Here is a 57,671-nt window from a genome sequence, read left to right on the forward strand (position 1 = left end):
GTTTTTTACATCGCTTCTTTTGAATTCAATAAACGTATCAATGTAATCCACTAATTTATCTGGATACTTCTCTTCAACTTGTGGTGGGTTTACAAAATCTTTAAGCCACAAAGTATTAATAACCTTAACACCTTTGCTGTTGTTGTACTCTTTTAGTAAATCATTTTTCAAAGTGGCTAAATCGGTATCTAGATTTGCAAAGTCAACCATTTTCAAAAGTTTCTTTAAAGGTCTTTGCTCAACCTCATCCCAGTTGGCAGGATCGATATGATAATTTGTTTTAGCTTTAACATCGAGAGTTCTTCCATCGCGTAATCTGATGTAAATTACTGCTGGATTTTTTTTGCTTTGCAAGAGTAAATTGATTGATGCCATATTTTTCTATAAAGCACAAAATTATAAAATCTAGTCCACATTTAGTCCACATTTGTCAAATATTATCCAAAAACATCCAAACGCATTCAAACATAAATCTATTTGTAACTGTTGTAAATCATTGTATTTGTTGAATTAAATTGAATAAACTGTGGTATTTTTGGATTTATCATTTTGGATAAATGCAGTCCCTCTTTCTCCGCAACAAAAAACCCGAAACAATAGTTTCGGGTTTTTTTATGGGTTTTACTCAATAATTAATTCCTTTAGTTTTTCGCGATAAGCCTCTAGCAGCGTGGTTTTTGAAATCAATCCAAAAAATTTACCGTTATTCGTCAATGGAAGTAAGTCTTGGTTGGAGCGCTCAAATTTTTCCATGATGGCTTCCATACCGTCGTCGTGATGAAGCACTTGTATAGGCTGGGTAAGTACTTCTTGAACCGTGGTAAACTTTACACGATACGGATGAAAAACTATTGATCGAATGGCTTCAAAATCTACAATGCCTACCAACTTATTTTTATCATCCAACACCGGAATAATAGGTTGCTTTGTGGTGATCAAATCTAAAATATTTTCTAATGTTTTGTCTGTAGTGGTAGTTGCCACACCTACATCCACTAATTTTAAAAAATCGATGCTCTGTAATATGTTTTTATCCTTGTCACTGGTAAATACCTCGCCCCTATCTGCCAAGGCTTTCACATCCATAGAGTGTTTGTCAAATTGTTTTGAAATGGCATAACTAATAGACGAAACGATCATCAGCGGCACCATCAAATCATAGCCTCCCGTGATTTCTCCAATTAAAAATATAGCCGTTAAAGGAGCATGAAACAATCCGCTTAATATCCCTGCCATTCCTACAATGGTGAAATTGGCAATCGGCAAGGTATTGGATAACCCCAATAAATGAATGGATTTAGCAACAAAAAATCCCAAGTAAGAACCTACAAATAAGGAAGGTGCAAAATTACCTCCGTTTCCTCCAGAGCCCAAAGTCAATCCGGTAGCAAACGATTTTAGTAAAACTACCATCCCTACAAAAGCCAACAATACCCATGGATTATTCTGAAAATTTTGCAACAGCGAATTATCCAAAAGCACTTCGGGATGGGAATCGGAAAGAATTTTTATACTTTCATATCCTTCTCCAAAAAGTGTAGGAAAGAAAAAAATAAATACCGCCAAAATACTTGCTCCAAACAACGCTTTTTTATATGAGTTATTTTTAAATCGGCTGAAAAAATGTTCTACTTTTCTAAAATTTCTAGCGTGGTAAACAGATACGAATCCGGCAAGAATTCCCAGTAATATATAATAAGGCGTATTGTGAAAATTGAAAGTTAAGTCTTGCTTAAAAGTCAGCAACACATCCCTACTCAATAAGATTTCAGAAACTAACGCACCGGTAGCTGCCGAAATAATTATGGGGATAAAAGCCGAAATACCAGCGTCGGTAAGCACCACTTCAATCGCAAATAAAACTCCGGCTATGGGAGCGTTAAAAGCAGCACCAATTCCGGCAGCGACACCACAAGCCAAAAGTAAAATTCGGTCTTTTTGGGTTAGCTTGTATTTTTGAGCAAAATTAGATCCGAATGCAGCTCCTGTGATGGTTATTGGACTTTCTAATCCGGCCGACCCTCCCAATCCAACCGTTAAGGAACTCGTAATGATTTGGGCATACATTTGTTTTTTAGGCAGGATTCCACCTTTTTTTGCTACGGCAAATAGTATTCTGGAACTCCCTTTTTCAATAGATCCATCCAAGAATTTTTTAACCACAAAAACCGTAAGTAAGATTCCAAAAATCGGAAACAAACTATTGGCATAGGGCAATTTTAAATAGCTATTGGCGTAGTTGGCGTAAATAAATACATTGTGCGCAAAACTTTTTAAAACAATCACCGCCAATGCACAGGAAATAGCAACGGCAACACTCGCCAAGTAAATGAAATTCCGTTCGGAAAGTAGGGCTTTCGCCAAAAAAAACAGCGATTCCAACCGTCGGAAGATCCTACGGATAAATAATTTTAAAGAAGCAGATTTTCTATTGGACATGAGATTATTTTAAGCAAACAAATATAGTTATTTAATATTTCGAATGGCTTCGCGTTGACTCAAGGGTTTTAAATTGGTTGATTTTACAAATTCCATAACTCCTTGCGGATTGAACCTACTGTAATCGCGTAAGGCCCAACCAATAGCCTTTTGAATAAAAAATTCTTTAGAATTTTTGTGTTTATTACATTCTGATTTCAATAAATCAAAGTCGGTTTTTTCTTTATAACTCAATTGAAATAATAGTGCCGAACGATTGAGCCACATATTTTCTGAATTCGAAAATCGTTCAATCACCTTATGAATTTCTCCTGGAAACTGCACCAAATATCCACCCAACAAATATTTAGCAATCGTATCCACCGAATCCCACCAAGAATTAGTGACCAATAATTTTTCAATTAAGGAGATGTCTTCCAAAACATACTTTCGCTTGATTTCTTTTTGCAATAAATCGATGGCACAAATGTGAAACTCGCGCTCCTTTTTATTGAATAATTTCCAACAAATTTCTCGGTAATTGGCATTGACTTCCTTTTTATTAATAGTGTATGCCAGCATCATTAATGCCCGTCTTTTGTCAGTTTTGATTCCCAAAAAGGAGAAATTATTTTTCATGTAATTTTCCATTGGAAGCGCCAATTCGCGATTGCCATTTGCTCGAAAGCTATTTTCTAAATCAATACTAAAACTCATATAATTCGTATAATTTAATGGCACATTGTGCTTTTAGTTCCACCATAAACAGGGTGAATTCATGTTCCAATTCTGAATAATATAATTGTACTTCAACAATGGCTTCATGCATGTGCACCCTATTTTTTGTTCGGTGGTCCATTTGAAATAAAATAGTCTCTAACCCTTGTAAACTAGCATATTGAACCAACCAATTTTGATTGATCATGTACGGAAGTAAATTTTGTGTTTTGGGTGTTAACAGTTCAAAATTGTCTTTTAACGATTGATAAAATTGAGCTGCATAATTCTCTAAGTCAACTTCTGAATAGGAATTCCAGTTTTTTGCCAAAAAATGATCGTATACAATGTCCATAATCACTCCGGCATAGTGTCCGTATTTTTCGTACAACCGTCTTCTGCTTTGTCTGTAGGTAGGATGTGCATCGGTAAATGTATCGATAAAGCGATGCAACAAAATGCCCTTCTGCAAATCACCAGAATAGTCTAAATAGCGCTTTCCGTGAACGGAATCGGCCATAAAATTTCCAATTTTTAGCAAATCATTATCTCCAGAAAGATAGATGTGGGCTAGGAAATTCATGTAAATGAATTAAAGTAATAAACGGGCTTTTTCTAAATCTTCGGGAGTATCAATCCCAATACCAACATGCATTGTTTCGACCATTTTTATTCGTTTGCCAAATTCCAAATAGCGCAATTGCTCCAACTTTTCGGAAGCTTCCAGCGATTGCATTGGTAACGCATAAAAATCAAGAAGGGCTTGTTTGCGGAAGGCATAAATTCCGATGTGCTGATAATAGCGGACGCCTGCATTTTTTTCTCTTGGATAAGGAATTACAGAACGAGAAAAATACAGCGCAAAATTAGTTTGATCCACCACCACTTTCACATTATTTGGATTTTGGATTTCACTTTCGTCTTTGATTTCTCGCATTAGTGAAGCCAAATCAATATTTTTAGTTACATCAGCATGATAAACCGAAATCAATTGTTGTAATGAATCTTTATCAATAAACGGTTCATCGCCTTGCACATTTACCACAATATCTACATCTAAATTGGCCACAGCTTCTGCAATACGATCACTCCCCGATTCATGTTCTTTAACTGACATTATGGCCTTGCCACCATTGGATGATATTTCGTTATAGATAATATCGGAGTCGGTTACCACAAAAACATCGTCAAATAAATGGGTATTTATTGCTGCTTGGTAGGTTCTTAAAATAATGGTTTTACCCCCCAAATCCTGCATTAATTTTGCAGGAAAACGAGTGGAAGCATATCGAGCCGGAATAACAGCAATAATTTTCATAAGTAATTAGTATTTAATACAAATATAATAAATGAATTAAGTCACATTATTTTCTTGGATATTCAACTTACTGTTCTTGTAGCTGAAGCCAAAATAAATAACCAATCCAATCAACAGCCAACAAGTAAAATAAATCCAATTCCAAATACTAAGTTGCGACATCATGTACAAGCAGCAAATTAGTCCCAATAATGGAATTAAAGAAAGGTTTTGTTTCCAAGACCAAACCAATAATCCGACAAGGGTAAACAAGAAAATCCACATTGGAATTTTATGTTTAAACAAACTCATCCCGCTTTCGTATTTTTGATTTTCTGAAATTGGTAACGAATCAATTACATTTTTATATTGTGCTTCGTCTGCATAATAGGTGCTCAATAACGCTTCTAAATCGGTTGGTTTTTCTTGACCAATTGTTTTTACGGTTAAGAAATCAAATACTTTTTTAGTACCGTCCTCACCCAGCGCTGTAATAATTTCGGTTGGGTTTTTAATTTGTTTTTCATTCGAAATGAAATTCAGGGTATCTTGTTTGAATTTTGTGAAAGCAAATACCAATCCAACTACCATTAATAACGGAAAAATATACTTCGAATTCAAATACGGAGTTTTAAATTTTCCTCGAGAAATGTTGGGTTTGTTTTGCAATACCAATACCCCAGCACAAACCAAAACAAAAGCGAATAAAGTTCCGATACTGCATAAATCGGTTACCATTGTTAGGTTTAAAAACAATGCCGGAATTGCCACTACAAAACCAGTTACAATGGTTGCATAAGAAGGCGTTTGAAATTTTGGATGTACTTTAGAAAAACGCTTTGGAAGTAACCCATCGCGGCTCATGCTCATCCATATTCTTGGTTGTCCCATTTGAAATACCAACAACACCGAAGCCATTGCTATCACTGCACTCACACCAATAATTCCCGACATCCATTGGAGATTTAATTTATCAAAAACAAAAGCCAAAGGATCACCTACATTTAGGTCGGTATAATTCACCATTCCGGTTAATACCAATGCGATAATAATATATAAAATGGTGCAAATAATGATTGCCCACATCATTCCACGTGGCAAATCGCGTTGCGGATCTTTACATTCTTCAGCAGTAGTAGAAATGGCATCAAAACCAATATAAGCAAAGAAAACTGCCGAAACTCCTTTTAAAATTCCTCCTGCTCCATTTGGTGCAAACGGATGCCAATTATTGGTATCGATATGAAATATACCTACAGCAATAACCAATAAAATAATACAAAGTTTCACCACCACCATTAAGTTACTGGCATTACGGGATTCTTTCATTCCTCTGTAAACCAATGCCGTAATAATCACAATAATTAACAAAGCAGGTAAATCGGCAATAAAATGAAGTGAACCAATTGTAGGAGAAGTAGTATAGGCTGTGTAGGCCATTTGCAATCCATCCGATAAATTTTCAAATGACTTTCCACCACTCATTAGTGCAGTTGCTTCTTTAAATCCGTTGGAAGCCGTAAGATAATCCATCTGAATCCATTGCGGCATGTGTACCCCAATACTATCGAGCAATCCGGTAAAATAATCACTCCACGAAATAGCAACCGTAATGTTACCAATGGCATATTCCATGATTAATGCCCATCCAATAATCCAAGCAATTAGTTCCCCAAAGGCTACATAAGAATAGGTATAAGCACTACCCGAAACTGGAACCATAGAAGCAAATTCAGCATAAGCAAAGGCAGCAAAACTACAAGCGATGGCCGTAAATAAAAATAAGAAAATTACTGCAGGACCACCGTCGTAACTAGCTTTCCCTATAGTGCTGAAAATTCCGGCGCCAATAATCGCAGCAATTCCAAAGGCAGTTAAGTCTCTAGCTTTTAGGTGCTTTCCTAAAGATTGATGACCGTCCGATTCATTTTTGGCAACCTGATTTAATATATCTTGAATGGATTTTTTTCGAAATAAATTGGAAAAATTCATATATAGCGTAAAGTTTTTATTAATTTTAGAAAACAAATATAGCATATTATCAACTGCTTTTAAAAAAATATAAAATACTGATTATAATAAAAAACTATTGCTTAATAAGAATATATAATTAAAATTGATAAAAGATTCATTTGTTTCGCTGTATTTTTGCAATAGAAAATTAATTTAATAACTAAAATTTATATCATGGCATTAGTAGGAAAAAAATTCCCAAACATTACAGTAGATGCAATCTCTTTTATGGGAGATAATTTAAGAATTAACGTATTGGAAGAAGCAACTAAAAACAAGAAAAAAGTATTATTGTTCTGGTACCCAAAAGACTTCACATTTGTATGTCCAACTGAATTGCACGCTTTTCAAGCAGCATTACAAGATTTTGAAAAAAGAAATACGATGGTTATTGGTGCTTCTTGCGATACTAACGAAGTACACTTTGCTTGGTTAAACACTGCAAAAAACAACGGTGGAATTGAAGGAGTTACTTACCCTATCCTTGCGGACACAACTCGTAACTTATCTGCTGCTTTAGATATTTTAGATGCAGAATGGGTTTATGACGAAGAAATGAATGACGAAATCCTTGAAGGATCAAATGTAACTTACAGAGCTACTTATTTAATTGACGAAGAAGGTAAAATTTTCCACGAAAGTGTAAATGATATGCCGTTAGGTAGAAATGTAAACGAATACATCCGTTTGATTGATGCGTATACACACGTTCAAACTAAAGGAGAAGTTTGTCCTGCAAACTGGGAAGAAGGAAAAGATGCAATGAATGCTGATAGAAATAGTACAGCTTCTTACTTAGCTTCACACTAAAAAAAAGTTTCTAGTTTCAGGTTTCAAGTTAGCGCTTGAAACTTGAAACTTTAAATCCTAAACTCAAAAAACATGTTTTCAGAAATAGAACAAGATAATTTAGCCGAAGTAATTGCTAACAACCCTGTGGTTGTGGTACAATATTCTGCTTCATGGTGCGGTAACTGCCGAATAATGAAACCAAAATTTAAAATGTTGGCTTCTCAAAATGAAGGTATTCCATTTTTAATTGTAGATGCGGAACAATTTCCAGAATCTAGAAAATTAGCTAAAGTAGACAACTTACCTACTTTTGCCACTTTCAAAAATGGCGTATTAGTTAACCAAACCCAAACTAACAAAGCCGAAGTATTAACTGAATTAGTGAACGAAGTAGTTTAGTTCTTTTAGTTGCTAAGCCAATAAGCAAAAGAAAAACTCAGAACCTAATTTACTCAGAACCTTAGATCCTTAAAAATGAAATTACCTGTAATAAAACACCTTACCCAATTTATTGAAGACAACGATTCGGATTACTTAATCGAAACGATTGAAGTACTTGAAAATCTTTGTGAAGTTCCTACTTTAAAAGATGAAGAACTAGAAGTAATTGGAGAATTAATTTCCAATATGTATGGTGCAATCGAAGTGAATAAAATGATCAAAGAAGGGAAAGATAAAAAAGAGGCACTAAACGATTTCATGAAACGGGTTTTAGGCTCTATTGATAAATAAAAAAAGGCTCCAATCGGAGCCTTTTTTATTGCGTTTTTAAACAAATAACCATATAATATTTATCAAACTAAACTTTGGATCAAAACCCCATATTAGTTGTAAAATAGTTATAGAAATGGTTATTATAATTATTTTCTTGTGCTTTACAATAAATTCTTTCATAGAAACTAAGGTTATTTTATTTGACTAAATACATAATACATTTCTGAAGCAATTTCTAAACTGCGTTCAGCATATTTTTCATCCATTAATTCGGTTCCGTCAAATGCTTTTGGATCGTTATATTTTACTGGAAATCGCGCTTCTGCCCCAAAAACAATTGGACAAACTTCATCGGCGTTATTACACGTCATAATTGCACCAAAATTGCTTTTTGGATTAAAATCATCTGAATATACTTTTGAAAAACATGTTATTGGAGCTTGACTTTCATCAAATCTTATTTCATAAATTGGATTTTTTGTTTCAGTAATTTTATCAATTTGAAAACCTTGATTCCTCAATGTTTCAGCAACTTTAGGAAACATAGCCGTTGCCTCAGTTCCTCCTGAATAACAAAAAACTTTATCAATAGTAAATTGAAAAGCCATTGTTTGAGCCCAAATTTGAGACAAATGACTTCTTCGAGAATTGTGTGTACAGATAAAGTTTAATCGAATGTCTTGATTTGAATTTACCTTATTTTGAATGAAATCAACTAAAGGATTCAATACCTCTTTTCGCTCTTTTGAAACTTCAATTAATGAAATAGATTTAATAGTTTTTTCTAAATTTGGGTACATAACAAAAAAATTAAATTAACAACAACCAGAATTTGGAGTACAAGAAGAGGAATCTTTTGCCTTCCACTCGCCTACTTTTACTTTCAATTTTTCTGGAGGAATACCACATTTGTCTTTTGCTAAACAATCGGTTAGTTTAGATATTAATTGAAAGTGAGTTCCGTCAAATTGCAGGTCGAATTTACCAATAGTATCTTTCATTTGGTATTCGACTTCGATTTCTAAATCAGGAATTTGTAAATTTTCTTCAGATAATTCGATGATATTTAACAATTTTTCTGGATGCAAACGGTGATCAAAGTCGTTGGCTTCCCAAAGTTGAAAATTTGCAACTTCTTCGCTTCTAACTACGCCACCACAATCAATAAAATGTTTTGATATTTTACCGACTTCGGTAACATGAAAATGACTCGGAACCAATTCACCATTGGGTAATTGAAATGAAATTTGAGTCAAACTTTTTAATTGAGATTTAATTTCGGATAGTTTCATAATTATTTTTTTTAGTAAGCTATTAGCAACATTTATTTTTTAATTGATAGGTAATCGTATTAAAATACTTTTCAATTACTTGAATGGTATCTGGATTTATGCAATAACAAATTGCTGTCCCTTCGATAGTTCCCTTAATGATGTTTGCATTTTTTAATTCCTTTAAATGCTGCGAAATTGTTGGCTGTGCAAGAGGCAATTCATTAACAATATCCCCACAAATACAAGTATCCACCGATAATAAATATTCAATAATTGCAACTCTAGCAGGATGCGCCATTGCTTTAAATAGGCTTGCTAATTCGTTTTGTTTTTCCGTAAAGAAACAAGATTTTGATGCTCCCATAATCACATATATTTATATATTGCAATATTACAATAAATTTGTCATATTTAAATTATTTATTCAATAAAATACATTTCAAAAATTCCTATTTCCTAATTCTTAAATCCTAATTATTTTTACTACTTTTGAATTCTTAAAAACACAAATAAAAATGGCTTCAATTACATTAGGCGGAAACCCTATAAATACAAGTGGAACATTACCAACTATTGGTACTTCTGCTCCCGATTTTAAATTAGTAAAAACGGATTTATCTCTTGCTACACTTGCCGATTTTAAAGGCAGCAGATTGGTGTTAAATATTTTTCCTAGTATAGACACAGGAACATGTGCAACTTCGGTTAGAACTTTTAATGCAAAAGCTAGTAGTCTAGAAAACACGAAAGTGCTTTGCATCTCAAGAGATTTACCTTTTGCTCAAAAACGTTTTTGTGGTGCAGAAGGATTGGAAAATGTAATTAATTTATCCGATTTCAACACAGGAAGTTTTGGAAAAGACTATGGTTTAGAAATTACAGATAGTGTTTTGGCTGGTCTGCACTCTAGAGTTGTAATTGTATTAGACGAAAACGGAACTATTCTTCACACTGAACAAGTAAGTGAAATAGCTGATGAGCCAAATTATGAGGCAGCAATAACTGCTTTAGCAAAATAATACTATGGAATTCGAAAGAGATAAAACCTTTTTAACCGGCAGATTTAAAAGCGTTGGCTTTGCATTTAAAGGCGCAATAAAACTAATTAGTACTGAACACAGTATCATGGTTCAAACTTCTGCTGCTGTACTTCTAGTTATTGCTGGTTTTTATTTTGATATTTCTCATGAAGAATGGCTTATCCAAACTCTGGCTATTGGTTTAGTATTGGGAATTGAAGGTATAAATACGGCTGTAGAAAAGGTGGCCGATTTTATTCACCCGGAATTTCATGAGCGAATAGGTTTTATTAAAGATATTTCTGCGGGTGCAGTATTTTTTGCAGCAATGGCTGCCATTGCAATTTTTAGTATTATTTACATTCCGAAAATTTAAGCATATTCATATAAATTTCTTTTAATGGCAAAATCAATTAAGAAAGGTACTTCCAATTCTGAACTTCCAGGTGAAAAACTACCATGGAAACTACAAAGACAGTACAAGGTTATTCTTGGCTTCCTTTTGGTGTTATGTTCTGTTGGTTTAACAGTTGCATTTATATCTTGGTTTAAATATGGAGCTGAAGATCAAAGTAACTACAATCAATTTCCCAACTTAAAAGCGGAATCAGGAAATTGGGCTGGTCAATTGGGAAGTATTGCTTCTGAGTTTTTTATTCGCAACGGATTTGGCGTAGCCTCTTTTTTATTTATAAAGATATTTTTTCTAATCGGTTTGTATTTAATACTTGATCTACCTGTAAAAAGATTACGTAAATCTTGGTTTTGGGATTTGTATTTCATTGTATTAACTTCAATTGCTTTAGGCTTTTTTGCAGATGCCATTCCAGACCTAGGTGGCGCAATTGGTTATGAAATAAATGACTTTTTTAGAGTAATAATTGGAAAAATAGGAACCGTTTTACTTATTGTTTTTGGAATCTTAATTTACTTGTACTTCAAAATAAAAATATCTCCAGACGGAATTAAAACCTTTTTTGAAAACAGACAAAAACAAATGAGTGAGGATATGGCGGAAATGGATTCATTTCAAGATAACGCCGCATCATACAACCTAGAAGAATATGCTGTTGATGATCAACCTGAAATAGAGAAAATTGAAGAGGAAACTGAAGAAATCGAAGCACCTTACATTAAGCCAAACTCACAATTTGAGGTTAACCGAGAAGAACTAAAACCAACCATATCAAGCTATTCAGACATTGAACTTGAACCTAGTTTAAAAACAGAACCTACCGAACTTGAAATTGAAACCCCTGAGGTTTTCCCAACACACGACGAAGTTTTCGTTATTGAAAAAGCGTTGGAAGAAGATGTAATGGAAGAGAATTTGGCTTCTAAACTAGTCGCAGATTTTGGTTTATTTGATCCAACCTTAGAACTGTCAAATTTTAAATTTCCAACGATTGATTTACTAAAAGAATATGCATCGGTTGGAATCACCATTAATCAAGCGGAATTAGAAGAAAATAAAAACAACATTCTTGAGACCCTTCGCAACTATAAAATCGAAATTGCGCAAATTAAAGCTACCGTTGGTCCATCTGTAACTTTATATGAAATTGTACCCGAAGCCGGAATTCGAATTTCGAAAATAAAAAGCTTAGAAGATGACATTGCACTTTCATTAGCAGCATTAGGCATTCGTATTATCGCTCCTATTCCTGGAAAAGGAACGATTGGTATTGAGGTGCCGAACAAGAACCCAACTATGGTTCCGATGAAAACGGTGATTGCGTCTGCAAAATTCCAAGAGGCAGAAATGGAATTACCTATTGCTTTAGGTAAAACTATTTCCAACGAAACCTTTGTGGTTGATTTAGCCAAAATGCCTCACCTATTGATGGCTGGAGCTACAGGACAAGGAAAATCTGTTGGATTGAATGCCGTTTTAACTTCTTTGTTATACAAAAAACACCCTGCCGAAGTTAAGTTTGTTTTGGTGGATCCAAAAAAAGTGGAGCTTACTTTATTCAATAAAATCGAACGTCATTATTTAGCAAAACTACCTGATTCAGAAGATGCAATCATCACTGATAACAGCAAAGTAATCAATACGTTAAATTCACTTTGTATTGAAATGGACAACCGTTATTCTTTATTAAAAGATGCAATGGTTAGAAACATTAAAGAGTACAATGAAAAATTCAAATCGCGAAAATTAAATCCTGAAAACGGTCACCGTTTTTTACCTTATATTGTATTGGTAGTTGATGAGTTTGCCGATTTAATTATGACGGCAGGAAAAGAAGTAGAAACCCCTATTGCGCGTTTAGCTCAACTTGCTCGTGCCATTGGTATACACCTAATTATTGCAACGCAAAGACCTTCGGTGAATGTTATTACCGGTATGATTAAAGCCAATTTCCCGGCTCGAATTGCCTTTAGAGTAACTTCCAAAATTGATTCCAGAACAATTTTAGATACGGGTGGTGCTGATCAATTAATAGGTCGTGGGGATTTATTATTTTCAAACGGAAATGATTTAGTTCGTGTTCAATGTGCCTTTGTAGACACTCCGGAAGTTGAAAAAATTGTCGACTTTATTGGAGGTCAAAAGGCTTATGCTACCGCTTACCTACTTCCTGAATATATAGGTGAAGAAAGTAACATTAAGTTAGACTTTGATATTTCGGAAAGAGATTCTATGTTTAGAGAAGCTGCTGAGATAATAGTAACAGCACAGCAAGGTTCGGCATCATTATTGCAAAGAAAATTAAAACTTGGTTACAATAGAGCCGGTAGATTAATTGATCAATTGGAAGCTGCTGGTATAGTTGGCCCATTTGAAGGAAGTAAAGCACGAAGCGTAAACATCCCAGATTTAGTTGCCTTAGATCAATTTTTAAACGATGAACAAAACGATTAACATGAATAAATATATTGCCCTTACCCTATTTGTTTTTTGCTTATGCTTTAACTCGAATGCTCAAGATAAAAAAGCAAAGTCATTACTGTCTGAGGTTACTTCCAAAATAAAAAGCTTCAATAATATTTCTATTGATTTTAAATATTCTTTAAATAACTCCAAAGAAAATATCAACCAAGAAAGCAAAGGTAATGTAGTACTTCAAGGAAATAAATATGTATTGAACTTCATGGGGGTTACAAAAATATTTGACGGAAAAAAAACCTACACCATTGTTCCTGAAGATGAAGAAATCACCATATCCAACATGAATGATAGTGATGAAAAAGCCATTACCCCAAATAAAATGCTTACTTTTTTTAATAATGGATATAAATTCACTTGGGATATATTACAAAATAGTAAAGGCAGAAAAATTCAATATATTAAATTAACGCCAAGTAATAACAAAGACCAGCGTAAAGAAATACTATTAGGTATTGATATTCAAACCAAAACTATCAATAACCTAATTGAAATTGGAAAAAATGGAACTAAAACAATTTTGACTGTTAATTCTTTCAAAACCAACCAACCATTATCCAAAAATCAATTTACCTTTGTAGCCAGTAAATATCCTAACTACTACATAAATAAATTAGATTAATCTTTGTGAAAATATTAGACAAGTATTTATTAAAATCCTTCTTGATTACATTTGCTACGGTATTTGTAATCTTGTTTTTTATATTCATACTTCAAGTTGTTTGGCTATTTATTTCAGAACTTGCAGGAAAAGGATTGGATTTTATTATGATAATGAAATTCCTACTTTTTGCAATGCCAAGATTAATTCCTTTAGTATTACCCCTTTCGGTATTGTTAGCTTCAATTATGACTTATGGTAGTCTTTCAGAAAATTATGAATTTGCAGCTATTAAATCATCAGGAATTTCGTTTCAGCGAATGTTGAGAAGTAATACCATTTTTATTATTTTTCTAAGCCTTATTTCATTTTTTTTTGCCAACAATGTAATTCCGTATGCAGAATATAAATTTATCAATTTCAGAAGAAATATCGCGCAAATTAAACCTGCAATGGCTATTGCAGAGGGTCAATTTAGCGAAATAGGAAATTATACCATAAAGGTTAAAAAAAAATCGGGAGACAAGGGAAACTATTTAACAGGCGTTACTATTCATAAAAAATTAGATTTTGGTCAAGGAAACACCACAGTTATTAATGCTGAAAAAGGTGAATTAGTTAGTAGTGAAACCTCAAATACACTTAAGTTAATTCTAACCAATGGTAACTATTATGAAGATATTATTCCAAATAATTATACAGACCGAATTAAAATACCCTTTGCAAAAGGAACATTTAAGAAAGATGTAATCAATATTGATTTATCTAAATTAAACCAAACTAATGCTGAAAATTTTGACATTACCGATAACACCTGGATGCTAAATATCAACGAGTTAAGATATTCATTAGATTCCTTAAATAAAAATTATAAAAAAGATTTAGAATCGTATACGGACAACATTTATTTAAGAACTGGTATTAATAACAATTATTTTACTCCGCAAACTTCTATAAAACTTAGTAAAGTAAATAGCTCAGATTTGATCAAAAACACATCCACAATTGATAAACAAGAAATTTACAAAATTGCAATTAACAACATGGAAAATATTGGATTTTCTATTAGTAGTTCTCAAGTAGAAATGGATGCCAAAGTGAAAAACATCAACAACCATTGGATTGCCTATTTTGATAAATTTATGATTGCTTTTTCTTGTATCTTAATGTTTTTTATTGGTGCTCCATTAGGTTCAATAATTAGAAAAGGCGGGTTGGGTTTGCCAATAATTTTTGCAATTTCTATTTTTATTACATTCCATTTCATAAATACTTTTGGAAAAAGAGTTGCTCAAGAAAATGAATTGTCACCCTTTCTTGGGGTTTGGCTATCTTCCTTAATATTAACTCCTCTAGCTCTACTACTTTCCTATCGCGCAATAAATGATATTGGAGGAATGGTTAACTTTGACGGACTATTAGACCCAATAAAAAACACTTTATTATTTAAAAAATTAAATGGCCTTTTTTCACGCCAATTAACTTCAGAAGTTCAAGAAAACTATACAAAACCAAATGAATTTGTTTTCCCATTTGAATTAATTGAGGAATATAATAAAACTACCAAAATCACTTTAGCACTTTATGCTGTTTCAATTTTAGTATTCTTGGGCGTATTTATTTTGAAAAGTAATTTGACGCTTATTTTTGGTGTAGTAACAATTATTCTTTTTTTATTCTTTGTACTAAAATCTCAAAAATTAGTTGCAGAAATTGAACTAAAAACAAATCAAAATATTGAGCCTGGAATGTTTATTTCTTTACTGATTGCATTTCCATTTTACATTCTAATTTATTTAAATAATAAAAAAGAAATTTCAAATTTACATTCAAAAAATATTCCATAAATACCCATAAAATGTCAAAGCCGTTCCAACTTAATACCATTGAAGAAGCAATTGAAGACATCCGTCAAGGAAAAGTTATTATTGTTGTTGATGATGAAGATCGTGAAAATGAAGGAGATTTTTTGGCTGCAGCCGAAAAAGTAACTCCCGAAATGATCAATTTTATGGCTACCCACGGTAGAGGTTTAATCTGTGCTCCACTTACCGAAAGCAGATGCAAAGAATTGGAATTAAGACCCATGGTGAGCAACAATACCGACCATATGGAAACAGCATTTACGGTTTCTGTAGATTTAAAAGGAAACGGGGTTACAACAGGAATTTCTGCAGCAGATAGAGCCAAAACCATTTTATCTTTAATTGACAATACGACTAAACCGTACGATTTAGCGCGTCCTGGACATATATTTCCGCTAGTTGCAAAACAAGGTGGCGTGTTAAGAAGAACTGGCCATACTGAAGCTGCTATAGATTTTGCAAGACTTGCAGGATATAAGCCTGCAGGTGTGATAGTAGAAATCATGAATGAAGATGGTACCATGGCAAGATTACCTCAATTAGTTAAAGTTGCTAAAAAATTCAATTTAAAATTAGTTTCTATTGAAGACTTAGTTGCCTACCGCATGCAACACGATAGTCTTATTGTAAAAAAAGAAGATTTTGAAGTACAAACTCGTTTTGGAAACTACAGATTAAGAGCCTACGAACAAAAAACCAACAAACAAATACACATTGCGCTTACTAAAGGAACCTGGAATATTGGAGAACCAATTTTAACCAAAATAAATTCAACTCAGGTAAATAATGATTTATTAGGAACTCTAACCAATAACGCCGACAAACAATTAGATAATATTTTTCAAATAATAAATCAAACAGAGAAAGGTGCTATAATTTTTATAAACCAAGATATGCAATCGGTAAATATGCTCAACAGAATAACCGAATTAAAAATATTACAAGAAAAAGGAATCCTTAGAGCACCAAAAATTGTAATTGATAGCAAAGATTATGGAATTGGCGCACAAATTCTTCACGATCTTGATATTTCAAAAATTAGATTAATTTCAAATACAGAACAAACAAAACGAGTTGGAATGATTGGTTATGGATTAGAAATTACTGAATATGTAAAATACTAATTTTATTAACCAAAGTGTTTTTTATGAAGGAGTATTATTATTACTTCTTTTTCATTATTTTTGTTTGATTTAAAAAATCTTTTTTCAATTATGACCGAAACAGAAAATAAAGTCGAAATTACTTTTGAAGATTTTAAAACAGAGGTTTTAAATGATTTTAAAATTGCAGTTACAAGCAGAGAATGTAGCTTACTAGGAAGACGCGAAGTACTTACTGGGAAAGCGAAGTTTGGTATTTTTGGTGACGGAAAAGAAGTGCCACAGCTAGCTTTGGCTAAAGCTTTTAAAATTGGAGATTTTAGATCAGGGTACTACCGAGATCAAACTTTTATGATGGCTATCGGAGCAATGACTATTGAACAGTTTTTTGCAGGGTTGTACGGCCATACCGATATTAATTTTGATCCAATGAGTGCAGGTCGTCAAATGGGCGGTCACTTTGCAACCCATTCGCTTGACGAAAAAGGAAATTGGAAAAATCTTACTACTCAAAAAAATTCAAGTGCCGACATTTCTCCTACTGCTGGACAAATGCCACGGTTATTAGGTTTAGCGCAAGCATCGAAAATATATAGAAATGTTTCCGGTATTAATCAAACCAATTTCTCCCAAAACGGAAATGAAATTGCTTGGGGAACAATTGGAAACGCATCCACTTCAGAAGGGTTGTTTTTTGAAACAATTAATGCCGCTGGAGTGCTTCAAGTACCAATGGTAATGAGTGTTTGGGATGATGAATACGGAATTTCGGTTCATGCAAAACACCAAACAACCAAAGAAAACATATCAGAAATTCTAAAAGGATTTCAAAGAGATTCTAATTCAAATGGATATGAAATCCTAACAGTTAATGGATGGGATTATCCTGAATTGGTAGCTACCTACGAGCAAGCTGCAAGTATTGCAAGAGAAGAACATGTCCCGGTATTAATTCACGTTAAAGAATTGACCCAACCACAAGGACATTCTACTTCTGGAAGCCATGAGCGCTATAAAAGTGAAGCTCGATTAGCTTGGGAAGAAGAGTTTGATTGCTTAGCGCAAATGCGAAATTGGTTAATTGAAAATAATTTGGCTTCAAATGAAGAACTTGAAGCTATTGAAGAGAAAGCCAAAAAAGACGTTAATGAAGGTAAAAAGAATGCTTGGAATTCTTTTGTAAGCCCAATGAAAGAAGAACAAAAAGAGTTAGTTGAATTACTAAACAATGTTGCTCAAACCAGCGAGAATAAAATATTTATTGAAAAAATAAGTTCCGAATTAGCAGCAATAAAAGAACCAATCCGTAAAGAAATAATAACTACTGCTCGTAAAGTTCTTCGAATGGTAGTAAATGAAACTGCTTCAAAAACGCAACTTAGCGAATGGATCACCAACTATATTTCAAAAATCCAACCTAAGTTTAGCTCACATTTATTCTCACAATCAGAAAACAACATATTAACCTCAAAAGAGGTTGCCCCTATTTATGAGGATAACTCTGAAGATGTAGATGCACGATTGGTTTTAAGAGATAATTTTGATGCCATTTTTACAAAATACCCTGAAGCCTTAATTTTCGGAGAAGATTCTGGAAATATAGGTGATGTAAATCAAGGTTTGGAAGGAATGCAAGAAAAGTATGGTGAACTACGTGTTGCCGATGTGGGAATTAGAGAAGCAACCATCCTTGGACAAGGAATCGGAATGGCACTACGAGGCTTACGCCCAATTGCTGAAATTCAATATTTAGATTATTTATTATATGCCATTCAAATCATGAGTGATGATTTGGCAACCCTACAATACAGAACTCATGGCCGTCAAAAAGCACCTTTAATTATTAGAACTCGTGGACACCGTTTAGAAGGTGTTTGGCATTCGGGTTCTCCAATGGGAATGATTATTAATGCCGTTCGCGGAATTCATGTATTAGTTCCAAGAAACATGACAAAAGCAGCCGGTTTTTATAATACGCTATTAGAAAAAGACGAGCCAGCCTTGGTAATTGAATGTTTAAATGGTTACCGATTAAAAGAAAAAATGCCAACCAATTTAGGGGAATTTAAAACCTCTATTGGCGTAGTAGAAACCATTAAAGAAGGAACTGATATTACCTTAGTTTCTTATGGATCTACATTAAGATTAGTTGAACAAGCTGCTAAAGAGTTGGAAAGCGTTGGAATAAATGCTGAAATAATTGACGCGCAATCGTTATTGCCTTTTGATATTAATCAAGATGTGGTGAAAAGTATTGCTAAGACAAATCGATTATTAATAATTGACGAAGATGTTCCGGGTGGAGCTAGCGCTTACCTGCTGCAGGAAATAATAGAAAAACAAAATGGTTACCAATTTTTAGACAGCGCTCCGCAAACGTTATGTTCTAAACCACATAGACCAGCCTATGGAACAGATGGAGATTATTTTTCTAAACCATCCATTGAAGATATTTTTGAAAAGGTACATGCAATTATGCATGAAGCGCAACCTCACAAATATTCAAGTTTATACTAAATAAAAAAACCTTCGAATTCGAAGGTTTTTTTTATCTCTTAATATAGATTGATTAAAATACGAACATCGCTCTTTCTCCCATCATTTCGTTAACTTCTTCAGCAACTTGAGCAATTACTTCATCATTATTTAGATTCATTAATACGCGATCAATAAATTCAACAATGGTTTCCATATCTTCTTCAACTAAACCACGAGTTGTTATTGCAGGTGTACCCACACGAATACCTGAAGTAATAAATGGTGATTTATCATCAAACGGAACCATATTTTTATTTACCGTAATATCTGCTTTTACTAATGCATTTTCAGCTTCTTTACCAGTAATGTTTTTATTTCTTAGATCAATTAACATCATGTGATTATCAGTACCACCTGAAATTAATTGGTATCCTCTTTTATTAAATGCTGCTGCCATTGCTTTAGCATTTTTTTGAACCTGCATTGCATATCTAAAAAACTCATCAGATAAGCACTCTCCAAATGCTACTGCTTTAGCAGCAATAATATGCATAAGTGGTCCACCTTGATTTCCTGGGAATACGGCTAAATCTAATAAAGATGACATCATTCTAATTTCACCTTTTGGCGTTGTTAAACCCCATGGATTTTCAAAATCTTTACCCATTAATATCATTCCACCTCTTGGTCCACGCAATGTTTTATGGGTTGTAGTAGTTACAATATGACAATGTGGAATTGGATCGTTCATTAATCCTTTTGCTATTAATCCTGCTGGATGCGAAATATCGGCTAGCAATAAGGCTCCAACGCTATCAGCAATTTCACGGAAACGTTTAAAATCCATATCTCTGCAATAAGCTGAAGCTCCTGCAATGATTAATTTAGGCTGCTCTTTTGTTGCAATCGCCTGGATTTTATCATAATCAAACTGACCTGTTTCTGGTTCTACACCATAAAAACTTGGCGTATAAATTCTACCTGAAAAATTAACTGGAGAACCATGAGTTAAGTGACCTCCGTGAGACAAATCAAAACCTAGTATTTTATCACCAGGTTGTAAACATGCAGCAAAAACAGCGGTATTAGCTTGAGAACCCGAATGCGGCTGCACATTTGCATATTCTGCTCCAAATAATGCTTTCGCTCTATCAATAGCAATTTGCTCTACAACATCAACTACTTCACATCCTCCGTAATATCTTTTACCTGGATATCCTTCTGCATACTTATTGGTTAAACAAGAACCTGCAGCTTCCATTACCTGGTCACTTACAAAATTTTCAGAGGCAATAAGCTCTATACCATGTATTTGTCTGTCTTGTTCATCAAGAATTAAGTCAAAGATTTCTTCGTCGCGTTGCATGTTTTTATGTTTTAAAAAATTGTTTGTCAAAATTACTAAATATGTTTGTCAAATAAATTCTAAATGATATATTTGATTACATTTTTTTCAACAACAAATCAACATTTTATTATGCCAAATTTAGCTAATGATCCCAGTCGCAAATCCTGGATAGAAGTTCCAGAAAACAGTGATTTTCCTATTCAAAATATTCCATTTGGAGTATTTTTAACTAAAGAAGATGTAATTACAATTGGAACTCGAATTGGTGATTGCGCAATTGACATGGGTGCTTTACAGCAATTAGGCTATTTTGAAGGGATTGATTTAACCGATGATATGTTCATGCAAGACACCTTGAATGATTTTATTTCGGATGGAAAAAAAACATGGCGATTGGTTCGAAACAAATTGAGCGAATTGTTTGATATTGAAAATCCTTTACTTCGTGACAATAAAGAACATAGAGAGATTATCATTTTTAAAATGAAAGACATCGAAATGCAACTTCCTGTTTTAATAGGAGATTACACCGATTTCTATTCCAGTAAAGAACACGCTACCAATGTTGGAAAAATGTTTCGAGATCCCGAAAACGCATTGTTACCAAACTGGCTTCATATTCCGGTTGGATACCATGGAAGAAGTTCTACTATTGTTCCTTCGGGAATTCCGGTACACCGCCCAATGGGACAAACATTGCCAAACGGAGAAACAAGTCCGGTATTTGGACCTTCAAGATTAGTTGATTTTGAATTAGAAACTGCCTTTATCACCACAGACGTTAATGTAATGGGTGAAAATATTTTGATCAATGAAGCTGAAGATTATATTTTCGGAATGGTATTACTAAACGATTGGAGCGCTAGAGATATTCAAAAATGGGAATATGTGCCACTTGGGCCTTTCTTAGCTAAAAACTTTGCTTCATCAATTTCCCCTTGGATTATTACCATGGATGCTTTAGAACCATTTAAAACTAAAGGACCAAAACAAGAGCCAACACCGCTTCCCTACTTGCAACAAAAAGGAAAAAATACCTACGACATCAATCTTGAAGTATATTTAAAACCTGAAAATGTTGAAGAAAGTTTGATTTCAAAATCCAATTTCAAATACATGTATTGGTCGATGTCACAACAATTAACGCACCATACTTCTAATGGATGCCGAGTAAACTCGGGAGACATGATGGGATCTGGAACTATTTCGGGGCCAACTGAAGACAGCTTTGGTTCGATGTTGGAACTAACTTGGGGTGGAAAAAATCCAATTAAAATGAAAGATGGTTCGGAACGAAAATTTATCAATGATAACGACACTGTTACGATAAAAGGATATTGTCTAAACAGTTCTACGCGAATTGGATTTGGTGAAGTAACTAGTAAACTTCTTCCGCCGTTTGTAAGAAAATAAGAATAAAAAAAGCAGCTTTAAAGCTGCTTTTTTTATTATAAATAGTTTTTGATTACTCCTGCATCAATATCGCTATGTGATGTATTATGAATGCATTTTTCTTTACTAATAATTAGTAACTGTGGAGATTGATGCACCACTGAAAACTTAATAGCAATTTCATTTGAGATGTCGCGATGATTTAATAAATCTAAATAATACGGAAGAACATTTTCGTTCGCTTCAAATTCATTTTCAAATTGTCGAAGTGCCATTCTGCTTATACTGCAACGGGTACTGTGCTTGAAGATTAACACTAATTTTGAATTAGATGCGTCTTCTATTTCATCTAATTGAGTACTAACGGTTAATTGCAACCAATTAATTTTTGAATTGGTTTCTTCTTGTGGTGTTGATCCAAAAAAATTATTAAATAAACTCATGTTTTGTCATTTTTTAAGACTTTTTGTCGTAAATTTATTAGTATTTCCATCTAAAATTAGGCCATTTTGTCCATAATTAAGTATTGGAATATAAATTGACCTTTATTCCTCAAATATAGAATTTATTAATTTAAATTAAACTATAAAAAACACCACAATGAACATAAATAAATTTACAATTAAATCGCAAGAAGCTTTGCAGAAAGCACAGCTAATTGCACAGGAATTGGGACAACACCAACTTGAAAACGAACACCTATTTAAAGGTATCCTGGAAGTAGATGAAAATGTTACTCCATTTATTTTGAAAAAACTAAATGTCAACATTGAACTATTTAAGAAAATATTAGAATCAACTATTCAAAGTTTTCCTAAAGTAAGTGGTGGAGAACTTATGTTTTCTCGTGATGCCTCTACTACTCTGAATGAAGCGGAAATAATTGCTACAAAAAGAAATGACGAGTTTGTTTCAATTGAGCATTTAATATTGGCGATTTTTAAATCAAAAAGTAAAGTAGCCCAAATATTAAAAGACCAAGGAGTTACAGAAAAAGCTTTGGATGCTGCAATAACTGAAATGCGAAAAGGCGAACGAGTTACTTCTGCTTCAGCTGAAGAAACATACAATTCATTAAGTAAATATGCAAAGAATTTAAACGAATTAGCACGAAGTGGTAAACTGGATCCAGTTATTGGAAGAGATGAAGAAATAAGAAGAGTATTACAAATATTAACCCGAAGAACTAAAAACAATCCAATGCTGGTTGGAGAACCAGGAGTTGGTAAAACAGCCATAGCCGAAGGGCTTGCACATCGAATTGTAGATGGTGATGTACCTGAAAATCTAAAAGATAAAATTGTATTTTCTTTAGATATGGGTGCGCTTATTGCTGGTGCCAAATATAAAGGAGAATTTGAAGAACGATTGAAAGCAGTGGTAAAAGAAGTAACTTCTGCCGAAGGCGATATTGTTCTTTTTATTGATGAAATCCACACGCTTGTTGGTGCGGGAGGTGGCGAAGGCGCAATGGATGCAGCCAATATATTAAAACCGGCTTTAGCCCGTGGCGAACTTCGTGCAATTGGCGCCACTACATTTGACGAATACCAAAAATATTTTGAAAAGGACAAAGCATTAGAGCGTCGTTTTCAGAAAATAATGGTTGAAGAACCCGATACCGAAAGTGCGATTTCGATATTAAGAGGAATTAAAGAAAAATACGAAACCCATCACAAAGTTCGAATTCAGGATGATGCCATTATTGCTTCGGTTGAATTATCACAACGCTACATCACCAATCGTTTTCTTCCAGATAAAGCAATTGATTTAATGGATGAAGCGGCTTCAAAACTTAGAATGGAAATCAATTCCAAACCAGAAGAACTGGATGTTTTGGATCGAAAAATCATGCAGTTGGAAATTGAAATTGAAGCCATCAAAAGAGAAAAAGACGAGAACAAGTTGAAAGGACTTGGTTTGGATTTAGCCAATTTAAAAGAAGACCGAAATGAAATTTACACCAAATGGAAATCAGAAAAAGATGTGGTTGATTCAATTCAGTCAGTTAAACAAGAAATCGAAGATTTTAAATTGGATGCCGAACGAGCAGAACGTGATGGTGATTATGGAAAAGTAGCTGAAATTCGTTACGGAAAAATTAAAGAAGCACAAGAGCGTTTGGATGCTTTGCAAATTACATTAGCCGAAAATCAATCGGGCACTTCTTTAATTAAAGAAGAAGTTACTCGTGAAGACATTGCTGAAGTTGTGGCTAAATGGACCGGAATTCCGGTGATAAAAATGCTTCAAGGGGAAAGAGAAAAACTATTAAAACTAGAGGGAGAATTGCACCATCGTGTTGTGGGACAAGAAGAAGCAATTGAAGCAGTTAGTGATGCCGTAAGAAGAAGTCGCGCTGGTTTGCAAGACATGAAAAAACCAGTTGGAACCTTCTTATTTCTTGGAACTACTGGTGTTGGAAAAACTGAATTAGCAAAAGCATTAGCCGAATATTTATTTGACGATGAAAATGCAATGACCCGAATTGATATGAGTGAATACCAAGAACGCCACAGTGTGAGCCGATTAGTTGGCGCACCTCCTGGATACGTTGGTTATGATGAAGGTGGACAATTAACCGAAGCCGTTCGGAGAAAACCATATTCTGTAATTTTATTAGATGAAATTGAAAAAGCACATCCGGATACTTTTAATATTTTACTACAAGTACTTGATGAAGGAAGATTGACGGACAATAAAGGACGGGTTGCAGATTTCAAAAACACGATCATTATTATGACTTCTAATATAGGAAGTGCAATAATTCAGGAGAAATTTGAAAATTTAAAAGGTGGAATTGAGGCTGCAACTGAGGCTGCAAAAACGGAAGTATTGGGCTTATTAAAACAAATGGTGCGCCCTGAATTCATTAATAGAATAGATGAAATTGTAATGTTTACACCTTTAAATTCAGATAACATTAAAGAAATTGTGGGACTTCAATTGAAGGGCGTAATCAAAATGCTTGCGGAACAAAGCATCACAATGGATGCTACTCCAGAAGCCATTAGCCATTTATCTGAAAAAGGATATGATCCACAGTATGGAGCAAGACCAGTAAAAAGAGTGATTCAACGCGAAGTATTGAATCAACTTTCTAAAGAGATTCTAGCAGGAAAAGTTACTACCGACAGTATTATACTTTTAGATTGTTTTGATGGCCAATTGGTTTTTCGAAATCAAAATGAATTGAATAACTAGGTATTGTTTAATTTCAGAATATTTTTACTTTTATAATTTAAAATCAGAAAAAAATAAAACATGAAAAATATTATTTTGAAAAATGGATTTATTGGCGGTTTAATAATTGCTTTCACAATGGTTTCAAGTGCCTATTTGTGTTACAATGATCCAAAAGGATTTGAACCTAATTTTGCATTAGGTTTTGGCGGCATGCTCCTTTCGTTTGTATTTGTCTATTTAGGGATAGAAAAGTATAAAAAAAGTATTTCAGATGGGAAAATTACATTTATTAAAGCATTTCAAATTGGAACTTTAATTACATTATTAATTTCAACAATTTATGTTGGGGTTTGGCTAATTGTTTATTACAACTTCTTTCCTGATTTTATTGATAAATATGCGCAATCTGAAATTGCTCATGCAAAACCTTCAGATATTGCAACTACTACAGCCAAAATGGAAACATATAAAGAAATGTACAAGAATCCATTTTCAGTAATTGCACTCACTTATATGGAGATTTTACCTTTAGGTTTAATCATTACTTTGATAAGTTCTTTAATTTTAAAGAAAAAATAAAAAAAGGCCCGCATTTAGCGGGCCTTTTTTTCATATAAATTCAAATCTTATTTATCTCTTGTAAAATCAAAACTTTGCGGTCCAACGCTAAGCTTTATAGCATCTTTAGCTTCATTAAACTGAATCACTAAACCTGCTTGTTCTAAACTGAATTTTCCTGCGCCTTTGCTATCAAGAGCTGTAGCAGGTTGCCCTGGAGAATTTATTACTAAACTTTCATCCTCTTCTGTAAATGTGATTTTGATAGGTAATTGTTGACTAGAAAATTTACCTAAATACGGAGTTAATGATTCCACTTGAGTGATTCCATTTTTTTCATTGGTCCAAACATTATTTTCTGTATTACTATCTGGTAATTTATTATCCGGATCGATTGTAATAGAATCTAACTCTTCATTCGTGTCAACTTTAAAAGTCCAATCCACATTTCGTTCCCAAATCTCAACTGGAAGCGATTTTCTTGAAACAGCTCCGCTCTTAGTTTTGATCTCTAAAACCACTGGCATTACCATTTTTTCGAAATTTTCAATAGTAATAATAGCACCATTTTTGGCATTACCTTTTACATATTTAACTTTTGAAACACCTTGATCTAATCTCCAATTATTTAAGAACCAACTTCTCCAAAACCAACCTAAATCTTCACCAGCAACATTTTCTATTGTTCTGAAAAAATCATCTGGCATTGGGTGTTTGAATGCCCAACGCTCTGTATATGTTCTAAATGCTTTATCAAAACGTTCTTTACCTAATACATTATTACGTAACATATCCAATCCTGCACCTGGCTTGTAATAAGCCAATATTCCAAGATTTGCTTCCTTTAAATTACCAGGATTAGCCATTACAGGTTCTAAACTTGGATCTGTCAGCATTCCTGATGCTTCATGCATGTTTTGATCAGGTTGTTTGTATTCACCATTATTAAAATCTTGTGCACTTAATCCATTTATAAAAGTATTAAAACCTTCATCCATCCATGCAAATAAACGCTCGTTAGAACCAACAATCATTGGGTACCAACCATGTCCAAACTCGTGATCTGTAACTCCCCAAAGTTCTGCTCCTTTTGATTTTAATTCACAGAATACAATTCCAGGATATTCCATTCCACCTTCATTTCCAGCTACGTTAGTTGCTGCAGGATAAGGAAATTCAAACCATCTCTTTGAATAATTTTCAATAGAAGTTTTAGTGTATTCAGTAGATCTACTCCATGCATCTTGACCGTCAGATTCAACAGGATAAGTTGAAATTGCTAGCGCTTTTTTTCCACTAGGTAAATTAATTCGAGCTGCATCTACAATAAATGCTGCAGAAGATGCCCATGAAACATCACGAGCATTTTTAATTTTAAATTTCCAAGTCAAAGTCGATTTTCCTGCAGGACGTGAAGAAGCTTGAGTAACTTCCTCCGCGGTACGAATCATAACCGTTTTATCACTAGCTTTTGCAGCAGTCCAACGTTTTTGTTGCTCGGCAGTATACACTTCTGAAGTATTAAGCAATTCACCAGAACAAACTACAATATGACTTGCAGGAGCCGTAATTGCTACATCAAAATCTCCATATTCTAAATAAAATTCACCTGCTCCAAGGTACGGATAAGTATTCCAACCACGAACATCATCATAAACACACATTCTTGGATACCATTGTGCAACAGTGAAAATTTTTCCGTTCTTAGTATCAACAACTCCCATTCTATCCGATCCATAATCTGGAGAAACGAATGAAAATTCTATTTTCAGTTTTACCGAAGCACCATTTCCATTTAATTCTTGCGGCAAATTAACTTGCATGCGGGTATCAACAATAGAAAATTCAGCTTCTTTCTCAACCGATTTTCCTCCAACAGTTGAAATTATTTTTATTGATTTTATTCTGATTCCACCGTCAAACTCTTGACCTTTAGCTCCATTTCTACTTCCTTTTAACGGAATAATAGCATTTCCACGAGAATCTTTTTTGAATAAATTTTGCTCTACATTCATCCATAAAAAACCAAGTTTATCTGGACTATTATTGGTGTAGGTTAAAATTTCAGACCCAATAATTTCTTTGGTTTGCTCATTTAAGCTTGCCGTTAAGGAATAATCAGCGCGGTTTTGCCAATATTTCGCACCGGGTTGTCCACTAGCAGATCGAGTTTCAATTGCGTTTTTTGTGTAAAAATTATTAGCGAATGTTTCGTTGTAATTGTAATTCGATGTTGGCTTAGTTTCCTGAGCTTTTAACGAGGTAATTACACAAAACAAAGCGCTTAAAAAGAATGTTTTTGTAATAAAATTTTTCATAGATTAGAATTGGTTAATTGATCAAACAAATAAAAGAAAAAATTGCTTTTGATTTTCACAAAAGCATTTAAATAAGTCATAACAAAATGTTATTTGTTACATTAGAAAATTATTTACTGTATTTTTTCTTTCTTAAATAAGTAAATACTACTCCAAATAACAATACTAAAGTAATTGGAAATCCAATAGTTACAATTTGAGAGTAGGTGTAATTATCAACAACTTTTTGAGTGTCAAGAATCGGTAAATCCACTTCTTTACTTCGAATGTTAATTAAGCCATTATCATCCAATAAATAATTCATAGAATTTATCAAAAAGTTTTTATTTCCATATACTTGTTGAGTCCATTGATCAATATCATTAATTAAAGGCTTTTTGTTTACATATTTATAATTAACTATATCTCCGTCCGCAATTACTATCATTTTACTATTTAATCCTTCATCAATACTTTTATAAGCATTATTAGGTTTAACCCTGTTTTTGAAACCCGAAGAAAATTTACCTTCAAGCAATACTCCAATAATTTGATTCCCATTATTATAATCTGACTCGTTTAACGGAACCATAAATTGGTTTAAAGAAATTGGCATAAGTGTACCGACAGTTTTTGAAATTTTTGAACTTTTTAATAAAACAGTCTTTTTAATTTTATTTTTTAATGTATCAATCTGATTTGCAAACTCTAATTTAACTAAATTTAAATTTTTATTAATAACATTGTTTTCCTCTGATTTTACAATTGGAGAGTACAACCAATCAATTGGTATATCACCTCGTTCTGATTTTAATGTTATGGGCGTTGATAACACATCTTGTATTAATTTTGGATTTATTCTAAAACCATATTTGAAAAACATATCATCTAAATTTAAATTTAAGGGGTAAGCAATAGAAGTTTGTTCAGGATTTTGCAAACTATCTAAATCAATAGATACTTGATCAATTAACCACATAGTTTTCCCACCATTCATAATATACTGATCAAGTATATATTTTTCATTTTCTGAAAATGGTTCGGTTGGCTTTGCAATTAATGCAGCATCAAACCTTTTTATATTTGAAAGAGTTTTTGGTAAATCATTTTTTAAAGAATCCAAATTGAATTCAGCTATAATATAATTTTCTTTAAGATTAATAAGATAATCAGCCAAATACTTATCACTGATTTCACCATTACCTTTTAAAACAGCAATTTTTTTTAAGTTTTTATTGGTTAATTTAGAAATTGCATTGGATATTTCGTATTCCAAAAGTTGTATAGATTTGTTTATGTTGTCTTCAGGAGTGAATCCAAAATTATTAACTAACAATGGAATTCTAACTTTTTTTGTTCCTACACTAGCAATTGCCCATGGGAAAATTTGTGATACAGTTTTTTTACCTTTAATAGTTTGATTAATATTGGTAGGAGCTAATCCAAATCCAATTAAGTCTTTCGAATTCTGTTCAGCTAATTCATCATCCTCTAAAGGATTATTAAAATAAAATATAATGTTATTATTATAATTTTTAAATTCGTCTAACAAGTGATATGTTTCATTACGTAATCTTCTAAATTCCGGTGGAAAATCTCCTTCTAAAAAAACATCAATATAAATTGGTTCTTTTACTTGTTTAATAATATTAATAGTTGATTTAGATAGCGTATAACGTTTATCTTCAGTTAAATCAAATCGTTTAAAAAGATAATGTCCGGCAAAATTTGCAACCATTAATATAAAGATAATGGTAAATAGATTTTTTAAATTAGGGTTCTTATTTTCCATTATGATTTATGCGATTTAAGTTTGTAAACAGTCACCGATAAAAACAAGGTGGTTATACTCATAAAATAAAGTGCATCGCGAGTATCAATAACTCCACGGCTCATACTTTTATAATGATTATCCATTCCGAAGTAGGCAATAAACTCCTGCCAATCTTTAATTTGGCTAGCAATACCTTGGAAACCAAAATATAGAAAAAAGCATAAAAACACAGAAACTATAAAGGCAACTATTTGATTTTCTGAAAGTGAAGACGAAAAAACACCTACAGCAGTATATCCAGATATTAAAAATAATAAGCCAAAATAGGAACCTAAAGTACTTCCCCAATCAAGATTTCCCTCAGGCATACCCAAGCCATAAATTACATAAACATATATAAATGTTGGAATAATTGCAATAATTATAAGAGCAAAGGCGCCAAGGTATTTACCAACTACAATCTCCCAAATTGAAATGGGTTTAGTTAATAGTAATTCTAAAGTTCCTTGTTTCATTTCATCCGAAAAACTGCGCATTGTCACAGCCGGAATTAAGAAAATTAAGATCCAAGGTGATATAGTAAAGAAAGGTGATAAATCGGCAAAACCACTATTTAAAATATTGTATTCGCCTTCAAAAACCCAAAGAAACAATCCGTTTAATAACAGAAAAATTGCTATCACCAAATACCCTATTGGCGATCCGAAAAAGGATTTTATTTCTCTTAATAATAATGACTTCATATTTTTATTCTAAAGTAACTAATTTGTCTACACTCCAAGCTTCTGGCTTGTCATTGAATAACTTTTTTGTAAATGTCCACACTTCATCAAACAACGCCGAGTTCCTGTAATTTTCTAAATCTGCTTCGGTTTCCCAATAACTATAGGTAAATAGAATGCTGGCATTGTTTTTATCCTGATATAATTCTAGAAAACGATTTCCGGGCGCATTTCGTATGTGGGTTTTCATTAATTCAAAATTTTCCATAAAAGCAGGAATATTTTCTTCATGAAACGACATTTTCACTATTCGTACAAACATTAACTATAAATTAAAGTTAATCATCACAAAATCACGACATTCTAGTCCCAATAAACTTGATGCAGATCCAATTTTAGGATTACTTTTATATAATCCGATTTCCAAAAATCCTGCTTCATTAAAAATTGCAATGGATTTACCCATGATGTTATATAAAGATTGTTTGTCTATTGTTTCAATATCTGAATATTTAGCAAAAATACTCTTAACTTTTTTGTTTTTAAATTGCACTTCGTAGGGTCTTCCTTTGGCAATTTCTACAAATAATTTTTTGGATATGTTGGTTATAGCGTTTCCAAAATTATCAATATATACTACATATCCTTTTATCGAATTTTTATCAGACGCAACAATTGCTTGAAGCTCGGTTACTTCTTTAAGAGCATGAATTTCTTTTCCAATAACTGTAAGTGAACCTCCTTTAGCAATGTGAACTGCAGTGGTTACTAGCACATCCATATCGGTTGCTTCTGGCAATAATCGATCATGAATATTTATAGAAACCATTTTTTGAGGTTTAATTTGGGTAGTTAACAAACTTAATATTCCATTATCGGCAGAAACAAAAAAATGATCATTCCACTGGATCACAACATGTTGGTTATCTTCTTTTAATTCTATATCAACACCAATAATGTGCACCGTTCCTTTTGGAAAACTAGCATAAGCACCTTGAAGTAAGTAACTGGCCTCGCTAATATTAAACGGATCTACTTGATGGGAAATATCTACTAGTATTAATTCTTTGTTTTGTGATAATATTTTACCCTTTAAAGCACCAACATAATGGTCTTTATTTCCGTAATCGGTTGTAAGGGTAATTATTGACATAAAATTGTTTATAAATAATTAAGAATTGTAACTGTGTATTTCATAAATTTGAAATGATTGCAAATCTACTAATAATTAGTAAAAAATAATTAAAAAACTACTTCCATTTGAACGAACGTATCATTGAATTACACGACATTGCTCCAAAAGAATTTTGGGGTACGCAAGATTCCCATCTTGAAACGATAAAAAAGTATTATCCAAGATTAAAAATTGTAGCTCGAGGCACTACCCTAAAAGTATTTGGAGAAAAAGCAGAGTTGGATGAATTTGAAACAAGATTCAACAGATTAATGCTTCACTTTACCAGATACAACAACATCGATTCGAATGTAATTGATCGAGTAATTCAAAGTAATTCAGGCGAAGAACAACGCATGCCTGACCACGAAAAAATTCTAGTACATGGAATTGGCGGAAAGCTAATTAAAGCGATGACTCCAAACCAGCATTTATTAGTGGAAACCGTTTTTAAAAATGATATGGTTTTTGCAGTTGGTCCTGCTGGAACAGGTAAAACGTACACTGGTGTTGCTCTTGCAGTTAAAGCTCTAAAAGAAAAACAAGTTAAAAGAATTATTTTAACGCGACCTGCAGTTGAAGCTGGAGAAAATCTAGGTTTTTTACCGGGTGACATGAAAGAAAAACTGGATCCTTACATGCAACCGCTTTATGATGCATTACGAGACATGTTACCTCCCCAAACATTGGAAGATTATATCCTTAAAGGGATAATTCAAATTGCTCCTTTGGCATTTATGAGAGGTAGAACGTTAGATAATGCATTTGTAATTTTGGATGAGGCACAAAACACGACACATTCTCAAATGAAAATGTTTTTGACTCGTATGGGAAAGAACGCCAAGTTCATTATTACGGGTGATCCAGGTCAAGTAGATTTACCAAGAAGAACGATATCCGGATTAAAAGAAGCTTTATTAGTTTTAAAAGATATTGATGGAATTGGAATTATTTATCTTGACGATAAAGATATTGTTCGTCATAGATTAGTGAAAAAAGTAATTGATGCTTATAAAAGTATTGAAAACCACGATTAATAATCCGTAAATCTTTTCGACCTTTGCGTGAAACAAGCTCCCTATGAAAGACCTAAGTAATTATAGAAAATCCTACGAAAAAAGCGAATTACTTGAAGACAATATCCCAGAGGACCCTATTAATTTATTTAATAAATGGTTTCATGAAACCGAAGAGTTTGGTGGTGTAGACGAAGTAAATGCAATGACGGTTTCCACAATTGGATTAGACGGTTTTCCAAAAGCCAGAGTCGTTTTACTAAAGAAATTCAACGAAGAAGGTTTTATCTTTTACACCAATTACAATTCGGAGAAAGGAAAAGCAATTCAACAAAACCCTAATATTTGTCTGTCCTTTTTTTGGGCCAGTTTAGAAAGACAAGTCATTATAAAAGGAATTGCCGAGAAAACTATTGACGCAGTATCCGATAATTATTTTGCTTCAAGACCCGACGGAAGTAAGCTAGGCGCGATTGTATCTCAGCAAAGCGAGGTAATTCCAAATAGGGAATTTCTTGAAACTAATTTGAAAAAATTAGAGCAAGAATTTGAAAGTACAGAAATTGAAAGGCCAAAACATTGGGGAGGATTTTTAGTTAGACCTGTAGAAGTAGAATTTTGGCAAGGGCGTGCTAACAGATTACACGACCGAATTCGATACCAATTGCAATCGGATTTTAACTGGAAAATGGATCGATTAGCGCCATAATCTTATAAATATTTAAACATTTTATAACACAAAAGGAAGATATAACTTTTATATTCGCGAAATATATACTTTAAATAAACCTATAGTTCCTTTAAGAATAATTACATGAATACAGAAACCAATTATAGATATATTGATCGTGAAAAAAGTTGGTTGACTTTTAACGCAAGAGTGCTGCAAGAAGCTGCTGACGAAGCAGTGCCTTTATTAGACAGGCTAAGATTTTTAGGTATTTTCTCCAATAATTTAGATGAATTTTTCAGAGTTCGTTTTGCTGCAATTCGTAGACTAAGTTTATCTGGAGAAACTGGAGTTAAAATTCTAGGCGGAATCACAGCACAACAATTATTGAAAGACATTACAGAAATTGTGATCAAGCAGCAAGCAGACAGCTTGAAAATACTAAGTGACATTGAAAAACAACTAGAAAAAGAAAACATTATAATTGTTAATGAAAATGAATTATGCCAAGAACACCAAGAATATGTGCATGATTTATTTATTCAAAAAGTAAGTCCGGAGCTTGTTACGATTATCTTAAATGATTTAGCAGAATTCCCGCTATTAAAAGATACTGCAGGTTACTTAGCAATAAAATTAGTAATGAATACCGACGAGAAATCAAAAGTTCTTGGCTTGGTAAAACCTAAAAATGAGATTCGTTACGCTATAATTGAAATACCTAAAAACATCAACCGTATTGTGGTTCTTCCGTCCATTGGAGAAAAGCAATACATCATGCTGCTTGATGATGTAATTCGTTACAATTTAAGTAGCATTTTCAATATTTTCGATTACAAAAGTATTTCGGCACACATGATTAAAATTACTCGAGATGCGCAATTAGATATTGATAGCGACATGAGTAAAAGTATGTTGCAAAAAATTGCCACTTCGGTAAAAGACAGAAGAATTGGTGAACCCGTTCGATTCGTTTACGATAAAACGATTGACAAAGATACCTTGGCGTTTTTTCTTAACCGCATGAAAATTGATTCAACAGATAGCATTATTCCGGGTGGTCGTTACCACAACAGAAGGGACTATATGGATTTTCCAAATTTAGGAAGATTTGATTTATTGTATCAACAAAAAAAGCCGCTTGATGTTCCTGGACTGAGTCTTGAAGGAAGTATTTTAAATAAAATTGCGAAGAAAGATTTCTTGATTTTCGCGCCTTATCAATCGTATTCTTATTTGATTAAATTTTTGCGTGAAGCAGCACTTGACCCAAAAGTAAGTTCCATTAAAATTACTTTGTACCGATTAGCAAAAAATTCTCAAATAATCAGTTCCTTAATAAATGCAGCAAAAAATGGAAAACGAGTAGTAGTTCAGATCGAATTACAAGCACGATTTGATGAAGCAAATAACATTTCCTATGCTGAGCAAATGCAACAAGAGGGAATTGAATTGATTTTTGGAATAAAAGGACTTAAGGTTCATAGTAAAATTTGTGTGATTGAGCGATTTGAAGAAGGAAAAACCAAAAGATATGGGTTTATTTCGACCGGAAATTTTAACGAATCTACTGCTAAATTTTATACTGATGTAACACTATTAACTAGCCACCAGCAAATATTAAAAGATGTTACCAAAATTTTTGATTTTTTTGAAATCAATTACCGATTACATCGATACAAACATTTAATAGTTTCACCCCATTATTCAAGAGGTAAATTTTACAAACTAATTGATAGAGAAATCCATAATGCTTTGGCTGGAAGACCAGCTTATATTAATTTAAAAATGAATAGTTTATCGGATATCGCAATGATTGACAAACTTTATGATGCTAGTAATGCCGGTGTAAAAATGAAATTGCAAATCCGTGGAATTTGCTCTTTGATTCCAGGTATTAAAGGGATGAGTGAAAATATTGAAGCAATTAGTATTGTAGACAATTTCTTAGAACATTCCCGATTGTTTATATTTTGCAATGACAACAATCCAGAAGTATTTATTTCCTCTGCCGATTTTATGACCCGTAATCTAGATGGTCGTGTAGAAGTTACCTGCCCTATTTATCAAGACGACATTAAAAAACAATTAATAGACACCTTTGAAGTGGGTTGGAAAGGTAATGTAAAAGCGCGTTTTCATTCGGAAAAATTAGATAATAAATATCGAATTCGCAAAGAAGATGAACCTGTTTTTAGAGCACAACTAGAAACCTATAATTACTATAAAAATCAACAAGATACTAGTAAAGATAACTTGTTTTAATTTGCATAATAACCGCCAATACTAAATGATTACAATTAAAAAATATGCCGCAATTGACATAGGCTCAAATGCAATGCGTTTACTTATTGCAAATGTTGTAGAACAAAAAGGCAAAGAAACCCAATTTAATAAATCTGAACTTGTTAGAGTTCCTATTCGTTTAGGTCAGGATGCTTTTACAGTAGGTGAAATAACAACTGAGAACATTGAAAGAATGGTAGATGCAATGAAGGCCTTTAAACTTTTGATGAAAGTCAATAAAGTAGAAAAATATAAGGCATGTGCAACATCAGCTATGCGAGAATCTTATAATAGCAAAGAAGTTGTAAAAATCATTAAAGAAAAAGCTGAAATTGATATTGAAATTATAGATGGCAAACAAGAAGCTGCAATAATCACATCTTCCGACTTGCATAATCTAATTACAACAGACAAAACTTGTTTATATGTAGATGTTGGTGGTGGAAGTACCGAATTTTCTTTGTTTTCAGACGGAAAAATTGTAGCATCCAAATCATTTAAAAATGGAACTGTTAGATTGTTAAATAACATGGTAAACGAAATAGTTTGGGAAGAAATAGAAAAATGGATCAAACTGCATTGCGAACCTTTTGAAAATATAACTTTAATTGGCTCCGGAGGAAATATCAATAAATTATTTAAACTCTCCGGAAAACAACAATCTAAACCATTGTCCTTTTTGTACTTAAACACACAATATCAGTATTTAAGTTCACTATCATATGAAGAACGAATTTTTGAAATTGGGTTAAATACCGATCGGGCTGATGTAATTATTCCGGCAATTAGAATTTATTTAAACGCAATGAAATGGAGCGGTGCCCGTCAAATATATGTTCCTAAAATTGGACTTTCCGACGGTATTGTGAAAGCAATGTATTATGGAAAAATTTAAATACTACTAACCAAAACCCCATACCAATCTATGAAAAAATTAATACTATTATTCGCATTTCTAACATTAATTTCTTGTAAAAAAGAAGAAAATGAAACTACTTATTTTCAATCAGAAACTACTGGAATGCAAATTGGCGGTGTTCAAAAAATAGCCATTAATACTCCAAAAGGTAAATTTAATGTATGGACAAAACGCATTGGAAATAATCCAAAAATTAAATTGCTATTATTAAACGGAGGTCCGGGAATGTCTCATGAATATTTTGAGTGCATGGAAAGTTTCTTGCCAAAAGAAGGAATTGAATTTATTTATTACGACCAATTAGGTACCGGTTTTTCAGACAATCCTAACGATACAACTATGTGGGACCTTCCAAGATATGTTGAAGAAGTAGAGCAAGTTCGTGTTGCTTTACATCTTGATAAAGATAATTTTTATTTGTTAGGCCATTCTTGGGGTGGAATTTTAGCAATGCAATATGCTTTGAAATACCAAAACAACCTAAAAGGAATTGTTGTATCTAATATGATGGCAAGTTGTCCAAAATATGGAGAATATTCTAAAGTATTGCAAAGCAAATTAAATCCAGATGTATTGAAAACCATTCAAGATTTGGAAGCCAAAAAAGATTATGCCAACCCCAAATACATGGAATTGTTAATGGCAAATTTTTATAATCAGCACATTTTAAGACTTCCAGTTAGCGATTGGCCTGAACCAGTTACTCGATCTATGGGAAGATTAAATCAATCACTATATATCACCATGCAAGGACCAAGCGAAATGGGGCTTTCGGGAAAATTAACCAACTGGGATGTTTCAAAAGAATTAAAGAATATATCGGTTCCAACTCTTGTAATTGGTGCAAAACACGACACCATGGATCCAGAATACATGAAATGGATGGCTTCACAATTTCAAAAAGGAACCTATTTGTATTGTGCTAACGGTAGCCATATGAGTTTGTATGATGACCAACAAACCTATATGAAAGGATTAATCGATTTCTTGAAAAAAGGAAATGAATAAAGAATAAAAAAAGGGATGTTAAAACATCCCTTTTTTATTACAAATCCAAATCAAATGCCCGACGAAATTCTTCAAGATGCGGATTGATTTCGTTTAATCTGTTGTATTTATCTTGGGCGGTAAATGCCACTTTACTTTTTACACTTTCATTCACAACCACTTCAATAGAAATTTCATGATTGTGCAAATGTCCGCGTAAATAACCTAGCAAATCTGGTTTTTCCTTTTCAAAATCAATCTTGGAACCTTCATTGGGTAACTCATAAATTATTTTAAACCCTTCCAATTTAGGATCACTAATTCGCAATAAAGAAGCCATAATCATGTATCCTTTATCTGTAAGTCGCTGAGCATATTTAAACCAAAAATCAAGCATTTCGGTTTCAGTAAATTCTTCAGTAGGAAAATGTACCTCCTCTTTGACTATTCCTTTTTGTGCCTCTTGCATTTCTTTTTTAGCTCTTATGCTAGACAAAGAAAATGCGGAAACATTGGGTTGGCTTGAAACTGATATAGGACTTTGTGTTGGAGTTTCTTGGGTAGGTGTTATAATTTGAGCTGCATCAATTGGAGCTGTTTCAACTTCTATTTCTTGACTAACGATTTCAATCTCGTGACTTTCAACTTCTAATTTCTCAGCTGTTTCTTCTACCTTCTGACTTGTAACTTCAGGCTTCAGAGTTGGTGCTTCAACAATAGAATAATCAGATCTTCTAAAATAAGTTGGTGGAATTATAAACTCATTTTTTTTTTCTCGATCAAAATTGATAGAGCAAAGTTGCATAAGTGCTAGTTCTACTAGCAATCTTTGGTTTTGGGAAACCTTGAACTTTAAATCGCAGTCGTTGGCTATTTCTATACCTTTCAATAAAAACTCGGAAGAACATTGTTGGGCTTGTTCTCCATATAATTTTTGAGCTTGCTCCCCTGCTTCCAATAAAGAAAGCGTTGCTGGATTTTTGCAAACTAATACATCTCTAAAATGAGAAGCTAAACCTGCAATAAAATGATGTCCGTCAAATCCTTTAGCTAAAATTTCATTATAGGAAACTAAGATTTGAGGAATATTGTTGTCCAAAATCAAATTGGTGATGGAAATATACGTTTCGTAATCTAATACATTTAGATTTTCAGTAACGGCTTGTCTCGTTAAATTGGTGCCACAATAGGATACCACTCGATCAAAAATAGACAAAGCATCACGCATAGCACCATCCGCTTTTTGAGCAATAATATGAAGTGCATCATCTTCAAAAGAAACCCCTTGACTTGAAGCTACTTCAGCCAAATGTTCTTTAGCGTCTTTAACTGTAATTCTTTTAAAATCGAATATTTGACAACGAGATAATATCGTAGGAATAATTTTGTGTTTTTCGGTCGTCGCCAAAATAAAAATAGCATGCTTTGGCGGCTCTTCTAAAGTCTTCAAAAAAGCATTAAATGCAGCAGAAGACAACATATGCACCTCGTCAATAATATATACTTTGTACTGACCCGTTTGCGGCGGTATTCTAACTTGATCAATCAAATTTCTAATATCATCTACCGAATTATTAGATGCAGCATCCAATTCAAAAACATTAAATGCAAAATCTTCATTTGGATCGTCATAACCCGGTTGATTAATTTTACGAGCTAAAATTCGGGCACAAGTAGTTTTTCCAACCCCACGAGGTCCTGTAAATAATAATGCAGACGCAAGATGATTGGTTTCTATAGCGTTTAACAAAGTACTTGTAATAGCCTGCTGACCCACCACATCTTTAAATGTTTGTGGACGGTATTTACGAGCAGATACTACAAATTGTTCCATAGAATTCTAATTGGTTTACAAATATAACTTAATTAAATTCAATTTCAAAAATGATAACCACAACATTTATGAATAAAAAACGCTATTTGTTAACAATAAAGTCTACCAAATAAAAGGATTACTTTTTACGCTCGAACAACCAACAATTTTGCTTTTTGTTTCATTATTTTGTTAGTACCTTTGCATTGAAATGATAAAAACGGCTAATATACTTAACAAAAGAGCACGGTTTGATTACGAAGTAATTGAAACCTATTCTGCTGGTATTGTCTTAACAGGAACCGAAATTAAATCAATTCGTTTAGGGAAAGCACAAATTGCAGAGAGCTTTTGTGAGTTCAATAACGGCGAACTTTTTGCCATTAACACCTATATTGAAGAGTATGCTTTTGGAAATCAATTCAACCATAAATCAAGAAGCGAACGCAAGCTTTTACTTAATAAAAGAGAATTAAAAACTTTAGCTCGAAATGTCGAATCGAAAGGATTGACTATTGTTCCACTTCGATTATTTACCAATGAAAAAGGACTTGCTAAATTAGAAATTGCACTTTGCAGAGGTAAAAAAACCTACGACAAACGAGAATCTCTAAAAGAACAAGACACTAAACGCGACTTAGCCCGAATTAAAAAAGAATTTTAATTAACTTTTATTCTCATGAAGGATTTATTAAAAAATGCGAGGGTAAATAAAAAACTAGGGACGCGCGAACTTGCAGCACTTGTCAAAATAGATCCTGCTATTATTAGTAAGTTTGAGAGTGGTCAAAGAATTCCTACAGAAAAGCAAATTAAAATTTTATCCTATCAATTAGAAATCGATATAAACACCCTTTTAGTTGCTTGGTACAAGCAAAAGTTTAGAACTCAAATTGATTTTAACCCTCAGTCTATTCAGGCAATTACAGAAGTATTAAGCGAAAAAGGTATTGAGCTTAAAGCAAACTCCAAGGAAACTCAAATTGCAGAAATATTATCAGAAATAGAAAATTTAAAAACTAAATTAAATTCGATTTAGTTTTTATTTTCTAATAGTGGAACAAATTTAAAATCACCTAATTCGTGTTTTTCAAATTGGGTTTCATTTTTCCGAATCAGCAGCGTCATAATTTGCTCATTTTCACCAACAGGAATAACCAGCTTACCTCCTATTTTTAATTGCGCCATCAAGGGTTGTGGAATAATTGGTGCTCCAGCAGTAACAATAATACTGTCAAAAGGAGCATGATTAGGAAGTCCTTTATAACCGTCTCCAAAAGACAAATGTTTTGGGCGAATGCCTAATTTTGGTAATAATAACGAAGTGGTTTTGAATAATTCATTTTGACGTTCCACCGAATATACTTTGGCACCAAGCAAACATAAAACAGCCGTTTGATAACCACTTCCGGTACCTATTTCAAGAATTTTTTGATCTTTTTTTACATCCAAAAGCTGGCTTTGATAAGCAACGGTATAGGGTTGAGAAATTGTTTGTCCTGCACCAATAGGAAACGCCTTGTCTTGATAAGCAAAATCCTCAAAACTGGAATTTAAAAATAAATGACGCGGAATAGTTCGAATGGCATCCAATACGTTTTTGTCAATTATGCCTTTATCTTCTAGAATTTTAGCCAATTGATTGCGAAGCCCTTTATGTTTATTCGTGTCCTTCAATTTATGAGTCTTAATTATTGTGTAAAAATAGAAAACAAATTACCAATTATCAATTACCAATTATCAATTAATTACTATTTTTGATAAAATTTAAATTATATGCTTAAAGTTGGCGTACTTGGTGCTGGTCACCTAGGAAAAATTCATTTACGATTATTACAACAATCAGAAAAATACGAATTAGTTGGTTTTTATGATGAGAATCAAGAAAACGGAGCTAAAATTGCTGCCGAATTCGGATACAAACAATTTGATACCATTGCCCGATTGATTCATGCGGTTGATGTAATTGATATTGTAACGCCTACCCTTTCACATTATAAATGCGCCAAAGTAGCAATTAAAAGTGGTAAGCATGTTTTTATTGAAAAACCAATTGCAACTACTGTACAAGAAGCTGAAGAAATTATTACTTTAGCTAAAGAATACAATGTAAAAGGCCAAGTGGGTCATGTAGAACGATTCAACCCTGCCTTTATTGCAGTGAAAGATATGATTGAAAATCCAATGTTTATTGAAACGCATCGTTTGGCAGAATTTAATCCGCGTGGCACCGATGTTCCTGTAGTATTGGACTTGATGATTCATGACATTGATGCCATTTTAAGTGTGGTAAAATCAAAAGTAAAGGCTGTTCACGCAAGCGGAGTTTCTGTTTTAAGTCAATCACCTGATATTGCCAATGCCCGAATTGAATTTGAAAATGGCTGCGTTGCCAATATTACATCGAGTAGAATTTCGATGAAAAACATGCGTAAATCAAGGTTCTTTCAAAAAGACGCTTATATCTCAGTTGATTATTTAGATAAAATATGTGAAGTTGTAAAAATGAAAGATGCACCTGAAGTTCCAGGAGATTTTGATATGATTTTGCAAAATGCCGAAGGCGAAAAGAAACAAATTTACTTTGCGAATCCTGAAGTAGAACCAAACAATGCCATTTTAGATGAATTGGAAACATTTGCAGATGCTATTAAAAACAATACCACTCCAATTGTAACCCTAGAAGATGGAACCGAAGCATTACGAGTAGCGTATCAAATTATTGATAGCATGACTGCTATCTCAACAAAATAAAAATTATTAAATGAAAACAATTGCAGTAATTGGCGCAGGAACTATGGGTAACGGAATTGCTCATACTTTTGCGCAAAGCGGATTTACAGTTAAACTTATTGATATTTCTGAAAAATCTTTAGAAAAAGGAATGGCTACTATTGCTTCCAACTTGGATCGAATGGTTGCAAAAGGAACAATTACCGAAGCCGACAAACACAAAACTATCGGAAACATAATTACCTATACCGATATTAAAGATGGAGTTGTGGGAACCGATTTAGTAGTTGAAGCTGCTACTGAAAATGTAACATTGAAACTAAATATTTTTAAGCAATTAAGTGAAGTGTGTGATCATAATGTGATTTTAGCAACTAACACTTCATCTATTTCTATTACTCAAATTGCAGCTCAAGTAGTACATCCAGAAAGAGTAATTGGAATGCACTTTATGAATCCGGTTCCGATCATGAAATTAGTTGAAATCATTCGTGGTTATAACACTTCAGATGAAGTGACTAAAATAATCATGGAATTATCTATTAAACTAGGGAAAGTACCAACAGAAGTAAATGATTATCCTGGATTTGTTGCCAATAGAATTTTGATGCCAATGATTAACGAGTCTATTGAAACACTATATAACGGAGTTGCAGGAGTGGAAGAAATTGACACGGTTATGAAACTTGGAATGGCACATCCTATGGGCCCGTTACAACTTGCTGATTTCATTGGTTTGGATGTATGTTTATCAATTTTAAATGTAATGTACGACGGATTTAAAAACCCAAAATATGCCCCTTGCCCACTTTTAGTAAATATGGTAATGGCAGGTAAATTGGGTGTGAAATCTGGAGAAGGTTTTTATGATTATTCAGAGAGTAAAAAAGCAGAGAAAGTTTCGAAACAATTTTCAAAATAATAAATGTCAAAAATAATACCATTTAAAGCGGTTCGTCCTACATCGGATAAAGTGGCGCTAGTAACTTGTCGAAATTACGACGATTACTCGCCTGCTGAACTTGCTTCATGGTTGAATTTTAATCCGTATTCGTTTTTGCACATTATTAATCCTGCATATGTACATGCGCAAAAAATCACTTTAGATAAACGATTTAAAGGGGTTGCTCATAAATATCAAGATTTTAAAAATGAAGGTACTTTTATTATAGATGAAACACCCGCGTTTTTTTTATATCAAATAGATACCAAATCGCAAACTTTCACTGGACTTGTAGCTGGAACATCAATAGAAGAATACAAAACCAACATCATAAAAAAACACGAAGATACACTTCAGTATCGCGTAGAATTGTTTAAAGATTATTTGCATCAAACGGGGTTCAATACGGAACCAGTATTAATAACTTATCCTGATAATGAAGATATTAATAACTGGATAACCAAAAAGTTAAAAGAACAACCCGTTTATCATTTTGCTACTACTAACAAAGAAAAACACACACTTTGGAAAGTAGACGCTGATTCGGAAATAAATTGGCTACAAAAACAATTTGAAAATATTCCCGAATTGTATATTGCTGATGGCCACCACAGATCAGAATCTGCAGAATTACTTTACGATCAATACCGTAATGTAGAGAATGATAAACTTGATTATTTTATGAGTTTTTTAATTGCTGAAAGCAATGTAAAGATTTATGAATTCAATAGAATAATTAGAGATTTAAATGGCTATACTAAAGAAGTTTTTTTAGAAAAATTATCCGACCATTTTATCATAAAATCAAAAGAACAAGAATTGTGGAAACCACAAGGTAAGTTTGAATTTGGAATGTATTTAGACGGCTGTTTTTATGCTCTGTTTTACAAACAAGAAACTAAAAACCCTTCTATCATTGAAAACTTAGATGCTCAAATCTTATATGATAAAGTTTTGCTCCCAATTCTTGGAATAGAAGATTTAAGAAATGACGAACGCATTGAATACATTCCTGGAAAACAATCAATTCTAACTTTAAAAGAATTAGTTGACGAAGGCGAGTTTGAAGTTGGTTTTATGTTATTTCCAAGTGATATTAAAGAAATTAAAACACTTGCAGATAAGAATTTAATTATGCCTCCAAAAAGCACTTATATTGAGCCAAAGTTTAGAAGTGGTTTACTAATTTACGAACTGTAACTAGTACATTAAATGTTTTTTGGAATTGTTATTCCACCCTGATTGATTTTCATACTTGACAAAATATATTTTCAAATCGGCTTGGTTTTCATATTTTACAAAAAATATTTTCTTGTCTGCTTGATTAGAATAATCCACAAAAAACCATCTTCCAAAATTTTGTGTTGCTTGATTACTATAGGATACTTTATATACTTTTAAATCAGCTTGGTTTTCGTATTGAACCACATAAACTTTCACATCAGCTTGATTTTCATAATCTACCGAAAATACTTTTTGACTATAGGATTTCACTGTGAATAATGAAAATAATACTGCAAATGGGATAAATTTCATTTTTTACGATTTAGTTTAAATCAAAATTAATAAAATCGAATTGATTTAGATACTACTAGTTAAATCTTTAACAAAAAAGCTTAGTTTAAGCAGTTTATGTTATTTAGCGTTGTAAACTTTAAGTGCTTCTTTTAATATATGAACCGATCGAACGAGGTCTTCTTTTTTCAAAACATATGCAATTCTTACTTCATTCAGACCAACATTTGGAGTAGAATAGAATCCTGCAGCTGGCGCTACCATTACCGTTTCTTTATTTAAATTGTAAGATTCTAATAACCATTGTGCAAAATCATCGGCATTTGCAACAGGTAATTGTGCAATGCAGTAAAAAGCTCCTTTTGGGGTACCTACCTTCACTCCTTCTATTTTTTGCAACTCAGAAATTAAGATATCTCTGCGTTCTTTGTATTCTTCAATTACTTCATCAAAATAACTCTGAGGTGTTTGCAAAGCCGCTTCACTAGCAATTTGCTCGAAGGTTGGCGGACTTAATCTTGCTTGTGCAAATTTCAAAGCTGCTGCCATTACCTCTTTATTTTTAGAAATAATACAACCAATTCGTGCGCCACACATGCTGTATCTTTTAGAAACCGAATCAATCATGATTGCATTTTCTTCTATTCCAGGAATATTCATTACTGAATAATGTTTGTCTTTAACATCATAAATAAATTCGCGATATACTTCATCAGCAATTAAAAACAAATCATTCTTTTTTACTAAGGCAGCCAATTGATTCATTTCCTCTTGAGAATACAAATAGCCTGTTGGATTTCCTGGATTACAAATCAGAATTGCTTTAGTTCTTGGTGTAATTAAATCTTCAAAAGCAGCAATTGGTGGCAATGCAAATCCGTCATCAATTGTTGAAATAACAGGAACTACAGTCACACCAGATGCTACTGAAAATCCATTATAATTGGCATAAAAAGGTTCCGGAATAATGATTTCATCACCAACATCCATAGTACTTCCTAAAGCAAATAATAGAGCTTCAGAGCCACCAGTTGTAATTATGATATCTGCCACATCTATAGGCAATCCTTGTGTTTTATAGTATTCGGATAATTTGATTCTATAACTTTCAAATCCAGCGGAATGACTGTATTCTAAAACTTTAATATCGGCATTTTTAACAGCTTGTAAAGCAACTTCAGGAGTTTTAATGTCTGGTTGCCCAATATTTAAATGGTATACTTTATTTCCATTCTTTTTGGCTATATCAGCATAAGGCACCAATTTTCTAATTGGTGATTCTGGCATTTGTATTCCTTTGTTTGAAATCTTTGGCATAGTGTAATTTTTGAATATGCAAATTTGCATTTTTTAATTGAAAAAAATTAATCAAATTGAATATTTAATTCAAAAAAAAACAGCAGTAAAACAAGATTACTGCTGTTGTATTATTTAGAAAAATCTAATTATTTAGAAGTGTAGTGTCTATCTTCAATATCTTGAACATCTCCTTTTGACATAGAGTCAACTAATACTGGAGTAGCAATGAATAAAGAAGAATAAGTTCCTACAATAATACCAACCAACATAGCGAAGATAAATCCTCTGATTGATTCACCACCAAATAAGAACATAGTTAATAACACTAAAATCATCATTAATGAAGTATTCAATGTTCTTGATAAAGTACTGTTAATAGAAGCGTTTACAACATCTTTAAAGTGACCTTTGTAATTTCCACCAAGGTATTCACGAATTCTATCAAATACAATTACGGTATCGTTCATAGAATAACCAATTACTGTTAAGATTGCAGCAATAAAATGTTGATCCATTTCCATGTGGAAAGGCATGATTTTATACAACAATGAATACATTCCCAATACGAAAATAACGTCATGGAATACTGCAGCAATCGCACCTAATGAATATTGCCATTTACGGAAAGAGATAATTAAATACAATCCAACAACTAGCATTGCACCAAGTACCGCCCAGTAAGAGTTTGTTTTAATATCTTCGGAAATTGCAGCTCCTACTTTAGAAGCTTGTAATACTCCAACTTGTTTTCCATCATAAGAATTAATGAATTTATCATAAGTCATATTAGTGTAATATTTACCTAATACTTTAAATAATTTTTCATTTACTTCTTTATCAACTCCAGCACTTTCTTCTTGGATTTTGTATTTAGTAGTCAATTTTAATTGATCAGCATCACCAAATACTTTAGCTTCTAACGCAGTTCCAAATTCTTTAGATAACTCTTCAGAAACTTGAGTTGGCTCAACTGTTTTTTCGAATTTAACTTGGAAAGTTCTTCCTCCCACAAAATCAACCCCTTGATCTAATCCATTTCCTAAGAAGATAGAGTATAAACTCACAACTACAACAGCAGAAGAGAATAAATACGTCCATTTTTTCATTCCAACGAAATCAAAATGGAATCCTGTAAACCAATTTTTAGTTAATGGCGTAGAGAAAGTTAAGCTTTTATTGTTAGCAACATCTTTATCAATAAATATTCTTGCAATAAAAATAGAAGTGAATAAAGAAGTGAAAATACCAATTAATAATGTAGTAGCAAAACCTTGGATTGGTCCTGTACCGAAGATGAATAAGATTGCTCCTGTTAATACGTGAGTAACATTTGCATCAATAATTGAACGCATAGCTCCTTTCCAACCGTATGAAGTAACTACAGCATCAGCAAGAGTTTTTCCATCACGAAGTTCTTCTTTGGCTCTTTCATAGATAATAATGTTTGCATCCACAGCAGTACCCAATGTCAACACGATACCAGCAATACCAGGTAACGTTAATACTGCACCTAAACTTGCTAAAATTCCGAATAAGAAAAGTAAGTTTACTAATAATGCAATGTTTGCATACCATCCAGCTCTACCATAGTAGAATACCATCCATAAGAATACTAATAAGAATCCTACAATAGAAGAAATAAATCCTGCGTGGATTGCTTTTTCTCCTAATGACGGTCCTACCACTTCCGATTGAACAATTTCAGCTCTTGCAGGCAATTTACCAGCACGCAATACATTAGCTAAATCTTTAGTTTCAGCAATATCAAAGTTTCCAGAAATTTCAGATCTACCACCAGCAATTGGTCCTGAAGTAACTCCAGGTGCAGAATAAACAACATCATCTAATGCAATAGCAATATAACCTTTAGTTGTAAAAGCATTACCTGTTAATTCTTCCCATTTTTTAGCTCCTTGCCCATTCATTTGCATAGAAACAGCAGGCTTACCTAATTGGTCAAAAGTATCTCTTGCATCTGTAATAACTCCACCACTCAATGGAGCAGCATCGTCTTTATTACCTTTTAATGCATATAATTCAAAAGTTTCAGCTTCTTTACCCGTTTTTTCATCTTTAGTGAAAGTTGGTTTTCCCCATACAAATTTTGCAAATCTTTTGTCAGCAGGAATTAAAGCACGAATGTCAGCTCTTTTAAAATAAGAGTTGATTTTAGCAGTATCTTTTACAGAAACTATTCCTAAAATAGGACCGCCACCTTGTGCAACAAATTTGTCTAACAATGGGTTATTTCCTTTTTTATCTGCAACAGTATCTTTAGATTTATCAGTTAACATAGCAGTTAAAGTATCTTTAGCTGCAGGTTTAACTTCTTTTGGAGCTACAACTTCTGATTTTTTCAATTCATCATTAGCAGCAATTAAAAAACCACCAATTTCTTCTATTTTATAAGTTTCCCAAAACTCTAATTGCGCTGTTCTTTGTAATAAAAGTTTAATTCTATCTACATCTTTAGCTCCTGGTAATTCAACAAGAATTCTACCCGTTTGTCCTAATTTAGCAATATTTGGTTGTGTTACACCAAATTTATCGATACGCTTTCTTAATACTTCAAATGCACTTTCTACAGACTCATCAACTTTTTTGATGATTACTTTTTTAGTTTGTGCATCAGTCATATTAAAATTGATCTGATCAGATAAATTTCTATTTGCGAAAATACTTGGATCTGCTAATTTTACAGTTCCTTTTGAATTTGCTTCGAAAGCCTCAAAGAAAGCATCCAAATATGATTGGTTACCTTTTTGATTCAATTTAGCATCTTCTAACGATTTGTTAAATATTGGGTTTTTAGTGTCATTTGCAAGACCTTTCAAAACATCTTTAACAGAAATTTGAAGGATCACATTGATACCTCCTTCAAGGTCAAGACCTTTATTGATTTGTTTTCCACTTACTTCGGCATAAGTATAATCTACCAATCCAAATAAACTGAAAACATTTTTGTTTTTCAAATCATTTAGGTAATCTACTTCTTTTTGTTGATTTCCTTTAGCGAAAGCTTTAGCATCGTTTTGAATTCCATTTGAAACAAATGTGAATGTTAATTGGTAAATACTTACCAATGCAAATAGAATTGCGAAAAATTTAATAAGACCTTTATTCTGCATTATTACTAAAAATTAATTATTTTTTTGGTTTGTTTTGTTTATAAAACAAGTGAATTAGTATTAAACTATTGATTTTCAAAAAGTGATCGAGGTAAAATAGCAACTACACATTTTTATAAACGTGCAAATATATAATTTACGGATAGATTAACAAATTATTTACCCATTAATATCAAAAAAAAGACTGCAAAAGTGCAGTCTTTTTTTACTTGAATACTAATATTTAATTATAAAACCGATTTTAAATCCGCATTCATTGCTCGAACTGCATCAGCACTCTTTACAAATTTTGCTTTTTCATCATCGTTTAATTGAATGTCAACAATTTTCTCCACTCCATTTTTTCCAATAATACATGGTACTCCGATACAGATATCGCTTTGACCGTATTCTCCTTCAAGAAAAACAGAACATGGAATCATTTTCTTTTGATCGTTTAATATAGCATCAACTAAGAACGCTACAGAAGCTCCTGGCGCATACCAGGCAGAAGTTCCTAATAATGCTGTAAGTGTAGCTCCACCAACCATAGTATCTGCAGCTACTTTTGCTAATTCTTCTTCTGATAAAAATTGAGAAACTGGCACCCCATTATATGAAGCTAATCTTGTTAAAGGAATCATAGTTGTATCTCCGTGACCTCCAATAACCATTCCTTGAATATCATTTGCAGGCTTATCTAAAGCTAATGACAAATAGGTTTTGAAACGAGAACTATCTAATGTTCCTCCCATACCTATAATTCTGTTTTTTGGTAAACCAGTAGCTTTTAATGTTAAATAAGTCATGGTATCCATTGGATTAGAAACCACAACCACGATAGCATTTGGCGAATGAACTAATAAATTTTCAGCAACTGTTTTTACAATTCCAGCGTTAATTCCAATTAACTCTTCTCTAGTCATACCCGGCTTTCTTGGAATTCCAGATGTGATAACAACCACATCACTTCCTGCAGTTTTAGTATAATCATTGGTACTTCCCACCATTTTAGTATTAAATCCTAAAGTAGTTTGGGTTTGCATGATATCCAATGCTTTTCCTTCAGCAAATCCTTCTCTAATGTCTAATAATACGATTTCACTCGCAATTCTTCTGTAAGCAATAGCGTCTGCGCAAGTTGCACCTACATTTCCTGCCCCTACAATGGTAACTTTCATTTTATTGTGTGTTTTATTGATAATAAATTAAAATTCGTATTGAACGGATAAATTTGTATTTACAAATTTACCAAATGCAACGGAAGATTGCACATAAAATTTGCTAAATTGATATCTACCAGACAATTCAACTAAACCGATATATTTATTTTTATAAATACTTTGAAGTCTTTTATTAAATTCTTCTCTTACAGTTTGATTATTAATAGTAATTACTTCGTCTATAGTTCCTTTTTCTCCTCCAAATTCATACTTAAAATCGCTATAATTAACAATTGAACTAAACATTAATTCAAAATTTTTCCATTCTTTAGAAACACTCATCTGAAATTGAGTTGTACTCACTAAACCATTTATTTGACTAATTCCAAGAGTTCCAAATGTTGTTATTGGATCAATAAAATCAAAACTGATATCTTCTTTAGAATAAGCAATTAATGCGGCTAAGTTTATTTTACGTTTATTTAAACCCGAAAAATATTGATTAAGATTGTGTTTTAATCCAAATCCATAAACCTGATAATTTCCTCTTTTTAAGTTTACTTTGGATGAATATTTAACTGCAAATTCAAAACCCTTCCACAACGAAATAGAACCTTGAAGATACGGGTAAATTATTGACTCTTGATTTACACCATTAGGAGACTCCATGATGATTTGGTTATTATCATCTAGTTGTCCTACTAAATAATATTGACTTTGACCTCCTAATGAAGTTGGCATTGTTACAGGACCTGAGGTAGTTGAAACAGGATTTCCACTCAAATCCTGAATAGTAAAAAATGAAAAGTCAGAATTACTTATTTCAAAATTTCGATCGCTTTTAGGAACAAAAAATGCATTACCATAAATTCCTAATGTCACTGCATATAATTTTCTTTTTTTGGGAGAAGTCATCCACCCTGAAGAAGATTGATAAACTGCTGCATCTGTTGCTGGAGTGATATATTTGTCAGAATACATTACACCATCATCCAAAAACAATCCAATTCTAGAAAGTGCTTGGGGTGATTGTGAAAAGGATTTGCTTGAAAAAATCAAACAAATCCAAATCATTAAATATTTAAATAAACTGCTACGCATCTATATTCGCATATACAGCGTTTTTCTCAATAAATTCTCTTCTTGGTGGTACCTCATCTCCCATTAACATAGAGAAAATACGATCTGCTTCTGCAAGACTATCAATAGTAACTTGACGCAAAGTTCTAAAGTTAGGATCCATTGTAGTTTCCCACAATTGCTCTGCATTCATCTCTCCAAGACCTTTATATCTTTGGATTGCTGCATTACCACCCATTCTTTCATTTGCTAAATCACGTTGATCATCATTCCATGCATATTCTTTTTTGTTTCCTTTTTTAACTAAATATAAAGGTGGAGCTGCAATGTAAATATGTCCTTGCTCAATTAATTCTCTCATAAATCTAAAGAAGAAAGTAAGAATCAAAGTCGCAATGTGACTACCATCGACATCGGCATCACACATAATGATTACTTTATGGTATCTTAATTTTTCAAGATTTAATGCTTTGCTGTCATCTGCAGTACCTATGGTAACTCCAAGAGCTGTGAATATATTTCGGATCTCTTCGTTTTCAAAAACTTTGTGTTGCATAGCTTTCTCGACATTTAATATCTTACCTCTTAATGGTAAAATTGCTTGAAATGCTCTATCACGACCTTGTTTTGCAGTTCCTCCCGCAGAGTCTCCCTCTACAAGGTATACTTCACATCTTGCCGGATCTTGTTCAGAACAATCTGATAATTTACCAGGTAATCCTCCGCCACCAAGAACGGTTTTACGTTGCACCATTTCACGCGCTTTTTTAGCTGCGTGACGGGCTTGCGCTGCAAGAATAACTTTTTGAACAATGATACGTGCGTCATTTGGATTTTCTTCCAAATAATTCTCTACCATTTCGCTTACCGCCTGACTAACAGGAGAAACAACTTCTCTATTTCCTAGTTTGGTTTTAGTTTGTCCTTCAAATTGTGGTTCTGAAACTTTAACCGAAACAATGGCAGTTAATCCCTCACGGAAATCATCTCCAGAAATTTCAAATTTCAATTTATCCAACATACCCGAAGCATCAGCATATTTTTTCAACGAACGAGTTAAACCCGTTCTAAAACCTTGTAAATGCGTTCCTCCTTCGTGGGTATTGATATTATTTACATACGAAAAGATGTTTTCGGTGTAACTGGTATTGTAAATTAAGGCAACCTCAACAGGAATTTCTCCTTTTTCGTGGTCCATTGAAATAACATGAGAGATAATTGGCTCACGATTACCATCTAAGTAACGAATGTATTCTTTTAAACCTTCTTCAGAATAGAAAACTTCGCTTAAGAAGTTACCGTCTTTATCAACTTCTCTTTTATCTGTAAAAGTAATTTTGATTCCTTTATTCAAAAACGAAAGCTCACGCATTCTTGCAGAAAGCGTATCGTAAGTAAATTCTACTGTTTGAGTAAAAATAGTATCGTCTGGATAGAAAGTTTGCATTGTACCTCTTTTGGTAGTTTCGCCCACTTGTTTAACCGGATATATTGCTTTACCTCTTTCGTATTCTTGTTCGTATATTTTACCGTCTCTATAAACGGTAGATTTCATATGCTTGGAAAGTGCATTTACAACAGAAACCCCAACTCCGTGAAGTCCACCAGATACTTTATAAGAATCTTTATCGAATTTACCTCCTGCTCCAATTTTGGTCATTACAACCTCAAGTGCAGAAACTCCTTCTTTCTTATGCATATCAACTGGAATACCACGACCATTATCCTCAACAGTAACCGATCCATCTTCATTAATTGTAACTCCAATAGTATCACAATGACCTCCCATTGCCTCATCAATAGAGTTGTCTACTACTTCATATACTAAGTGGTGCAATCCTCTAACTCCAATATCTCCAATATACATTGACGGACGCATTCTTACATGCTCCATTCCTTCTAATGCCTGAATACTATCTGCTGAATAATTGCTCTTTTTGATTTCTTCGCTCATATAATTTTATTCTAAAAATGTATTTTTTGTGTAACACGCAAATATATTAAATCGGGAAGGATTACAAAGTCAATTTATGTAATTTATAGCGGAAGTTATTAACATAAAACCTTAATAAATTAATCCGAAAATGCATTTTAAATATTTTATGAAAATAAAAATAGAAGATATTAATTATTACATTTTCTAATTAATAATATCAGCTTAAAATACATTTTCAATAGTGAAACTTGAAGAATTAATTTCAAATGTAAAACCAACCGAATTACCCATTAATTTACTTCCTAATGGCGATTGAGGAGAAACCGCAATAATAATCGATTGATCAATAGTTATTTTTGGTAAAGCAGCACTTATAAAAAGTAGCATTCCGTTAGCTTGAACCAAACTTCCCAAAGCAATTTTAGTATGCTTTGCATTGGGATCAATTTTATCTAAAATAGCCTTTTGAACTAAAATTTCTTGCAATTTATAATTGAGCTTCTCTTGCTCTAAATGCATCATCGATAAAGCCGTTTCGTGCTTATCTCCAGCAGAGCCTTTGGCGTCATTTTGAGCATCTTCAGTAAGACCCGATATCATATCCTTAAAGACATCAATGCGATCCTGCAGGATTTGATTGTACCGTTCTAAAACTTGTGTTTTCATTAAATGGTTATGCGATATTAAAAATCAAATTTATAATTCGCTCCCAACATTACTTGAAGTCCTTGAACAGGATAGTTTACCCATCTCTGATAGTTTTGATTAGCTAAATTATTTCCTTTAAAGAAGAAAGTCAATCGGTCACTATGTTTGTAACCTACTTGAGCATTTAAATCAAAATAACTATTTAATGTTTTTATTTCTTGATAATACATTGGCGGAAATACATCAGCTAAACTTGGCACAGACACTACGTCTTTTCTTTGCCCTACAAAAAACACTTTTGCATTGGCATACCATTTTGAATTGAAAGTATAATCAACAAAAGAACTCAATTGAATTGCTGGAAGATTCCATGCTTCTTGCTCGTCTTGTATTGCATAACTATTTAAAGTTCCGTTAACACCAACTGAAAAGTTCTTTGTAAAATCTGCTTTTAATTCTCCAAAGAAACTTAGCGTTTTAACTTTATCATAAATTACTCCGAATGAATTTCCAAAAGCATAACCTGAATCATTTGTATTTAAAGGGTCGTAAGAATTGTTTTTAAACAAAGCTTTATTGTCTTCGTTTTTGAATGAACCACGAACATTGTATGCGATAGTATTGGACAATTTTCCTTTTAAACCAACATACAAATCGTATTTTTGATCAGTAGGTGAGACAGCACTAGTAGGTGACATAAAAAAGTTTTCTTGAGCAAAATCTTGATATGAGTTTTGTTTTAACTCCCCTTCTAACCCAGCATAAGCAATCATTAAATCGCCAACTACATTAAACGATCCTGTTATGTTTGGGTATATAAATAATTTACTTTTTACATCTGAAATTTCAGTTTGAGGTAATGAATTATAATAAATTCCTAAACCAAAATTGATTGACAACTCCTTTTTAAAATAATTAAAAGTTGGCTGAATTCCCAATATTGTAGATCCATATTTTAAGGAAGTGCTATTGTAATAATCATTATCAAAACTTCCGCTTAAATAGTCAAACACGAAATTAGTTTTCAATTTTATATCACTAATTTCAAATTGAGCTGCGGGCTTGATAACCAATCGATTTTCTGCGGAAGCATAAGAATCAGAAAAATGACTAAATTTAAGTGTAGCTTCTTTAAAAGCGGATTCAATTAATGCAATTTTACCACCTAAATAAATGTTTTGATATACTTGCTTAGGATTTATTTTACCTAAAAAGATATCCTTATCTGTAGGTACTAAATTTTCATAAAATAAAGGTTCCAATCCATACCAATTGTAGGCTTGACGCTGATAACCCAAATCACCATTCCAAGATAATTTATTAGATTTACCTCCATAGGTTGCATCCAAAGAAGTGTTTGAAAAATTATTATCCAAAACCACATCTTTAACTCCTCCTTGAGAAGAAAGATGACGAAACATTGCCCCAACATAATCTCCGTTTTTTAACGTTTTGGTTGCAAATAATTCGGCATTAATTGTTCCGTAGGTTCCTGCTGCAAGAGTGGCATAGTTACTAAACAATTTTTCTTTGGTAGCATTTTCAACAGCGGCCGATTTTCCCTTTGCTGGCGTAAAAGTAGAGGCAACAGGAAATGAAAAAATGGAATACTGAATCGCTTCTTTTTTTGAATTATCCTCATCAGTAAGGACAGGAGTTTCTTTTACTTTAAAAGCATCCGAGATTGTTGGCGAATAGGCCTTCACTACATTTACCACTTCGGTTCCTATGTTTTCGTCTTTCTTTTGGGCAACAGCTATTTGGAAACCAAATAATAGACAAATAGAAAATAGACGGATAGACAATAGACTATCTGCATTATAAAATTGAGAACTATTTTTTTTGTTATACATATAATTTAATTTAAAGTATTTTGAAAGGTCATTGTTGCTTTTTGAAATTCTTCTATTTTTAACTCTATATTTTTTGTTACTTCATCTGAAATAAAATTATTAGCATTAGCTATTAATAATTGAGTTTGCAATTCAAAAGAAGAACCTAGTGAAATATCAAGAAAATGACTAAATGACTTATTTGTTCTACTTGAACCCTCTGCTATATTTGAAGGCATAGACACAGAACATCTTTGCATCTGAGTAATTAATCCAAATTTTTCAGAGCTTGGAAAATTAGAGGTCAATTCGAAAATTGTTTTTGACAATTCCATTGACATTTGCCAAATTTTAAGTTTTTTAAAATTATGTCTCTTAAAATCATTCATAACAATCTATTTTCTATTTTCTATTCGTCTATTTTCTATTCGTCTAATTACCTATTGACGAATTTGTTTTACTTTCTTCAGCTTTAATAGCATCTAGTTCCGTTTGTGCTTCTTGAACAACTTCTGGAAAATCAGTGAAATTTTCAATTACACTATCTAAAATGGCAGTCGCTTGGAAACTGTCTTTCAACCCGTAATAGTTTTTAGCCATAACGATTAATCCTTTAGCTCCAAAAAACTTGTAACCTGAATAATCTTTAGCTAATTTTTGAACGGTTTTGTTTGAATCAGCAAATTTTCCATCTTTATTTTTGAAATAAGCATCATAATACAAAGCTTCTGCCGCCAATTCCCCTTTTGCAATTTTCAATAAAACAGAATATGCATAACGCGCTTTAACTTCGTCTTTTGCATTTATCGCCGATCGAGCAACAATTATTTGGGCATCACTTTTTATTTTATCATCAGTCTTTGGATTAGCAATCACTTTATCGGCATAAATAACCGCATTAGGATAGTCTTTTTGTTCGTAAAAAGAACGCATTAAATTAGCTTGTGCAAAGGTCACATTCTGAGGAAAATCAGCTTCTATTTCTAAACGAGTTAAAACGGTAATTGCTTTTGCAAAATCGTCTTTCTTTAAATGTATTTCACATAAACGTACTAAAGCCTGCTCGGTATATTCACTTTTTGGCTGTGCAATCACAAACTCATAATTCGGTATTGCATTAGCTTCTAATCCATCAGCAGAATAGGCTTGTGCCAAATAAAAATTAGCTTTCAATGCATGAATACCTTTTGGAAATTTGGCTACATAACCACTTAAACTAGAGATTGCTTGTTTCGTGTTATTCTGTAAATACTGTTTCTCGGCAGCTTCATAAGTATCGTTATCTAAATCGGCATCTGAAACTTCAACAAAATCTAATGAGCGAACCCAAGTAGCATATTCATCAACTTTACCATTATCAACATAAATCAATCTAGCAGTTGTAACTGCTTCAAGTGCCTCGGGAGTTCTAGGGAAATCGGCGGCAACTTTTTTGAATTTGGCAATAGCCAAATCATCTTTGTTTCCATTATAATAAACCAATCCTTCTCTTAAAACAGCTTTGCTTGCATAAGTTCCGTTTTTGAATTCAGCTAATAATTGATCGTAGGTTTTAATTGCCAAATCGGTTTTGCTCTCTGTCACATAAGTATTTGCCAATTCAAACAAAGCATCATCTCGGTATTGTGAAGTTTTAAAAACTTGAAGGAATTTATTAAAATCTTCGATTTTCTTTTCGTTTTTACCTACAAATCCATAGCTTATTGCTTTTTGAAAAGCTGCATAATCGGCATCCACACTTTTTAATTCGATTGCCTTATTATAGGCATCCATGGCTGGCCAATATTTGGAAGTTACAAAACGACAATCACCCAATCTTAAATAGGCATCATTCAAACGAATTTTATCTTCTTTTGCAGATCCAATATAGCTTTGAAAGTTATTTCCTGCTTGGTCGTATTCTTTTTGTTTGAAATAACAATACGCAATATTGTAATTTAGATTTTTAAATTCTGGTGTGCTTACTGCTTCCGGACTTCCTTCAAATTGTTTGAAACTCAACAAGGCATCATTAAAATTATCTAATGTATATTCTGCTTCTGCTTTCCAAAAGGTAGCACGTGCCGAAAATTTTGCATCTTTTTGAACA

General features: G+C 32.9%; 50 protein-coding genes and 1 pseudogene (1 of these 51 running past the window's edge). 23 read left to right on the forward strand and 28 right to left on the reverse strand.

What is annotated here, in order from left to right; all coding sequences use genetic code 11:
• The 6 genes and pseudogenes from ABWO08_RS04025 to ABWO08_RS04050 all read right to left on the reverse strand — a co-directional run.
• Positions 1–375 (reverse strand): annotated as a pseudogene (locus ABWO08_RS04025) (hypothetical protein); the annotation flags it as partial.
• Positions 376–621: 246 nt separating this feature from the next.
• Positions 622–2,439, reverse strand: coding sequence for a chloride channel protein (locus ABWO08_RS04030; RefSeq protein ID WP_353083774.1), 1,818 nt, complete (start codon positions 2,437–2,439; stop codon positions 622–624).
• 27 nt (positions 2,440–2,466) lie between these two features.
• Positions 2,467–3,135, reverse strand: coding sequence for a DNA alkylation repair protein (locus ABWO08_RS04035; RefSeq protein WP_353083775.1), 669 nt, complete (start codon positions 3,133–3,135; stop codon positions 2,467–2,469).
• Complete coding sequence (locus ABWO08_RS04040) at positions 3,125–3,718, reverse strand: acyl carrier protein phosphodiesterase (protein WP_353083776.1); 594 nt, start codon at positions 3,716–3,718, stop codon at positions 3,125–3,127. The genes ABWO08_RS04035 and ABWO08_RS04040 overlap by 11 nt, the downstream gene beginning before the upstream one ends.
• 9 nt (positions 3,719–3,727) lie before the next feature.
• Entirely contained in the window at positions 3,728–4,453 is a 726-nt protein-coding gene (gene kdsB / locus ABWO08_RS04045; RefSeq protein WP_353083777.1) for a 3-deoxy-manno-octulosonate cytidylyltransferase, read from the reverse strand.
• A 36-nt stretch (positions 4,454–4,489) separates the two neighbouring features.
• Positions 4,490–6,424, reverse strand: coding sequence for an amino acid permease (locus ABWO08_RS04050; protein ID WP_353083778.1), 1,935 nt, complete (start codon positions 6,422–6,424; stop codon positions 4,490–4,492).
• Between the two features lie 195 nt (positions 6,425–6,619).
• On the opposite strand from ABWO08_RS04050, the gene ABWO08_RS04055 reads away from it, so the two are divergent.
• The 3 genes from ABWO08_RS04055 to ABWO08_RS04065 all read left to right on the forward strand — a co-directional run bounded on the left by ABWO08_RS04055 (position 6,620) and on the right by ABWO08_RS04065 (position 7,969).
• A complete protein-coding gene (locus ABWO08_RS04055) occupies positions 6,620–7,255 on the forward strand; it encodes a peroxiredoxin (protein WP_353083779.1) in 636 nt (211 codons plus the stop codon).
• A gap of 72 nt (positions 7,256–7,327) precedes the next feature.
• Positions 7,328–7,636 carry a thioredoxin family protein gene (locus ABWO08_RS04060; protein WP_353083780.1) on the forward strand — a complete coding sequence of 103 codons (309 nt, stop codon included), beginning with the start codon at positions 7,328–7,330 and terminating at the stop codon, positions 7,634–7,636.
• Positions 7,637–7,711: 75 nt separating this feature from the next.
• Entirely contained in the window at positions 7,712–7,969 is a 258-nt protein-coding gene (locus ABWO08_RS04065) for a DUF6952 family protein (RefSeq protein ID WP_353083781.1), read from the forward strand.
• A 173-nt stretch (positions 7,970–8,142) separates the two neighbouring features.
• Here ABWO08_RS04065 and ABWO08_RS04070 read toward each other — a convergent pair whose 3' ends face one another.
• Genes ABWO08_RS04070 through ABWO08_RS04080 form a run of 3 tightly spaced genes read right to left on the reverse strand, consistent with a single transcriptional unit; the run spans position 8,143 to position 9,589 of the window.
• On the reverse strand, positions 8,143–8,751 hold the full coding sequence (locus tag ABWO08_RS04070) for an arsenate-mycothiol transferase ArsC (RefSeq protein WP_353083782.1): 609 nt from the start codon (positions 8,749–8,751) through the stop codon (positions 8,143–8,145).
• Positions 8,752–8,766: 15 nt separating this feature from the next.
• On the reverse strand, positions 8,767–9,243 hold the full coding sequence (locus ABWO08_RS04075) for a DUF6428 family protein (RefSeq protein ID WP_353083783.1): 477 nt from the start codon (positions 9,241–9,243) through the stop codon (positions 8,767–8,769).
• 22 nt (positions 9,244–9,265) lie between these two features.
• Positions 9,266–9,589, reverse strand: coding sequence for an ArsR/SmtB family transcription factor (locus ABWO08_RS04080; RefSeq protein ID WP_353083784.1), 324 nt, complete (start codon positions 9,587–9,589; stop codon positions 9,266–9,268).
• A 151-nt stretch (positions 9,590–9,740) separates the two neighbouring features.
• Here ABWO08_RS04080 and tpx point away from each other — a divergent pair, with 151 nt between their 5' ends.
• The 7 genes from tpx to ABWO08_RS04115 all read left to right on the forward strand — a co-directional run bounded on the left by tpx (position 9,741) and on the right by ABWO08_RS04115 (position 19,223).
• The gene (gene tpx / locus ABWO08_RS04085) at positions 9,741–10,244 is read left to right on the forward strand and encodes a thiol peroxidase (RefSeq protein ID WP_353083785.1); all 504 of its coding nucleotides are present in this window, start codon (positions 9,741–9,743) and stop codon (positions 10,242–10,244) included.
• A gap of 4 nt (positions 10,245–10,248) precedes the next feature.
• Entirely contained in the window at positions 10,249–10,620 is a 372-nt protein-coding gene (locus ABWO08_RS04090) for a diacylglycerol kinase family protein (RefSeq protein ID WP_353083786.1), read from the forward strand.
• Positions 10,621–10,644: 24 nt separating this feature from the next.
• Entirely contained in the window at positions 10,645–13,113 is a 2,469-nt protein-coding gene (locus ABWO08_RS04095) for a DNA translocase FtsK (RefSeq protein WP_353083787.1), read from the forward strand.
• 1 nt (position 13,114) lies between these two features.
• The gene (gene lolA1 / locus ABWO08_RS04100) at positions 13,115–13,759 is read left to right on the forward strand and encodes an outer membrane lipoprotein periplasmic chaperone LolA1 (protein ID WP_353083864.1); all 645 of its coding nucleotides are present in this window, start codon (positions 13,115–13,117) and stop codon (positions 13,757–13,759) included.
• A 5-nt stretch (positions 13,760–13,764) separates the two neighbouring features.
• Complete coding sequence (locus tag ABWO08_RS04105; protein WP_353083788.1) at positions 13,765–15,585, forward strand: LptF/LptG family permease; 1,821 nt, start codon at positions 13,765–13,767, stop codon at positions 15,583–15,585.
• Between the two features lie 11 nt (positions 15,586–15,596).
• Entirely contained in the window at positions 15,597–16,727 is a 1,131-nt protein-coding gene (gene ribB, locus ABWO08_RS04110) for a 3,4-dihydroxy-2-butanone-4-phosphate synthase (RefSeq protein WP_353083789.1), read from the forward strand.
• Positions 16,728–16,817: 90 nt separating this feature from the next.
• Positions 16,818–19,223: an alpha-ketoacid dehydrogenase subunit alpha/beta gene (locus ABWO08_RS04115; RefSeq protein ID WP_353083790.1), complete on the forward strand. Its 2,406-nt coding sequence runs from the start codon at positions 16,818–16,820 to the stop codon at positions 19,221–19,223.
• Positions 19,224–19,275: 52 nt separating this feature from the next.
• Here ABWO08_RS04115 and glyA read toward each other — a convergent pair whose 3' ends face one another.
• Positions 19,276–20,550: a serine hydroxymethyltransferase gene (glyA, locus tag ABWO08_RS04120; RefSeq protein ID WP_353083791.1), complete on the reverse strand. Its 1,275-nt coding sequence runs from the start codon at positions 20,548–20,550 to the stop codon at positions 19,276–19,278.
• A 111-nt stretch (positions 20,551–20,661) separates the two neighbouring features.
• Between glyA and fahA the strand changes: the two genes are divergently transcribed.
• A complete protein-coding gene (gene fahA / locus ABWO08_RS04125) occupies positions 20,662–21,945 on the forward strand; it encodes a fumarylacetoacetase (RefSeq protein ID WP_353083792.1) in 1,284 nt (427 codons plus the stop codon).
• A 35-nt stretch (positions 21,946–21,980) separates the two neighbouring features.
• On the opposite strand, the gene ytxJ is transcribed toward fahA, so the two are convergent.
• Entirely contained in the window at positions 21,981–22,367 is a 387-nt protein-coding gene (ytxJ, locus tag ABWO08_RS04130; protein ID WP_353083793.1) for a bacillithiol system redox-active protein YtxJ, read from the reverse strand.
• Positions 22,368–22,524: 157 nt separating this feature from the next.
• Here ytxJ and clpB point away from each other — a divergent pair, with 157 nt between their 5' ends.
• Entirely contained in the window at positions 22,525–25,128 is a 2,604-nt protein-coding gene (gene clpB / locus ABWO08_RS04135) for an ATP-dependent chaperone ClpB (protein ID WP_353083794.1), read from the forward strand.
• Positions 25,129–25,188: 60 nt separating this feature from the next.
• Positions 25,189–25,689, forward strand: coding sequence for a DUF4199 domain-containing protein (locus ABWO08_RS04140; RefSeq protein ID WP_353083795.1), 501 nt, complete (start codon positions 25,189–25,191; stop codon positions 25,687–25,689).
• Positions 25,690–25,736: 47 nt separating this feature from the next.
• On the opposite strand, the gene ABWO08_RS04145 is transcribed toward ABWO08_RS04140, so the two are convergent.
• From ABWO08_RS04145 to ABWO08_RS04165, 5 genes are all read right to left on the reverse strand, one after another.
• Complete coding sequence (locus ABWO08_RS04145) at positions 25,737–27,986, reverse strand: M1 family metallopeptidase (protein ID WP_353083796.1); 2,250 nt, start codon at positions 27,984–27,986, stop codon at positions 25,737–25,739.
• Between the two features lie 109 nt (positions 27,987–28,095).
• Positions 28,096–29,757: a gliding motility-associated ABC transporter substrate-binding protein GldG gene (gldG, locus tag ABWO08_RS04150; RefSeq protein WP_353083797.1), complete on the reverse strand. Its 1,662-nt coding sequence runs from the start codon at positions 29,755–29,757 to the stop codon at positions 28,096–28,098.
• The gene (gene gldF / locus ABWO08_RS04155) at positions 29,757–30,482 is read right to left on the reverse strand and encodes a gliding motility-associated ABC transporter permease subunit GldF (protein ID WP_353083798.1); all 726 of its coding nucleotides are present in this window, start codon (positions 30,480–30,482) and stop codon (positions 29,757–29,759) included. The genes gldG and gldF overlap by 1 nt, the downstream gene beginning before the upstream one ends.
• Before the next feature lie 4 nt (positions 30,483–30,486).
• On the reverse strand, positions 30,487–30,783 hold the full coding sequence (locus tag ABWO08_RS04160) for a putative quinol monooxygenase (protein ID WP_353083799.1): 297 nt from the start codon (positions 30,781–30,783) through the stop codon (positions 30,487–30,489).
• 3 nt (positions 30,784–30,786) lie between these two features.
• Positions 30,787–31,614 (reverse strand): SAM hydrolase/SAM-dependent halogenase family protein, encoded by an 828-nt coding sequence (locus ABWO08_RS04165; RefSeq protein WP_353083800.1) that lies wholly within the window; start codon positions 31,612–31,614, stop codon positions 30,787–30,789.
• 107 nt (positions 31,615–31,721) lie between these two features.
• Here ABWO08_RS04165 and ABWO08_RS04170 point away from each other — a divergent pair, with 107 nt between their 5' ends.
• The 5 genes from ABWO08_RS04170 (at position 31,722) to ABWO08_RS04190 (ending at position 37,534) form a co-directional block, all read left to right on the forward strand.
• A complete protein-coding gene (locus tag ABWO08_RS04170) occupies positions 31,722–32,672 on the forward strand; it encodes a PhoH family protein (RefSeq protein WP_353083801.1) in 951 nt (316 codons plus the stop codon).
• Positions 32,673–32,715: 43 nt separating this feature from the next.
• The gene (gene pdxH, locus ABWO08_RS04175; RefSeq protein WP_353083802.1) at positions 32,716–33,360 is read left to right on the forward strand and encodes a pyridoxamine 5'-phosphate oxidase; all 645 of its coding nucleotides are present in this window, start codon (positions 32,716–32,718) and stop codon (positions 33,358–33,360) included.
• Between the two features lie 105 nt (positions 33,361–33,465).
• A complete protein-coding gene (ppk1, locus tag ABWO08_RS04180) occupies positions 33,466–35,586 on the forward strand; it encodes a polyphosphate kinase 1 (RefSeq protein ID WP_353083803.1) in 2,121 nt (706 codons plus the stop codon).
• A 25-nt stretch (positions 35,587–35,611) separates the two neighbouring features.
• Positions 35,612–36,502, forward strand: coding sequence for a Ppx/GppA phosphatase family protein (locus tag ABWO08_RS04185; RefSeq protein ID WP_353083804.1), 891 nt, complete (start codon positions 35,612–35,614; stop codon positions 36,500–36,502).
• A gap of 30 nt (positions 36,503–36,532) precedes the next feature.
• Entirely contained in the window at positions 36,533–37,534 is a 1,002-nt protein-coding gene (locus tag ABWO08_RS04190; RefSeq protein ID WP_353083805.1) for a proline iminopeptidase-family hydrolase, read from the forward strand.
• Between the two features lie 37 nt (positions 37,535–37,571).
• On the opposite strand, the gene ABWO08_RS04195 is transcribed toward ABWO08_RS04190, so the two are convergent.
• The gene (locus tag ABWO08_RS04195) at positions 37,572–39,347 is read right to left on the reverse strand and encodes a DNA polymerase III subunit gamma/tau (protein ID WP_353083806.1); all 1,776 of its coding nucleotides are present in this window, start codon (positions 39,345–39,347) and stop codon (positions 37,572–37,574) included.
• Positions 39,348–39,537: 190 nt separating this feature from the next.
• Between ABWO08_RS04195 and smpB the strand changes: the two genes are divergently transcribed.
• Complete coding sequence (smpB, locus tag ABWO08_RS04200; protein WP_353083807.1) at positions 39,538–39,990, forward strand: SsrA-binding protein SmpB; 453 nt, start codon at positions 39,538–39,540, stop codon at positions 39,988–39,990.
• A 15-nt stretch (positions 39,991–40,005) separates the two neighbouring features.
• On the forward strand, positions 40,006–40,365 hold the full coding sequence (locus ABWO08_RS04205; RefSeq protein WP_353083808.1) for a helix-turn-helix domain-containing protein: 360 nt from the start codon (positions 40,006–40,008) through the stop codon (positions 40,363–40,365).
• Here ABWO08_RS04205 and ABWO08_RS04210 read toward each other — a convergent pair.
• Positions 40,362–41,003 carry a protein-L-isoaspartate(D-aspartate) O-methyltransferase gene (locus ABWO08_RS04210; RefSeq protein WP_353083809.1) on the reverse strand — a complete coding sequence of 214 codons (642 nt, stop codon included), beginning with the start codon at positions 41,001–41,003 and terminating at the stop codon, positions 40,362–40,364. The genes ABWO08_RS04205 and ABWO08_RS04210 overlap by 4 nt on opposite strands.
• Before the next feature lie 99 nt (positions 41,004–41,102).
• Here ABWO08_RS04210 and ABWO08_RS04215 point away from each other — a divergent pair, with 99 nt between their 5' ends.
• From ABWO08_RS04215 to ABWO08_RS04225, 3 genes are read left to right on the forward strand one after another with little or no spacing between them, the layout of a single operon-like run.
• Entirely contained in the window at positions 41,103–42,080 is a 978-nt protein-coding gene (locus tag ABWO08_RS04215; RefSeq protein WP_353083810.1) for a Gfo/Idh/MocA family protein, read from the forward strand.
• 10 nt (positions 42,081–42,090) lie between these two features.
• Positions 42,091–42,981 (forward strand): 3-hydroxyacyl-CoA dehydrogenase family protein, encoded by an 891-nt coding sequence (locus tag ABWO08_RS04220; protein WP_353083811.1) that lies wholly within the window; start codon positions 42,091–42,093, stop codon positions 42,979–42,981.
• A gap of 3 nt (positions 42,982–42,984) precedes the next feature.
• Positions 42,985–44,202 carry a DUF1015 domain-containing protein gene (locus ABWO08_RS04225; protein ID WP_353083812.1) on the forward strand — a complete coding sequence of 406 codons (1,218 nt, stop codon included), beginning with the start codon at positions 42,985–42,987 and terminating at the stop codon, positions 44,200–44,202.
• On the opposite strand, the gene ABWO08_RS04230 is transcribed toward ABWO08_RS04225, so the two are convergent.
• From ABWO08_RS04230 to ABWO08_RS04275, 10 genes are all read right to left on the reverse strand, one after another.
• Entirely contained in the window at positions 44,203–44,538 is a 336-nt protein-coding gene (locus tag ABWO08_RS04230; protein WP_353083813.1) for a 7(1) septoil knot domain-containing protein, read from the reverse strand.
• A gap of 99 nt (positions 44,539–44,637) precedes the next feature.
• Complete coding sequence (locus ABWO08_RS04235) at positions 44,638–45,834, reverse strand: pyridoxal phosphate-dependent aminotransferase (protein WP_353083814.1); 1,197 nt, start codon at positions 45,832–45,834, stop codon at positions 44,638–44,640.
• A 128-nt stretch (positions 45,835–45,962) separates the two neighbouring features.
• A complete protein-coding gene (secDF, locus tag ABWO08_RS04240) occupies positions 45,963–48,944 on the reverse strand; it encodes a protein translocase subunit SecDF (protein WP_353083815.1) in 2,982 nt (993 codons plus the stop codon).
• A 227-nt stretch (positions 48,945–49,171) separates the two neighbouring features.
• Complete coding sequence (gene mdh, locus ABWO08_RS04245) at positions 49,172–50,104, reverse strand: malate dehydrogenase (RefSeq protein ID WP_353083816.1); 933 nt, start codon at positions 50,102–50,104, stop codon at positions 49,172–49,174.
• A 27-nt stretch (positions 50,105–50,131) separates the two neighbouring features.
• Positions 50,132–51,160 carry a DUF6588 family protein gene (locus ABWO08_RS04250; protein WP_353083817.1) on the reverse strand — a complete coding sequence of 343 codons (1,029 nt, stop codon included), beginning with the start codon at positions 51,158–51,160 and terminating at the stop codon, positions 50,132–50,134.
• Between the two features lie 19 nt (positions 51,161–51,179).
• Positions 51,180–53,120 carry a DNA topoisomerase (ATP-hydrolyzing) subunit B gene (gyrB, locus tag ABWO08_RS04255; RefSeq protein WP_353083818.1) on the reverse strand — a complete coding sequence of 647 codons (1,941 nt, stop codon included), beginning with the start codon at positions 53,118–53,120 and terminating at the stop codon, positions 51,180–51,182.
• Between the two features lie 204 nt (positions 53,121–53,324).
• A complete protein-coding gene (locus ABWO08_RS04260) occupies positions 53,325–53,768 on the reverse strand; it encodes a hypothetical protein (protein ID WP_353083819.1) in 444 nt (147 codons plus the stop codon).
• A 17-nt stretch (positions 53,769–53,785) separates the two neighbouring features.
• Positions 53,786–55,603, reverse strand: coding sequence for a porin family protein (locus ABWO08_RS04265; protein WP_353083820.1), 1,818 nt, complete (start codon positions 55,601–55,603; stop codon positions 53,786–53,788).
• 5 nt (positions 55,604–55,608) lie between these two features.
• On the reverse strand, positions 55,609–55,971 hold the full coding sequence (locus tag ABWO08_RS04270; RefSeq protein ID WP_353083821.1) for a four helix bundle protein: 363 nt from the start codon (positions 55,969–55,971) through the stop codon (positions 55,609–55,611).
• Between the two features lie 43 nt (positions 55,972–56,014).
• Positions 56,015–57,671, reverse strand: the 3' portion of a protein-coding gene (locus ABWO08_RS04275) for a tetratricopeptide repeat protein (protein ID WP_353083822.1). It continues 1,358 nt past the right edge of the window; only the last 1,657 of its 3,015 coding nucleotides appear in the window; its start codon lies off the right edge, out of view; the stop codon is at positions 56,015–56,017.

Origin of the sequence: Flavobacterium sp. (assembly GCF_040383245.1) — a bacterium.
GTDB lineage: Bacteria > Bacteroidota > Bacteroidia > Flavobacteriales > Flavobacteriaceae > Flavobacterium.

Excerpts from the sequence above, each read along its gene's own strand:
- ABWO08_RS04030 (WP_353083774.1), bottom strand. The coding sequence starts at position 2,439 with ATGTCCAATAGAAAATCTGCTTCTTTAAAATTATTTATCCGTAGGATC.
- ABWO08_RS04035 (WP_353083775.1), bottom strand. The coding sequence starts at position 3,135 with ATGAGTTTTAGTATTGATTTAGAAAATAGCTTTCGAGCAAATGGCAAT.
- ABWO08_RS04040 (WP_353083776.1), bottom strand. The coding sequence starts at position 3,718 with ATGAATTTCCTAGCCCACATCTATCTTTCTGGAGATAATGATTTGCTA.
- kdsB (WP_353083777.1), bottom strand. The coding sequence starts at position 4,453 with ATGAAAATTATTGCTGTTATTCCGGCTCGATATGCTTCCACTCGTTTT.
- ABWO08_RS04050 (WP_353083778.1), bottom strand. The coding sequence starts at position 6,424 with ATGAATTTTTCCAATTTATTTCGAAAAAAATCCATTCAAGATATATTA.
- ABWO08_RS04055 (WP_353083779.1), top strand. The coding sequence starts at position 6,620 with ATGGCATTAGTAGGAAAAAAATTCCCAAACATTACAGTAGATGCAATC.
- ABWO08_RS04060 (WP_353083780.1), top strand. The coding sequence starts at position 7,328 with ATGTTTTCAGAAATAGAACAAGATAATTTAGCCGAAGTAATTGCTAAC.
- ABWO08_RS04065 (WP_353083781.1), top strand. The coding sequence starts at position 7,712 with ATGAAATTACCTGTAATAAAACACCTTACCCAATTTATTGAAGACAAC.
- ABWO08_RS04070 (WP_353083782.1), bottom strand. The coding sequence starts at position 8,751 with ATGTACCCAAATTTAGAAAAAACTATTAAATCTATTTCATTAATTGAA.
- ABWO08_RS04075 (WP_353083783.1), bottom strand. The coding sequence starts at position 9,243 with ATGAAACTATCCGAAATTAAATCTCAATTAAAAAGTTTGACTCAAATT.
- ABWO08_RS04080 (WP_353083784.1), bottom strand. The coding sequence starts at position 9,589 with ATGGGAGCATCAAAATCTTGTTTCTTTACGGAAAAACAAAACGAATTA.
- tpx (WP_353083785.1), top strand. The coding sequence starts at position 9,741 with ATGGCTTCAATTACATTAGGCGGAAACCCTATAAATACAAGTGGAACA.
- ABWO08_RS04090 (WP_353083786.1), top strand. The coding sequence starts at position 10,249 with ATGGAATTCGAAAGAGATAAAACCTTTTTAACCGGCAGATTTAAAAGC.
- ABWO08_RS04095 (WP_353083787.1), top strand. The coding sequence starts at position 10,645 with ATGGCAAAATCAATTAAGAAAGGTACTTCCAATTCTGAACTTCCAGGT.
- lolA1 (WP_353083864.1), top strand. The coding sequence starts at position 13,115 with ATGAATAAATATATTGCCCTTACCCTATTTGTTTTTTGCTTATGCTTT.
- ribB (WP_353083789.1), top strand. The coding sequence starts at position 15,597 with ATGTCAAAGCCGTTCCAACTTAATACCATTGAAGAAGCAATTGAAGAC.
- ABWO08_RS04115 (WP_353083790.1), top strand. The coding sequence starts at position 16,818 with ATGACCGAAACAGAAAATAAAGTCGAAATTACTTTTGAAGATTTTAAA.
- glyA (WP_353083791.1), bottom strand. The coding sequence starts at position 20,550 with ATGCAACGCGACGAAGAAATCTTTGACTTAATTCTTGATGAACAAGAC.
- fahA (WP_353083792.1), top strand. The coding sequence starts at position 20,662 with ATGCCAAATTTAGCTAATGATCCCAGTCGCAAATCCTGGATAGAAGTT.
- ytxJ (WP_353083793.1), bottom strand. The coding sequence starts at position 22,367 with ATGAGTTTATTTAATAATTTTTTTGGATCAACACCACAAGAAGAAACC.
- clpB (WP_353083794.1), top strand. The coding sequence starts at position 22,525 with ATGAACATAAATAAATTTACAATTAAATCGCAAGAAGCTTTGCAGAAA.
- ABWO08_RS04140 (WP_353083795.1), top strand. The coding sequence starts at position 25,189 with ATGAAAAATATTATTTTGAAAAATGGATTTATTGGCGGTTTAATAATT.
- ABWO08_RS04145 (WP_353083796.1), bottom strand. The coding sequence starts at position 27,986 with ATGAAAAATTTTATTACAAAAACATTCTTTTTAAGCGCTTTGTTTTGT.
- gldG (WP_353083797.1), bottom strand. The coding sequence starts at position 29,757 with ATGGAAAATAAGAACCCTAATTTAAAAAATCTATTTACCATTATCTTT.
- gldF (WP_353083798.1), bottom strand. The coding sequence starts at position 30,482 with ATGAAGTCATTATTATTAAGAGAAATAAAATCCTTTTTCGGATCGCCA.
- ABWO08_RS04160 (WP_353083799.1), bottom strand. The coding sequence starts at position 30,783 with ATGTTTGTACGAATAGTGAAAATGTCGTTTCATGAAGAAAATATTCCT.
- ABWO08_RS04165 (WP_353083800.1), bottom strand. The coding sequence starts at position 31,614 with ATGTCAATAATTACCCTTACAACCGATTACGGAAATAAAGACCATTAT.
- pdxH (WP_353083802.1), top strand. The coding sequence starts at position 32,716 with ATGAAAGACCTAAGTAATTATAGAAAATCCTACGAAAAAAGCGAATTA.
- ppk1 (WP_353083803.1), top strand. The coding sequence starts at position 33,466 with ATGAATACAGAAACCAATTATAGATATATTGATCGTGAAAAAAGTTGG.
- ABWO08_RS04185 (WP_353083804.1), top strand. The coding sequence starts at position 35,612 with ATGATTACAATTAAAAAATATGCCGCAATTGACATAGGCTCAAATGCA.
- ABWO08_RS04190 (WP_353083805.1), top strand. The coding sequence starts at position 36,533 with ATGAAAAAATTAATACTATTATTCGCATTTCTAACATTAATTTCTTGT.
- ABWO08_RS04195 (WP_353083806.1), bottom strand. The coding sequence starts at position 39,347 with ATGGAACAATTTGTAGTATCTGCTCGTAAATACCGTCCACAAACATTT.
- smpB (WP_353083807.1), top strand. The coding sequence starts at position 39,538 with ATGATAAAAACGGCTAATATACTTAACAAAAGAGCACGGTTTGATTAC.
- ABWO08_RS04205 (WP_353083808.1), top strand. The coding sequence starts at position 40,006 with ATGAAGGATTTATTAAAAAATGCGAGGGTAAATAAAAAACTAGGGACG.
- ABWO08_RS04215 (WP_353083810.1), top strand. The coding sequence starts at position 41,103 with ATGCTTAAAGTTGGCGTACTTGGTGCTGGTCACCTAGGAAAAATTCAT.
- ABWO08_RS04220 (WP_353083811.1), top strand. The coding sequence starts at position 42,091 with ATGAAAACAATTGCAGTAATTGGCGCAGGAACTATGGGTAACGGAATT.
- ABWO08_RS04225 (WP_353083812.1), top strand. The coding sequence starts at position 42,985 with ATGTCAAAAATAATACCATTTAAAGCGGTTCGTCCTACATCGGATAAA.
- ABWO08_RS04230 (WP_353083813.1), bottom strand. The coding sequence starts at position 44,538 with ATGAAATTTATCCCATTTGCAGTATTATTTTCATTATTCACAGTGAAA.
- ABWO08_RS04235 (WP_353083814.1), bottom strand. The coding sequence starts at position 45,834 with ATGCCAAAGATTTCAAACAAAGGAATACAAATGCCAGAATCACCAATT.
- secDF (WP_353083815.1), bottom strand. The coding sequence starts at position 48,944 with ATGCAGAATAAAGGTCTTATTAAATTTTTCGCAATTCTATTTGCATTG.
- mdh (WP_353083816.1), bottom strand. The coding sequence starts at position 50,104 with ATGAAAGTTACCATTGTAGGGGCAGGAAATGTAGGTGCAACTTGCGCA.
- ABWO08_RS04250 (WP_353083817.1), bottom strand. The coding sequence starts at position 51,160 with ATGATTTGGATTTGTTTGATTTTTTCAAGCAAATCCTTTTCACAATCA.
- gyrB (WP_353083818.1), bottom strand. The coding sequence starts at position 53,120 with ATGAGCGAAGAAATCAAAAAGAGCAATTATTCAGCAGATAGTATTCAG.
- ABWO08_RS04260 (WP_353083819.1), bottom strand. The coding sequence starts at position 53,768 with ATGAAAACACAAGTTTTAGAACGGTACAATCAAATCCTGCAGGATCGC.
- ABWO08_RS04265 (WP_353083820.1), bottom strand. The coding sequence starts at position 55,603 with ATGTATAACAAAAAAAATAGTTCTCAATTTTATAATGCAGATAGTCTA.
- ABWO08_RS04270 (WP_353083821.1), bottom strand. The coding sequence starts at position 55,971 with ATGAATGATTTTAAGAGACATAATTTTAAAAAACTTAAAATTTGGCAA.